The sequence below is a fragment of the Sphaerisporangium sp. NPDC005288 genome (assembly GCF_040607475.1).
In the GTDB taxonomy this organism is placed as follows: Bacteria; Actinomycetota; Actinomycetes; order Streptosporangiales; family Streptosporangiaceae; genus Sphaerisporangium; species Sphaerisporangium rhizosphaerae.
On the sequence record NZ_JBEXGT010000021.1, the window covers coordinates 56839 to 114509 of the forward strand.

Consider the following 57671-nt stretch of genomic DNA (forward strand, 5'->3'; position numbering starts at 1 on the left):
CGGCCGCAGCAGGACGCCGTAGGCGCAGGCGGCGATGATGCCCCAGGCGACCGGCGGCGCGCTCGCCAGCGACAACAGCGAGAACATGGCGATGCCGGTGAGGCTGCCGATCAGGTCGTAGCGGTAGGCCTCCAGCCGGGGCAGCTCGGGGAAGCACCGGCCGACCAGCTCGGCCGGCCCCATGAGCACCAGCGCCGCGGCGGCGAACACCACCGGCAGGATGGCCCAGGCGGGAGGGCCGCTGGTGGACAGGCTGGTGAAGTACAACACGCCTTCGGTCTGGCGGTCCACGGTGACCGGGAAGTAGAAGACGATCAGCACCAGCGCGGCCAGGACGACCGGCGAGTAGTAAGGCTGCCTCGTGGAGCGGCCGACGCGCAGGAAGCCCAGCCCGATGCCGAGGAACGAGCCGAGCAGCACGAAGTTGGTGAAGTAGCTGAGGTGGACGATGTTGGACCCCGTCCAGCGAATCAGCGCCAGTTCGAGGAACAGCATGAAGGCGCTGGCCACGATCAGTCGGGCACGGACGGGGATCCAGTGCTCTCCCGTCGCTCCGGAACCGGGACGGGATGGGGTATCTACCTCGGCGATCACGGGTCTCAAGGTAGTCAACCCCCGCCCTCCGCGAAAGCCTTACGCGCCACCGGACCGCCACCGGCCGCCGGCCCGTGCACCCGCACGGCGGCGGCGCAGCTCGCCGGCCCCGGCACGGCCCTCGGCCCGCACACCCGCCGAACGTTTCCCGTCCGCCCGCATCCGCGCGCCGCCGCGCGCTCGAAGCCCCGGCTCTCACGACTCCCGGATGGACGCGGTCGCGGCCGGGCGGGTCCGGCGGCGAGCCGGCCGGCGGGCGGGCCGACGCGACGGCGACCGGACGGCGGCGAGGCAGGGGCGAGGCGGCGGGGAGGCGGCGGGGAGGCGGCGGGGAGGCGGCGACCCGGGTGGCGGGCAGGCACGGCGCGGTGGGCGTGCCGAGAGGTGCCGCCGGGCGGTGGGCGGTGGCAAGGGGCGGGTGACGGAAATTGGTTCGGCGAATCACGGAGAATGCGGGGAGACACGGTATTTCTGCTGGTGGACGGGGGTGTCGTGGATACAGGAATGTGGTGGTGTCACGACTTGGCGATCTCAAGGTGGTGTCCTCATGCGGGTCCTGATCCAGCTCCGTCCCTCGCCCGACGTGGTCGCCGCCGTCGCGGCGCCCGACCTCACCGCCACCACCGCGGACGTCACCGACGGCCTCCCCGGGGTCGCGCTGGACCACTCCTTCACCCCCGTCGCCCTCCCCCGTGCCCGCCCCGCCTCCGCCGGCGGCGACCCGCTGTCGCTCCACCAGCCGCTGGTGTTCTCCCTGGCGCCGGAGGAGGCGTCGGTCCTGGTCCGGGGCGAGATCGCCGACGACGAGAGCTCGGCGCGCATGGCGCTGCTGCCCGGCCGCGGCCGCGACGTCGTGGGCGTCTACGCCGACCCGCTCATCGAGACCAGCCTCACCTGCGGCGGCAGCCCGCCCGTCGGCACCTGGCAGGACGTGGCCCGCCTGCTGCGGGTGCCCGAGCTGCACGCCGAGGGCTACGACGGCGCCGGCGTCGCGCTCGCCGTCTGCGACACCGGCGTCAACGCCGCCCACGTGCGCGACCACCTCGGCAAGGACGTCACGGTCGACCGCGGGCGCAGCTGGAACCCTTCCGGCGTCACCGGCGAGCCGGGCGGGTTCGCGGTGGACCACGGCACGATGTGCGCCTTCGACACGCTGATCGCCGCGCCGCGCGCCACGCTGGTCGACGTGCCGATCCTGCTGTCGCGGCGGCAGGGCGGCACGGTCATGGACGGCCTGCTGTCGGACGCGGTGGCGGCCTTCGCCCACCTGCGCGCGGTCCTGGACGCCCAGCCCGCCGACTCCCGCGCGCTGGTCGTCAGCAACAGCTGGGGCTCGTTCTCCCCGCTGTGGGACCTGCCGCCCGGGCAGCCGGGCAACTACTCCGACAACGCGGCCCACCCGTTCAACATCATCGTCGGCAGCCTGGAGCAGGCCGGGGCGGACATCCTGTTCGCGGCGGGCAACTGCGGCACCGAATGCAAGGACCGGCGGTGCGCCTATCCGGGCCGTCCCATCGTGGGCGCCAACTCCCATCCCCAGGTGCTGTCGGTCGGCGGGGTCGACACCAACGGCGAACGGGTGGGGTACTCCTCCCAGGGCCCGGGGCGGCTCAGCGACCGCAAGCCCGACGTCTGCGCGTACACGCACTTCGCCGGGTCCAAGGCGTTCGGCGACGACGTGCCCGACTCGGGCACCTCGGCAGCCTGCCCGGTCGCCGCGGGCCTGGTGGCCGCGATCCGCACGCGCTGGCCGGCCTCGCGCATCTCCCCGAGCCAGTTGCGCACCCTGCTGCACCGCACCGCCGAGGACCGCAGCACCGTGGGCTTCGACTACGACTACGGGTACGGCGTCGCCGACGCCGCGGCGCTGGTCGCGGCGCTGCGCCGCCGAGCGGAGCGTCACCGGCTGTGACGGGGCGGGGGCGGCGTGTACGGGCGGGGCGGGGACGCGTAGCGTGGGCCGCATGGTCCTGGTCACCGTGGAGCTGCCGCCGGCGGAGGCGACCCTCGAGGGAGCCATGCGCAGGCTCGGCCTGAGCGAGGAGGAGGTGGACACCGCCTACGGGCTGGTGCCGCTCGACCCGGGCCAGGGGCTGTACGCCGTGCGCGTCACCGAGCAGGCCGGCCATCGCGTCACCCCGCCCGGCGAGGGCCCCTTCGCCGACCCCCCGATCGAGCCCTACGGCCCACCACAGTGATCCCCCCTGCCCGCGTGCCGCCGGGGGCGTGAAGGCCCGCCGGCTTCAGCGCGCGAGGGGCAGGACCAGTGTGAACGCGGCGCCGTGACCGGGGGTGGTGCGCAGGGTGACCCGGCCGCCGTGCGCCGCCGCCATCGACTGCGCGATGGCGAGGCCGAGGCCCGCCCCACCGCCGCCCGATCTGCTCCGCGAAGCGTCCGCGCGGTAGAACCGGTCGAACGCCCGGGCGGCCTGTTCTGGGGTCAGGCCGGGCCCGTCGTCCTCGACCACCAGGACGGCCTCGGAGTCCACCGTCCCCACGCCGACGCGCACGCGGGTGCCTGCGGGCGTGTGCGCCACGACGTTGCCCACCAGATTGCTCACCACCTGGCGCAGGCGCGCCTCGTCGCCGAGCACCGGCGCCGAAGCGGGCGGGCCGCCGCCGGGGCCGGTCAGCTCGACCGGCCGGTCGCGGGCGAGCGCCCTCAGATCCAGGCGCGCGTCGGCGGCAAGGGTCCGCAGGTCCATCGGCGCCAGGTCGAGGGGGAGCGCATCCCCGCCATCGTCCAGCCGCGCGAGCAACAGCAGGTCGTCGACGAGGCGGGCCAGGCGGCCCGACTCGCTCTCGATGCGGGCCATCGCGAGCCCGACATCGCTCAGACCGCCCATGCGATACAGCTCGGAGAACCCTTTGATGCCGAACAGCGGGGTGCGCAACTCGTGGCCGACGTCGGCGACGAACCTCCGCAGCCGCGCCTCGGAGTCGGCCCGCGCGGCGAACGCCCGCTCGATCTGGGCGAGCATGCCGTTGAGCGAGGCTGAAAGGCGGCCGATCTCGGTGGCGGGCCCGGCCACGCGGGGAACCCGCCGGGCCAGGTCTCCCGAGGCGATGGCCGCCGCGGTGTCCTCGATGCGGCGCAGCGGGCGCAACCCCGCCGTGATCGCGAACCAGCCGCACAGCGTGAGCAGAACAAGCAGGACCGACCCGGCCCCCAGGAACGCAGCCCGCAGTCGCCCGACCGTGGTGGAGACGGCTTCGAGCGACGCCGCCACGACGACGCTGCCCCCGTCCCCCGGCGGCGCGGCGCCCCCGGGCGGCCGCACCGGCCGAGGCACGGCGACCACGCGCCATCGTCTCGTGCCTCCCAGGCCGCCCACCTCGAACGGACGCCGCCCGTGCCGGGCGACCGCCGCGGTGTCCAGAACCGGCAGAGCGGGCCCGCCGGCGACCGAGCCGCCCGGAACGCGGGTCTGGCTGCGGACCGTGCCGTCGGCGGCGAGGTCGGCGAGGTGGATCTCGGTGATCAGATCGAAGTTCGCGGCGAGCGCCCGCCCGCCCAGGGGACCGGACCCGTCCTGGTCACGGCCGGCGCCCGGGAGTCCCGCGGGCATCAGCGCGGCCAGGCCGCCGAGCGCGCGCAACTGCCGGTCGACGCGGTCCACGAGGTTCGCGCGCAGGAGGCCGATCACGATGGACCCGCCGAGCACGAGCCCCACCGCCAGCAGAACGCTGGTGATGAACAGCAGCCGTGCGCGCAACGACACCCGCCCGAGCCGGCCCGGCGCGCTCACAGGACCCCCGCCGCCGCGCGCCGGACGCGTGGGACGCGTGCCCGGCTCACCGGGGCTCACGGAGCACGTAGCCCACCCCGTGGATGGTGTGGATCAGCTTGGGCCCGGCGGAGTCGAGCTTGCGGCGCAGATAGCTGACGTAGGTGTCGACGATGCTCGCGTCTCCGGCGAAGTCGTATTGCCACACGTGGTCGAGGATGCGTGCCTTGGACACGACCCTCCCCGCGTTGACCGCCAGGTAGCACAGCAGCCGGAACTCGGTGGGCGACAGCCGCACGGGCCGCCCCGCCCGCGTGACATGATGCCCCTCCGGGTCGACTTCCAGGTCCCCGATGACCAGGGTGCCTGCGCCGGGCGAGCCGGTGCGTCTCAGGATCGCCCCGATACGCGCGATCAGCTCCTCCAGGTCGAACGGCTTGGTGACGTAGTCGTCCCCGCCGAGCGTCAGGCCGGTCACCTTGTCGGCCGGCGAGTCCCGGGCGGTGAGGAACAGGACGGGAACCGGCGGCCTGACCAGGTCGCGCAGCCGCCGCACGACCTCGAACCCATCCAGATCGGGCAACATCACATCGAGGAGCACCAGGTCGGGCGGCTGGTCACGCGCCGCGGCGAGGGCCTCGGCTCCGGTGGCGGCCGAGGTGACGGTGAAACCCGCGAAGCGCAGGGTCGCCGACAGCAACTCACGCACCGTCGGCTCGTCGTCCACGACCAGCAGCCGCTCTCCCCGCCGCCGGCGGACGCCCGGCCCCTGCCCATCCCGCTCCATCTCCGCCTCCTGTCTCGCGGACCGGCCACCGCACGGCCACCGCACGGCCACCGCACGGTCGCCCCTCGCCGTCCGCCCGTGGCGACGGGCGTCAGGCGTCGCGCCTCCGGAAGACGGCGGCGGCCACGAGCAGGGCGACGGCGACGTATCCGCAGAACACCGCGTACCCCGTCCAGGGTGACAGCAGGTCGAACCGGTCATGCACGCTCACCAGCCGCCCTCCCGCCGGTGTCGGCCAGTACTTGGTCACGAAGGACGCCAGCCATGCGGGGAAGACGGGGGCCATCGACGGCACCAGGGCGGCGATGACGACCAGGACGGCGAGCCCGCCGGAGGTGACCCGTACGAGGAACCCGATCGCCAGCCCGAACAGGCTCATCGTCGCCATGAGAAGGCCCGCGCCCACCATCGCCCGCGCTACGCCCGGCTGCCCGAGGTCGTAGACGGGCACCGCCCGCGCGGCCAGCACGGCCCTGCCGGTGAAGTAGACGGCCCACGCCGCCACCTCGCCGGCCACGAAGGCCATGGCCGCGCAGACCACCGCCTTGGCCGCCAGCAGGCGGCCCCGCCGCGGCGCCGCGACCAGAACGGCGGGCAGCGTCCTTGTGACGTACTCCACCGTGACGGTGCGCATGCCCAGGTATCCGACCAGCAACTGCATGAAGAAGAGCGCGCGGAAGGTCATGCCGAAAGGATCGAAGTCCCCACGCTCGGCCACCGTGGCCGTCGTGTACTCGCGGGCCCCCGCGCTCGCGAACAGGACGCCGAACAGCGCGCCGAACGCCACGACGGCGATCATGACGTACCAGGTGGACCGCATGGTGCGCGCCTTGGCCCACTCCGAGCGGAGCACGTCGCCGAACCTCTGCCGCTCGTGCACCGCACCGCCTGCGCGGGCCCTGCCCTGCCCCGGCCGTTCCCGCCGTTCGCTCACAACGCCCCTCCGTTCACCATGCGTCCCTGTGCCGTCCCTGCGCCGTCCGCTCACCGCGCCGCCCCGTCCGCCACGCCGTACTCCACGCTGTCGCGCGTCAGCTCCATGAACGCCTCCTCCAACGAGGTCCGCAGCGGCGTGAGCTCGTACAGGACCACACTCGCGGCCGCCGCGACCCGTCCGATCTCCTCGGCCGCCATACCGCTCACGACCAGGCCGTCTGAGGCTTCCCGCCGCACCTCCGCCCCGGACGCGCTCAACGTGCGGGCGAACTCCTCCGCGCCAGTAGTGCGGACGCGGACCTCGCCGGACTTCACGAACGCGTCGGCGGCGATGTCGGCGATCAGCCGGCCGCGCCCGACGACGACCAGGTGGTCGGCGGTGAGCGCCATCTCGGCCATCAGATGGCTGGAGACCAGGACCGTGCGCCCTTCGGCGGCCAGGTCGCGCATCAGCGTGCGGATCCACACGATGCCTTCGGGGTCGAGCCCGTTCACCGGCTCGTCGAAGACGAGCACCGCTGGGTCACCCAGCAGGGCGGCGGCGATCCCCAGCCGCTGGCTCATACCGAGAGAGAAGCCACCGGCCGCGCGTCGCGCCACCGGCGCCAGCCCGGTCAGCTGGAGCACCTCCTCGACACGTGTGCGGGATATCCGGTTGCTGAGTGCGAGGCACGTCAGATGGTCCCGGGCGGTCCTGCGTGAGTGCACGGCTCCGGCGTCGAGCAGAGCGCCGACCGCGCGCATCGGCGCCGGCAGGTCGGCGTAGCGGGCGCCCAGCACCCGAGTGTGGCCGCCGCTCGGCGCGTCGAGTCCCAAGATCATGCGCATCGTGGTCGTCTTGCCCGCCCCGTTCGGGCCGAGGAAGCCGGTCACCGCGCCCGGCCTGACGTCGAACGTCAGGTCGTCCACCGCCGTCACCCGGCCGAAGCGCTTGCTGAGTCCCCTTACCTCGATCATCGATCTCCCTTCGCGTGGCGGAACTCCTGGCGGGAAAGCCTGGGCCACCCGCCTGAGCGGCGCCGGGGAGGTCCTGGGAGATCTCTGTGAGTCGACGGGCCCGAACGGGCCGACCGCCCGTCCGCCATGTGCCGTTTCCCGCGCCGTCCATGACATGGTTCCCAGATCATTCCAAGAACCGGCGACGTGCCGGCCTTGCTGAGTGACGCGGACGGCGCCCCGGACGTGGGGCATCCGCGCAGACTCTAAGATCTTGCGCGACCGGTCCACCGACCCCTGGAGTGCTCGCCCCCATGCGTGAACGTGTCCGCCATGTCATCGAGTCGGCGTGGTTCCAGCGCGCGATCATCGTCGTGATCGTGGTCAACGCGGCGACCCTGGGGGTGGAGACCTCGCCGGAGGCGACGGCGGCGTACGGCTCGGTGCTGCACGTGGTGGACCACGCCGCGCTGTACGTGTTCGTCGCCGAGCTGCTGGCGAAGATGTACGTCTACCGGGCGCGGTTCGTGCTGGACCCGTGGAACCTGTTCGACACGGTGATCGTGGCCGTGTCGTTCCTGCCGACGGCGGGCGGGCTGTCGGTGCTGCGCGCGCTGCGCATCCTGCGCGCGCTGCGGCTGATCTCGGTGGTGCCGAGCCTGCGCCGCGTGGTGGCGGCACTGCTCACGGCGATCCCGGGGATGACCTCGATCGCCATGCTGCTCGGGCTGGTGCTTTATGTGGCCTCGGTGATGGGCACCAAGCTGTACGGCGCGACGGCGCCCGAGTACTTCGGCGACCTGCCGACGTCGCTGTTCACGCTGTTCCAGGTGATGACGGGGGACGGCTGGTCGGACATCAACCGGCGCGTCATGGAGCAGCACCCGTCGGCATGGGCGTTCTTCGTGGTGTTCGTGCTGATCTGCACCTTCGTCGTGCTGAACCTGTTCATCGCCGTGGTGGTGAGCGCGATGGAGGAGGAGCACCAGCGCGAGCGCGACGAGAGCCCCGCCCAGGCCCCGGACGAGGCGGTCCAGGGCATCGCCGGCCCCGTGGCCCGATCCCAGGACACGGAGGATGACGCCGTCGCGGGGGTGGCCGCCGAGCTGGCCGCGCTGCGCGCCGAGATCGCGGCGCTCCGCGCGGCCCTCCCCTCTCGCGAGGACGCCCCCACCCTGCGCTGACAGCGCACTCCTGACGCCGAGCGCCACGCCGGCCACTCCTGACGCCGAGCGCCACACCGGCCGGACCTGCGGTGAGCGCCACGTGGGCGCGTCGGCCCCGCGCCGAGCGGTGTCGCCGGCCGTGCCCTGCCGCGCGGCTCAGCGGGAGTAGTGCTCGACGACGAGTTGCTCGTCGACCGGGACGCGCACCTGCGCGCGTTCCGGCGTGGCGAGCAGCGTGAAGCGCAGTTGCCTCAGGTCGGTCTCCAGGTACGGCGCGGTGATCTCGTCGGCGTACACGCCCTCGGCGGCGGCCACGAACGGCTGCATGCCGCGCGACCTCTCGCGCACGGCGACGGTCTGGCCGGGCCGCACCAGATAGCTGGGAATGTCGACCTTGCGGCCGTCGACGGCGATGTGGCCGTGGGTGACGTACTGGCGGGCCGCGTAGATGGACGGGGCGAGGCCGGCCCGCAACACCAGGGAGGCCAGGCGGGACTCCAGCAGCGTCACCAGCTCGGCGCCCGAACGCCCGGGCCGGCGCAGCGCGAGGGCCCAGTACCTGCGCATCTGCCGCTCGGACACGTCGTAGTACCAGCGGAGCTTCTGCTTCTCCATCTGGCGCAGCCCGTAGTCACCGGCGGTGCGGCGGCTGGTCTTGCGGCCGTGCTCGCCGGGCGGGTAGGGCCGCTGTTCGAAATAGCGCACCGCCTTGCGGGTCAGGGGGACGCCCGTGCGGCGGGACAGGCGGACCTTGGGTCCGGTGTAGCGCATGTCGACCTCGCTGTGGTTAGGTAAGCCTTAGTTAGGTAAGCCTAACCATAGCCGAAGAGGCGGCGCCATCGCCGCCTCCCGCCCCGGCGCGTGACGCACCGCCAAGCGTCGTGCGCCGCCCCTGCGAACCGAGGAGCCGACGCCCATGCATGTGAAGGTGCCCCCGATTCCCGAGCGCGTCCGCGGTCTCGCCGGCGCCGCCGCGCCCACCCATGTGTCGCTGGACGGCTCGGCCGGGCCCGCCCGGGGATGCGTCGACGGCACGGGCCGGCCGCTGCTGCTGGTCAAGCCCGGCGAGGCCCTGCACGGCCTGCGCGCAGGGGACGACGCCGTGGTGACCGTGGACCTGTCCGCGACCCGGACCCTGGCCGGGGTCGAGTATCCGCGCGGCCTGCTGAAGGTGCAGGGATGGGCGCAGGCGGTGCCGCCCGAGGGCCTGCGGGAGGCCGCCGTGAGGGTGTCCGCCCGATGCCCGGACGAGGCGCTGTTCGCCGCCGTGGAAGGCGATCCGGCCGGCCCGCGCCTGTTCCGCGTCGACGTCGGCTACGTGATCTACCTGACCGGCCGGGAGTCGGGGATGCTGGACGCCGAGGAGTACCTGGCCGCAGGCCCCGGCCCGGTGCACGACGCGGCCGAGCGCATGCTCCGCCACGTGAACGAGGCGCACCGCGAGCAGCTCACGCGGGCCGTCCGGACGCTGACGGGCGAGCCGGTGCGCGAGCCGTGGCTGTGGGAGCTCGACCGCTACGGCGCGACGGTGCGCTCGGACTCCGTGGACACGACGTTCATCCGGATCCCCTGGCCGGCGCCGGTCGAAGGGGCGCATGAGCTGGAGCGGGCACTGAGCCTGCTGCTGTGCCCGCGCTGACCCCCTCGATGGCGGCGTCCACCGCCTCGGGCGCCAGTATGTGGTCGATGACCATGAGGGCGCAGCCGGTGATGCCCGCGCTCTGGCCGAGGCGGCTGCGCTCGATGCGCAGGCTGCGGGTGGACAGCGCCGTCGAGCGCCGGTAGACGACCTCGCGCACCCCCGACACCAGCGGCTGGAAGCGCTCGGCGACGTCGCCGCCGAGCACCACCACGGCCGGGTTGAGCAGGTTGACCGCGCTCGCGATGACCTCGCCGAGCAGCCGTCCCGCCCTGCGCACCACGGTCATCGTCTCGGCGTCCCCCGCGCGCACCAGCGCGACGACGTCCGACAGCGAGTCGACGTCGCGCCCGCTCGCCCGCAGGTCGCGCAGAATGGCCGTGCCGCTGGCCACCGAGTCGACGCAGTCGACGTTGCCGCACCGGCACAGCACTCCCCCGCCGTCGCGGACGGGGATGTGGCCGATCTCCCCCGCCGCGCCGAGCGCGCCGCGCAGGATCTCGCCGCCGGCGACCACCCCCGCGCCGATGCGGGTGGACACCTTGACGAACAGCAGGTCGGAGACCTCCGGCGCGTACGCCTCGCGGTACTCGCCCATCGCGATGACGTTGACGTCGTTGTCCACGAAGACCGGCACGGGGTAGCGGGCGGAGATGACCGGCGGGATCACCACGCCGGTCCAGCTCGCCATGACGCGGGCGCTCTCGGTGCGGCCGGCCGCGAACTCGACGGTGGCCGGGACGCCGAGGCCGACGCCCTTGACCGACGACATCGGGCGGCCTTCCAGCAGGTCGGCCCACACGTCCATCAGCAGGGGCAGCACCACGTCGGGGCCGCGCTCGACGTCGATCTCCAGATCGGTGCGGGCCAGCTCGCGGCCGGCCAGGTCGCACAGGGCGATCTGGGTGCGGCTGGCGCCGAGGGAGGCGACCAGGACGACGCCCCCGGTGGCGTTGAAGGCGAGCCGGGCCGGCGGGCGGCCTCCGGTGGACGGTCCGTCGGTGTGCTCCACCACCAGGCCGTGGTCGAGCAGCCCCGCGACCCGCAGTGCCACGGCGGGACGGGAGAGCCCGGTGATCCGCCCGATGTCGGCCCGGGTCACGGCCTCGCCGCTGCGGATGAGGTGGAGCACCTCACCGCCGCTGGCGAGCGTGGAAGCTGATCGTCGACCCACCGGGCAAGTCAATCACACCTCTTTTGTAATCCAAAATTCCTAAGTTCCTCATCTCAAATGGCAGAACTGTGGTTGTAGGAGACCAAAGATCGGGCTAGTGTCCGTTCTGTCCCGCCTTGGTCGATCTATGGAGCCGCTCCCGTGTCTGCTGATCCAGCACCCACGTCACCTGCCGTGCACCGCACCGTCCAAGAGGTCACCGAGCGGCTCGTCGAGCGCAGCGCCCGTACCCGAGCGGCCTATCTGCGCCGCGTCGCGGCCGCGGCCGAGGAGGCCTACGAGCGAGGCCCCGCCCGCGCCGGGCTCGGCTGCGCCAACCTCGCCCACGGCTTCGCCGCCTGCTCTCCCGGCGACAAGCTGGTCCTGCGCGGCGCCGAACGCCCCGGCGTCGCGATCGTCACCTCCTACAACGACATGCTCTCGGCGCACCAGCCGTTCGAGACCTACCCGCCGGTGCTCAAGGACGCCGTGCGGGAGGCGGGCGGGGTCGCCCAGGTCGCCGGCGGGGTCCCCGCGATGTGCGACGGCGTCACCCAGGGCCGCGCCGGCATGGAGCTGTCGCTCTACAGCCGCGAGGTCATCGCCATGTCCACGGCGATCGCGCTGTCGCACGACATGTTCGACTCCTCGCTGCTGCTCGGCGTCTGCGACAAGATCGTCCCGGGCCTGCTGATCGGCGCCCTGCACTTCGGGCACCTGCCCGCCATCTTCGTCCCCGCCGGGCCCATGCCGTCCGGCCTGCCGAACAAGGTCAAGGCGCGCGCCCGGCAGTCGTTCGCCGAAGGCAAGATCGGGCGCGGCGAGATGCTCGACGCCGAGGCCAAGTCCTACCACTCCCCCGGCACCTGCACCTTCTACGGCACCGCCAACTCCAACCAGGTGCTCATGGAGGTCATGGGCCTGCACCTGCCCGGCGCGACCTTCGTCAACCCCGGCACCGAACTGCGCGACGGCCTCACCCGCGCCGCGGCTCGGCGCGCCGTCGAGATCACCGCGCACGGCGAGGAGTACACCCCGGTCGCGCACGTGGTCGACGAGAAGGCGCTGGTCAACGCCGCCGTCGCGCTGCTGGCCACCGGCGGCTCCACCAACCACACCATGCACCTGGTCGCCATCGCCGCCGCGGCCGGCGTCGAACTGCTCTGGGACGACCTCGCCGCCCTGTCCCGCGTGGTCCCCCTGCTGACCCGCATGTACCCCAACGGGCAGGCCGATGTGAACCACTTCCACGCGGCGGGCGGCATGCAGGCCCTCATCGGCGACCTGCTGGACAACGGGCTGCTCCACCAGGACGTGCTCACCGTCGCCGGCCGCGGCCTCGGCCTGTACCGCAGCGGCGCGGAGCTCAAGGAGGGCCAGGTCGTCTGGGAAGAGCGCCCGTCGGTCAGCGCCGACCTCGACGTGCTGCGCCCGGCGGCCGAGCCGTTCTCCGCCGACGGCGGCATCCACATGGTCAGCGGGAACCTCGGCCGCGCCGTCAGCAAGGTCTCGGCGGTCAAGCCCGAGCACCTGGTGATCGAGGCGCCGGCGAAGGTGTTCGACGACCAGGCCGAACTGATGGCCGCCTTCCAGGAGGGCGCGCTGGACGGGCAGGACTTCGTCGCCGTCATCCGCTACCAGGGGCCGAGCGCCAATGGCATGCCCGAGCTGCACAAACTGACGCCACCGCTCGCGGTCCTGCTGGACCGGGGACAACGCGTCGCGCTGGTCACCGACGGCCGGATGTCCGGAGCGTCGGGCAAGGTGCCGGCCGCCATCCACCTGTCGCCCGAGGCGGCCGACGGCGGCCCGATCGCCCTGGTCCGCGACGGCGACCTGGTCCGGCTCGACTCGGCCGCCGGGACGCTCGACGTGCTGGTCCCCGCCGAGGAGCTGGCCGCCCGCACGCCGCAGGGCCGGCCTCTGCGGGACGACGAGTGGGTGGGCACCGGGCGCGAGCTGTTCGCCGCGTTCCGCCGCGCCGCCGCCCCCGCGGACCGCGGCGCCGGCATCTTCGCCATCAGCGGCGCCGAAGGCGCCGGCACCCCGCTCCCGGCCGGCGGCGCTCTCCGGACGGGTGCAGGGCACCCGGCGGGCGACGTGCTCGCGGCCGGTGACGCGACCGCGACGGGCGACGTGCTCGTGGCCGGCGGCGCGCTTCCGGCGGCCGGGAACGCCGCGGCTTCGGGGGCCGGCGGCGTTCCCGGCGGCCGGGAGGCGCGGGCATGAGCGCCGCGCCTACCCCCGGACACCCGTGGCTGGTCGCCGACATCGGCGGCACCAACGCCCGCTTCGGGCTCCTCACGCGGCCGGGCGGACGTCCCGGACGGATCGCGGTGCTCCCGGTGGCCGAGTTCGACGGCCTCGCGGCGGCGGTGGAGCACTACCTGACCCACCACGGCGGCGGCGTGCGGGCGGCCGCCGCGTCCCTCGCCATCGCCGGGCCGGTCCACGCCGACCGCTACCGGCTGACCAACGCCTCCTGGTCCGGCTCGGTCTCGGCCCTCGGCATCGCGCACGTGGAACTGCTCAACGACTTCGAGGCCCTCGCGCTGGCCCTGCCCCACCTGGGCGCGGGCGAGCTGGCCTCACTCGGCGGCCCCGAGCCCGCCCCGTACATGGTCAAGGCGGTGCTCGGCCCCGGCACCGGGCTGGGCGTCGCCGGACTGGTGCCCGCGCGCAGCGGCTGGGTGCCGGTTCCGGGCGAGGGCGGGCACGTCTCGGCGCCGGTCGTCACCGACCTGGAGTTCGAGATCGTCCGGGCGCTGCGCGCCGACGGCATGAGCTTCGTGGACGCCGAGCACCTGCTGTCCGGGCCCGGCCTCGTGCGCCTCCGCCACGGGCTCGCGCTCGTCGAGGGCACCCCCGTCGCCCCGCTTCCCGCCTCCGAGATCGTGGCCCGGCTGGACGACTCGCTGTGCGCGCGTACCGTTGAGGTGTTCTGCGGGCTCCTGGGAAGCTTCGCGGCCAACGTCGCCCTGACACTGGGAGCGCACGGCGGGGTGTACCTCGGGGGTGGGATCGTGCCGCGGATGGTGAACCGCATCAACGGCAGCGACTTCCGCCGCAGGTTCGAGGCCAACCTCGTCCTGTCGGGCTATCTCACCGGCATCGCGACCACCGCGATCGTGGCGGAGCAACCCGCCCTGACCGGCGCCGCCGCCTGGCTCGCCCAGCGGATGTCCGGCCTCGGCACCCCGGCCGCCCCCTCTTCTCCCCGGCCATCCCCGGCCGGCCCCGTGAACTCCCCCGCCCCGTCCCGGCCATCCGGCGCCGGCACCGCGGACGCCTCCGCACCGTCCCCGCCATCCTCGTCCGGCATCGCGGACGCCGCCTCGCAGGCGTCCCACGAAGCAAGGAGCACCGCCTCGTGAGCATCCTCGACCTCGCCCCCGTCGTCCCGGTCGTCGTGATCGACCGGGTGGAGACCGCGGTCCCTCTCGCGCGGGCGCTGGTGGCGGGCGGCCTCCCCGCCATCGAGGTCACTCTGCGCACCCCGTGCGCTCTGGAGGCGATCGCCCGGATCGCGGCGGAGGTCCCGGACGCCGTCATCGGCGCCGGCACCGTGCGGACGCCCGCCGACGTGACGGCGTCGGCCGAGGCGGGCGCGCGTTTCCTGGTGAGCCCCGGCGGCACGCCCGCCCTGCTGGAGGCGATGCTCGGCAGCGGCGTGCCGTTCCTGCCGGGCGCCTCCACCGCCTCGGAGGTCATGGCCCTGGCCGAGCGCGGCCTGACCGAGCTGAAGTTCTTCCCGGCGGTGCCCGCCGGCGGCATTCCCTACCTCAAGGCGCTCGCCGGGCCGCTCCCCGAGGTGCGCTTCTGCCCGACGGGCGGCATCCGGCCCGAGACCGCGGCCGAGTTCCTGGCGTTGCCGAACGTCGGCTGCGTCGGCGGCACCTGGCTGACCCCCGCCGACGCGCTGGCCACCGGCGACTACGCCCGCGTGGAGAAACTCGCCGCCGAGGCCGCCGCCCTCCGCCCCTGACCACGCACGTCCGGCGTGTACCGGCGTCCCGCCGAGAGGCCGGTGCGGCAGGCGCCGCGACGCCCACCGGCGGCCTGCCGGCGGCCGCGGCGAGGGTCGCGTGTCGCGCCGCTGGGTGCGCCGGCGGCGCGGGAGCGTGCGAAGCTGAAGAACGTCTCGTCCGCGTCCAGCCTCCCTCGGGCGGCGGGCGAGCGCCATGGAGGTCGTCGCGACCCGATGCGACGTTCATGGGAACTCCGCTCGCGGGCGCCTCACCCGGCGCCCGCGAGCACGCTCGGGGTGGTGCGTGACAAGCGCGCGGTCACGATCGTACATTTACGGACGTTCCGCTCGCTCTAGGAGGAATCTCCGTGACCACCCCCCGACGCCGCACAGCCGTCGCCTGCCTGGCCCTGGCCTCCGCCACCGCGCTACTCGCCCCTGGAACCGCCCACGCCGCCGCCGGCCCCTCGGCCACCGTCTTCTCTCCCAACCCCGTGCAGAGCTTGGGTGATGAGACCCTCACCGACGACAAGGACCGCGACAGCGCGGCCTTCGCCGCCGCCTACCGGACCGTGGCGCTCACCGACCTGGACGGCTCCGGCACGCTGACCGGACGCTACGTCCGCGTGAAAAGCGAGACCGGCAACGCGGCCAAGACCGTGAACGGCGCCTTCCCCGCCTGGCACCGCGACAGCGACCAGTTCGAGCAGGTGATGGGCTACTACTGGGTGACCACCGCGCAGAGGTACATCCAGTCGCTGGGCTTCGGCTCCACGCTGCGCCCGGTCAACCAGCGCCAGATCGAACTGCGGATCAACCAGTACGGCGGCGACAACTCCTTCTTCCGGGACGACAAGGCCGACATCACGCTCGGCAAGGGCGGCGTGGACGACGCCGAGGACGCCGAGGACGCCGAGGTGATCGTCCACGAGTACGGGCACTCGGTGCAGGACGGCCAGGTCACCGGGTTCGGCACGACCCTGGAGTCGGGCGCCATCGGCGAGGCGTTCGGCGACTACCTCGCTGTGGCGGTGACGAGCTGGAAGACCGGCACGCCGTCCAAGACGCCCGAGGCGTGCGTGGCGGACTGGGACTCGGTCTCCTACACCTCGGCCGCCCCCCACTGCCTGCGCCGCCTGGACGGCGCCAAGCACTACCCGCAGGACATGGCCGGCGAGGTGCACGCCGACGGGGAGATCTGGTCCTCCGCGCTGTACGCGATCAGGACCGCGCTCGGCGACACCCTCGCCGGCAAGGTCATTATCGACGCACAGTTCGACTTCACGAAGGACACGACCTTCCGCGCCGCCGCCGAGGCGACGGTAAGGTCCGCGCAGCGGCACGGCGGCACCGCCGCGGCCGACGCCACCCGCGCCGCGTTCACCGGCCGCGGCCTGCTCTGACCGGCCCGGTCATCGGCCCTGTTCCTCGCCCCGCCCGCCGCTCCGGTACACCCGGGGCCGGCGGCGGGGCTCGGACCCGCCTCGGCGGGAGGACGACGGCGAGGGCGCACCGGCTCCGGGAGGGACGGGCAGGAGCGGGCCGGATCAGGTCGACGACAGGGGACGGGTGACCTCCTCCAGGGACCTGCGCTCGGCGTTCACCGCGAGGAACCAGGCCACCGCTCCGGCCGCCACCATCAGCGCCGCGGCGAAGGAGTAGCCGTAGAACAGCCGGGCCGGGTCGAGGTGGGCGCGATCGCCGATGAGCGCGCCGAACACCGTGGGGCCGAGAGCGCCGAAGCCCTGGGCCACCGAGAAGAACAGCGCGATCGCCAGCGCCCTGATCTCCAGCGGGAACAGCTCGCTCACCGTCAGGTACCCCGAACTGGCCGCCGCCGACGCCACGAAGAAGATCACCGACCACAGGATCGTCTGCGTCGTCGCCGTCAGCGCCCCCTGCTTGAACAGCCACCCGGTGACCGCCAGCAGCAACCCCGAGAAGACGTAGGTGGAGGAGATCATCACCCGGCGGCCGAGGGTGTCGAAGAACCGTCCCAGCAGCAGCGGCCCCGCCAGGTTCCCCACCGCGAACGCGAACAGGTACTTGGAGGCGTCGTGCGGTGAGACGCCGTAGAAGGTGCTCAGCACCAGCACATAGGTGAAGAAGATCGCGTTGTAGAGGAACGACTGGCTGATCATCAGCGTCGCGCCGAGGATCGTCCGCCGGGGGTACTGCCGCAGGACCACCCGCAGGATCTCGCGGTAGGCCGGCGCGCCGTGCGGGCGGAAGTCCATCGCGCCGGCGGGGTCCACCGGGGGCACCGCGCCGCCGCTGCGACGCACGGCCTCCTCGATCTCCCCGGTCGCGCGCTCGGCCTCCTCCCCCCTGCCGTGCATGAGCAGCCACCGAGGGCTTTCGGGCAGGCGGCGGCGCAGCACCCAGATGGCGGCGCCGAGCGCCGGGCCGATGAGCAGCCCGATGCGCCAGCCGAGGTCGACGGGCAGCAGCGCGGGGTTCAGCAGCACGTACGTGCTCGCCGTTCCGAGCATCGCCCCGAGCCAGTACGTGCCGCTGACGGCCAGGTCGACCCGGCCCCGGTAGTAGGAGGGGATCAGTTCGTCGACGGCCGAGTGGATCGCCGAGTACTCCCCGCCGATGCCGGCGCCCGCCAGGAAGCGGAAGAACAGCAGGAACAGCAGGTTCGGCGAGAAGGCGGTGATGCCGTTCGCGACCAGGTACAGGCCCAGGGTCAAGATGAACAGCCTGCGCCTGCCGAAGCGGTCCGACAGCCGGCCGAATACCAGCGCGCCGATGACCTCGCCGATCAGGTAGACGGTGGCGGTGAAGCCGACCTGGACCGCCGACAGCCCGAGCGTGCGCCGGTCCTGCAGCACCGACCCGATCGCTCCCGCGATGGTGATCTCCATGCCGTCCAGGACCCAGGCGACGCCGAGGGCCGCGACCAGCCGCGTGTGGTACCCCGACCACGGCAGCCGGTCGAGCCGCGCCGGCACCAGACTGCGGACCACCCTCACCATGGTCACTCAGCGTAGCGACACCTCACCCATGGCGAGCCCTGTCAGGAGATGAACGTCGTCCAGTTCTCCGCGATGTGGAAGCCCATGCTCTCGTACAGCGGGACGCCCATCGTGCTGGAGTGCAGGAACGCGGTGCGCGCCCCGGTCGCGTACCCGTCGCGCAGCACCGCCGCGGTGGCGGCCCTGCCATGGCCGCGCCGCCGGTGCGCCGGGAGGACGGCGATGTTGAACACCGCCACGTGGTCGCCGAGGAAGACGCCGAACGAGGTGGCCACCGGCTCGCCCGCCTCCTCGGCGACGTAGGCGCGCATGGCGGGGTGGTCCAGGACGGACGGCAGGCACATCGGGGTGAACAGCGACGGCGGCCCCTCGTACCCGGCGGCCAGCATCGCCTGGTACAGCGCGCTTTCGTCCCCGCCGACCGGGCGCACCTTGGACGCGCCGTCCTCGGCGTCCGCCGCGTCGGCCTGCGACAGCGACTTGAGCATGAACGGCAGTGTGGACCGCCGCGCCAGCCCGTGAGCGGCGGCCGTGTCGGCGATGCGCGGGTCGAACCGCTCGCCGCGCACCTGGACGCTCCACGGCATCGACCGCAGTTCCGGAGACCCCGCGAAGGCCGCGATCTCGGCGGCGTCGGGCTCCCGGGCGCTGCTGAACACCCCGTTCAGCAGCGGCATCGCGGCGCCCGAGATCACCTGCGAGGTGCCGTGCGCACCGTCGCGGGAGAAGCCGCTCGGCTGCGCCCGCGCGAACATCTTCATCGCGTCCATCCACACGGCGGCCGCGGTGTCCTCGTTCTGCCTTGTTTGCACGTGAGAACCCTACGATGCCCTCTCACCTGGACAGGAGCCGGGCTCGGCCCGCCGCCGCGGACGGCGGGCGGGCCGGCTCCGGCTCCAGAGGGGGCGGGGGGTCAGCCGGCCGCGGCCGCACTGGTTTTGGCGTCCCTCATCGACAGCGACGGGGCGAGGTCCTCCAGCGACCGGCGCTCGGCCTTGACCGCGAAGAACCACGCCACCAGCCCGGCACCGATCATGAGGGCCGAGGCGAACAGGTAGCCGTAGAACAGGCGGGTCGGGTCGGGGTGGGCCTGGTCGCCGATGAGTGCGCCGAACACGGTCGGGCCGAGGGCGCCGAAGCCCTGGGCGACCGAGAAGAACAGCGCGATCGCCAGCGCCCTGATCTCCAGCGGGAACAGCTCGCTCACCGTCAGGTACCCCGAACTGGCCGCCGCCGACGCCACGAAGAAGATCACCGACCACAGGATGGTCTGCGTCGTCGCCGTCAGCGCGCCCTGCTTGAACAGCCACCCGGTGATCGCGAGCAGCACTCCCGAGACGATGTACGTACTGGAGATCATCGGCCGGCGCCCGACGGTGTCGAACAGCGGGCCGAGGATGAACGGCCCGGCCAGGTTGCCCACCGCGAAGACCAGCAGGTACTTCGAGGCGTCGTTCGGGGACACGCCGTAGAAGGTGTTCAGCACGAGCACATAGGTGAAGAAGATCGCGTTGTAGAGGAACGACTGGCTGACCATCATGGTCACGCCCAGGAAGGTGCGGCTCGGGTACTCCCGCAGGACGACGCGCATGATCTCCCGGTAGGACGGGGACCCGTGCGGGCGCAGTTCCAGCGCCTTGCTCTCGTCGACCGGCGGCAGACGGTGCCCGCCGGCGGCGACCGCCTTCTCGACCGACTCGGCGGCCTGCTCGGCCTCCTCGTGCCTGCCGTGCATGAGCAGCCACCGAGGGCTCTCGGGCAGGTGGCGCCGCAGCACCCAGATGGCCGCGCCGAGCACCGGGCCGATCAGCAGGCCGAGCCGCCAGCCCAGGTTGAGCGGGAGGAGGTCGGGGTTGAGCAGGATGTAGGTGCTGGCGGTGCCGATGATGGCGCCCAGCCAGTACGTGCCGCTCACCGCGAGGTCGACCCGGCCGCGGTAGCGAGAGGGGATCAACTCGTCGATGGCCGAGTGGATGGCCGCGTACTCGCCGCCGATGCCCGCGCCGGCGAAGAACCGGAAGACCAGCAGGAAGGCCAGGTTCGGCGAGAAGGCGGTGATGCCGTTCGCGGCGAGGTACAGCGCGAGCGTCAGGATGAACAGCTTGCGGCGTCCGAAGCGGTCCGACAGCCGGCCGAAGACCAGCGCGCCCGCCACCTGGCCGATGAGATAGACCGTGGCGGTGAACCCGACCTGGACCGCCGACAGCCCGAGCGTGTGCTTGTCCTGCAGGACCGACCCGATCGCGCTGGCGATCGTGATCTCCATCCCGTCCAGCACCCACGCGACTCCGAGCGCGACGACCAGCCGCGTGTGGAACCGCGACCACGGCAACCGGTCCAGGCGCGCCGGGACCAGCGTTCGCACGACATCTGACATGTTGACCCGCCCTAGCGTCCGCACTGCCCGGACCGGCCGCCAACCTCGGCCGCCCCCGGCAGCGACTACGGCAACGGCCTCTGCCCGGGGAGAGCGCGTCCTAACGGGCCCCGCCCCGGCCCGGTGAGCGCATGGGGAGCGCATGGGGAGCGCACGGGGACGGCGCCGCCGGTCAGCCGCTGGTGAGCGGGCCAGGCCAGGCCGTCTCGGACGAACGGGCCAGGGTGCCCGCGTCGATGGGGTTCTCGTGGGTGCCCTCGCTGGTGCAGGCGTGAGCGCCGGCGACGGTGCCGAGGCGGACGCATTCGGCGGCGGGCAGGCCGCGCAGCCGGCCGTAGAGGAAACCGGACACGAAGGCGTCTCCGGCGCCGTTGGCGTCCACGACGGGTGCGGTCAGGGGCGCGGCCGGGAAATGCCGCACGTCGGCGGAGGCGGCGCGCTCCCACTCCCCCGCGCCCGCCGGCCCCACCGCCGTAGGTCCGTCATGCTCGCTTGGGGGGACCTCCAGGAGGTAGGCGCCGGCGGCTCCGGCGGTGCAGACGACGGTGGTGGCCCGGCCGCGCTGGATGATGTCGCGCATGACGGCCGGCGGGTCGGTGAGCTTGGCGGCGGACAGGAAGACCAGGTCGGAGCCGTAGGCGAAGTCCCGGTGGTGGTCGTTCTCGCCGTCCCAGTCGTGCAGGTCGGTCGACACGGGCACGCCCAGTTCCCGCAGCTCGGGGTACAGGTGGCGGGAGAAGTCGGTGATCGACACGTGGACGTGCCGGGCACGGCGGATCGCGGGCCGGTACAGGCCGCCGGGCAGCCGCTGCCCGGCGGCCGCGCGGGCGTCGTACAGCGAGGTACGCCGCCCGTCGGGGCCGACGAGGAGCACGCTGCGCCGGGTGCCCTCGGGGACGATCGCCCAGGCGAAGCCGGCGCCGCGCGCGGCGAGGTGGTCGCGGATCAGCGCTCCCTGCGGGTCGTCGCCGATCAGGTCGATCAGCAGCGACCGCAGTCCGAGGGCGTGGCAGCCGAGCACGACGCCGCTGCCGGTGTTGCCGATGCGGTCGACCACGGGCGGCACGCCGTAGGTGTCGGCGTACGGCAGCGGCAGCTCGGGCACGTAGACGGTCGTGTCCACGCCGGCCCCGCCGATCACCACGACGTCGTACCGCTCTCCCGCGTCCTCCCGCTCCACGCGCCCCTGCTCCACGCGCCCCTGCTCCACGCGCTCCTGCCCCACCTCGCCCTGCCCGGCCTCCACCTGCCCCGTGGCCCGCCGCGCGGCCCCCTCCTGCCGCGCGCCGCCCTCCGGACGCTCACCTCGGTGCACGTGCGCCCACCCCTTCCGCTCCGGCTCTCTGCCCTGATCCCCGACCGGGACGACGCAGTCTCAAAATCGTCTCAATAACTGTCTCATTATTGCTCCGGCCCGGGGAGGTGCCGGTAGACGGTGGCGCGGGAGACGCCGAGCGCGGCGGCGATCTCGGCGGCGGTGCTCCCTGCGGCGTGCATGCGGCGGGCCGTCTCGGCCATGGCCGGGCTCATCACTCCCGGCCGTCCCCGCCGCACGCGGGCCGCCCCAGAGGTCGGGGCGGCTCCGGCGCCGTTCCCGGCCTGCCCCGCCGCGCTTTCCGCCGGTAGCGCGAGACCGTCGGACGCGCCGCCCGCCGGCGGGGCGGAGCCGCCGGACGCGCCGTGCCCCACCAGGGCGGGGCCGTCCGCCGTGCCGCCGCCCTCCGGCCGGCCGGGACCGTCCGGCAGGCGGACCTCCGCCGCCGCGCGGGCGAGGCCGTCCGGCGCTGAGCCCTCCGTCCGCCCGGCGGACAGGTCCGGCGGGGCGTCCAGCAGCAGGCGCACCCCGCGCAGCACCGCGGCGCGCAGGGCCCCGGCCGGGGCGTCGGCGAACAAGACGATCGGGTCGGAGAGCATCGCGATCGCCTGCGAGGCGCGCACCTGCCGCTCGAAGTCCGGGTCGGGCCCCGCGACCAGGGCGTTCGCCCGCACCATGGCGTCGCGGAAGCGGTGGAAGATCGTGTTCTCGACGGCCAGCGCCAGGTCATAGAGGTTCATGCGCAGCAGGTAGCGGTGGGCCAGCCACACCTCGACGAGCCCTTCGATGACGGCCCACTTCGCCGCGACCGGCTCGGCCAACCGCGCGGCGGCGGCCACGGCCGCGTCGAGATCCTCCAGCATCGGCGCGGCCAGTGCGCCGACGATCTCGGCCTTCCCCGGGAAGTGGTAGAGCACCGCCGTCTTGGTCACGCCCACGCGTTCGGCGATCTCGCGGATCGACGTGGCGTGGTAGCCGCGCGCGGCGAACTCCTCCAGCGCGGCCTGGAGGATGCGGGTGCGGGTGTCCGGCGGTGTCGCTGCCATGGGGATCAGCATAGCGGTTGACTGACCGCCGGACAGGAAGGTAGCGTCTCGTCCTGACCGATGGTCAGTAGATGGCCGCCGGGGCTTCGCGCGCCGCAGGGCGCCGAAGAGGAGGACCCGGGCCGCCACAGGGCGGATCGGCGGGGACCGGCCGTCGGATGGCGGCGCGGAGACGGGAGAGCGTGATGGCGGGGCGCACAGTGCTGATCTCAGGGGCGGGCATCGCCGGGCCGACGCTGGCGTACTGGCTGGCGCGGCACGGCATGCGGCCGACTGTGGTGGAGCGCGCGACGACGGTCAGGTCCAGCGGGAGCCCGGTGGACGTGCGAGGCCCCGCGGTGGAGGTCGCCGAGCGGATGGGCATCATGCCCCGCCTGCGCGAGGCGGCCACGGACGTCAGGGGGTTGAGCTTCGTCGACGCCGCGGGCAGGCGCGTCGGGCGGGTGAACATGCGCGCCGTGCAACGCGCCGCCGGCAGCAGTGAGGTCGAGGTGCCGCGCGGCGACCTCGCCTCGATCCTGTCCGAGGCGAGCCGGGACCACGTCGAGCTGCTGTTCGGCGACTCCATCACCACCCTGAGCCAGGACCCGGACGGAGTGGAGGTGACCTTCGAGCGCTCCGCACCCCGGCGCTTCGACCTGGTGATCGGGGCCGACGGCCTGCACTCGACCGTGCGGCGGCTGGCGTTCGGGCCGGAGCCCGGCTACGTGCGGCACGCCGGGGTCTGGGTGGCGACGCTGCGCCTGGACCGCCCGGCCGAGGACCCGCACCACGTCGTCATGTACAACACCCCGGGCAGGGCGCTCGCCGTGCATCCCTCGATGGGCGGCCCGGCCCTGGCGGCGTTCATGTTCCGCGGGCCCATGGTGCCGGACTTCGACCACCGCGACGCCGGACAGCACAAGCGGATGATCGCCGACGCCTACGCGGGCGGCTCGTGGCGGGTGCCCGAGCTGCTGGAGCAGGTCGCGGCCACCGACGACCTCTACTTCGACTCGGTCAGCGTGGTGGACCTCCCCCGCTGGTCACACGACCGGGTCGCGGTGCTCGGCGACGCGGCGTCGTGCGTGTCGCTGTTCGGGGACGGCTCCACCCTGGCCATCGCCGGGGCCCACACCCTGGCCGAGGAGCTCGCCGCCTCCCCCGCCGACCACGCGGCGGCCTTCGGCCGGTACGAGATGCGGCACCGGACGCTGGTAGAGCCCAAGCAGCGGAGCGTCGACCAGGCCGCCGCGATGATGATCCCGGCGACCTCGGCCGGCATCCTGACCCGCAACCTCGCCACCCGCCTGTGGCCGCTGGGAGCAGCCGCCGTCTGGACCAGACGCCGCCTCACCGCACACCGTCAAGGCGCGTGACCGGCGGCCCGCGGAGCCCACGACCGGCGGCCGCCGTCTCGTCCAGGGCGGGCCGTCAGCGGTCTCAGCGGTTGACGAGGGGGCCCGAGCCGGTGGAGCCGCGGACCACCAGTTCGGGCTGGAAGACCAGTTCGATGTTCTTGGGCGGGGCGCCGCCGATCTCCTCCAGCAGGGTCTGGACGGCGGCCGAGGCCATCGGGCCGATCGGCTTGCGGACGGTGGTGAGCGGCGGGTCGGTGAAGGCGATGAGCGGCGAGTCGTCGAACCCGACGACCGAGACCTCGCCCGGCACCGACAGGCCGCGCTCACGGGCGGCGCGGATGGCGCCCAGGGCCATGAGGTCGCTGGCGCAGACGATGCCGGTGCAGCCGCGGCCGATGAGAGCCGACGCGGCGGCCTGACCGCCTTCGACCGAGAACAACGAGTGCTGGATCAGGTCCTCGCAGTCGGACACGCCGAGCAGTTGCGACATGGCCTGCGCGAAGCCCTCGATCTTGCGGATGACCGGGACGAAGCGCCGCTGGCCGAGCGCCAGGCCGATGCGCTCGTGGCCGAGGTCGACCAGGTGCTGAACGGCCAGGCGGGCGGCCATGCGGTCGTCGGGCGAGATGAACGGCGCCGCGATGTGCTCGCTGTAGCCGTCGACCAGGACGATGGGCAGCCCGCGGTCGGTGAGCCGGGTGTAGCGGTCCATGCGCGAGGTGGTGTCGGCGTGCAGGCCCGAGACGAAGATGATGCCGCTGACGTCGCGTTCGAGCAGCAGCTCGGTGAACTCGTCCTCGGGGGCGCCGCCCGGGCTCTGGGTGCACAGCACGGGGGTGTACCCGTGCTGGGTGAGCGACTTCTCGATGGCCTGGGCGAACGCCGGGAAGATCGGGTTGTCCAGCTCGGGGGTGACCAGCCCGATGAGGCCGTTGCTGCGCTGGCGCAGCCGCTGCGGGCGTTCGTACCCCATGAGGTCCAGCGCCGTGAGCACGAGCTGGCGGGTGCTCGCCGACACCCCCGACTTGCCGTTGAGGACGCGGCTGACCGTGGCCTCGCTGACCCCCGCCTGGGCCGCGATGTCGGCGAGCCGCGCAGTGCCGTTCATGGACGTTACTTTACGCATCGCCGAGGGCCCACCACGCCGCGCAGTCCGGCGCCATCAGCGCGACGCCGCCCTCCACGGTCACCGGGCCGCTCGCCAGCAGCAGGGCGCCGGGCCTGGGCAGCTCCACGGGCTCGCCGGTGGCGTTGACCGTGCAGGCGAAGGCGCCGTCCCGGGTGAAGGTCAGCGTCCCCGCGGGTGACTCGTGCCAGGTGAGGCCGCCGTCGCCGAGCTCGGGGCGATCGCGCCGCAGCCGCAGCGCCTCCCGGTACAGCCGCAGCGTCGAATCGGGATCATCGAGCTGGGCCTCCACGCTGAGCGGGCCCCAGGACGCCGGGACGGGCAGCCAGGTGTCCTGGATGCCGGGCGGGCTGAACCCGAACGGCGGCTCGGAGTGGGCCCAGGGAATGGGGACGCGGCAGCCGTCGCGGCCGTCGTCGGGGTGGCGCAGCCGCTGCGGGTCCTGGCAGACCTCGTCCGGCAGGTCGAGCACCTCGGGCAGTCCGAGCTCCTCGCCCTGGTAGACATAGGCGGATCCGGGCAGGGCGAGCATCAGCAGGGCGGCCGCGCGGGCGCGGCGCAGGCCGGCCTCGCCGCCGCCGTACCGGGTGACGTGCCGCTTGACGTCGTGGTTGGACAGCACCCAGGTGGGCGGGGCCCCGACGGGGCCGACGGTGGCCAGCGACTCGTCGATGACCGCGCGCAGCCGGCCGGCGTCCCAGGGAGCCTTCAGGAAGTGGAAGTTGAACGCCTGATGCAGCTCGTCGGGACGCACGTAGCGGGCCAGGCGCTCCTGCGAGGGCGCCCACGCCTCGGCGACGCCGATGCGCTCGCCGTCGTAGGAGTCCAGCACCCGGCGCCAGGTGCGGTGGATCTCGTGGACGCCGTCCTGGTCGAAGTACGGCAGGACGGCGGTGCCGAGCAGCTCGATCTGCCCGGCCGACCCGATGTCGGGCAGCCCGGCGGCCTTGACCATGCCGTGGGCGACGTCGATGCGGAAGCCGTCGACGCCGAGGTCCAGCCAGAAGCGCAGGATGGCCTCGAACTCGGCGTGGACCTCGGGGGCGTCCCAGTTGAGGTCGGGCTGCTCGGGGGCGAACAGGTGCAGGTACCACTCGCCGTCGGGCAGCCGCGTCCACGCCGGGCCGCCGAACACCGACTCCCAGTCGTTGGGGGGCAGCTCGCCGGCCTCACCCCTGCCGGGACGGAAGATGTAGCGGTCGCGGGCGGGGGCGCCGGGGCCCGCCTGGACGGCCTCGAGGAACCAGGCGTGGCGGTCGGAGGTGTGGTTGGGCACCACGTCGATGATGACCCGCATCCCGTGCCGGTGGGCGTCCCGGATGAGGGCCTCGGCGTCGGCGAGCGTGCCGAAGATCGGGTCGACGTCGCGGTAGTCGGCGACGTCGTAGCCGAAGTCGGCCATGGGAGAGGTGTAGAAGGGGGTGAGCCACAGGGCGTCCACGCCGAGCTCGGCCAGGTAGTCCAGCCGGCTGCGCACGCCGAGCAGGTCGCCGACGCCGTCGCCGTTGCCGTCGGCGAAGCTGCGCACGTAGACCTGGTAGATCACCGCGTCCCGCCACCACCGGGTGGCCGCCTTGACGGGGCGGGCTTCACGGACGACGTCGGTCATTGGGATCCCCGATTCTCCGAAATTTCAGGACCGATACCACCATGAGGGTCAGGACTTCGTCGCCCCGGCGGTGAGGCCGGTGACCAGGTGGCGCTGGACGAGCAGGAAGACCACGGCGGCCGGCACGGCGATCAGCACCGAGGACGCGGTGAGCAGGCCCCACTCGGCCTTGTGCTGGCCGACGAACTGCCCGAGCCCGACCGCCAGCGTGTACTTGTCGTCGCCGGTCATGAACGCGGTCGCGTAGGCGACCTCCGCCCAGGCGGTGATGAAGGAGTAGAAGGCCGCGACGGCCAGGCCCGGCCTGGACAGCGGGAGGATCAGCCGCCAGAACGTGCCGAAGGGCGTCAGCCCGTCCACCCGTCCCGCCTCGTCGATCTCGGCCGGGACGGTGTCGAAGTAGCCCTTCATCATCCAGGCGCAGAACGGCACGGTCGAGGTCAGGTAGGCGATGACCAGGCCGGGGAACTGGTTGATCAGACCCAGGCCGGCGAGCAGGTTGTAGATGGGCACGATCAGGATCGCCACGGGGAACATCTGCGTGACCAGCAGCATCCACATGATCGACCGGTAGCCGGGAAAGCGGAAGCGGCTGACCGCGTAGCCGGTGGTGGCCGCGAGCACCACCCCGAGAACGGTGGTCATCGCCGCGACCAGCAGCGAGTTGACCAGCCAGCGAGGGAAGGCGGTCTGGCCGAGCACCTGGGCGTAGTTGGACAGGCTCGGGCTGTTGAACAGCTCCACCGTGGAGGACTGCCAGGCGTCCCTGGGCTTGATCGAGGTCAGCACCAGCCACAGGACCGGGAAGACCGCGATGACGCTCGCGGCGATCAGCGTGGCGTGCAGGGCCAGTGACCTGCCGGGGCCGCGGCTCTCGCGGCCGCGCGGGCGCGTGCCGCCCGCCGGGGTGAGCGCGCTCACCATGCCTCCCCCTGCCGGCGCAGCGCCCGGCGGTAGACGACGGCCAGGACGATGAGCAGGACCAGGATGAGCACGCCCCACGCCGCCGAACCCGAGTAGTTGCGGATGCCCTCGAACGCCTGCCGGTAGGCGTAGGTGACGAGGATCTCGCTGGACCCGCCGGGTCCGCCCCTGGTGACCAGGAAGATGACGGGGAACTGGTTGAAGGTCCAGATGGTGCCGAGCAGCACGACCGTGCTGGACACTGGCCGAAGGCCCGGCAGGGTGATGTGCCGGAAGCGCTGCCAGGGTGTCGCGCCGTCCACCTCGGCCGCCTCGTACAGCTCGCGCGGGATGGCCTGGAGCCCGCCGAGCAGCGCGAGCATCATGAACGGCACGCCGAGCCAGACGTTGACGGCGATGACCGAGGCCTTGGCCCACAGCGGGTCGTCCAGCCAGTCGACCCCGGCCAGGCCGGCCGCCCGGAGCATCGCGTTGACGACGCCGAACTCGCCGTTGAGCAGGTAGCGCCAGATGAAGGCCGACACGAACGCCGGCACGGCCCACGGCAGCACCAGCAGCATGCGGTAGAGCGAGCGCAGCCGCATCGGCCGGTTGAGCAGCAGGGCGAGGCCGAGGCCGATGCCGTAGTGCAGGGCGACGCAGACGACGGTCCAGGTGACCGTCCAGCCGAGCCGGGACAGGAACTCGCTGGAGGTGACGATGTCGGCGTAGTTGGACAGGCCGACGAACTCGTAGGTCGAGGGGATGACGTTCATGCCGATGGTGCGGCCCATGTTGGCCTCGGTCGCGTCGGTGAGCGACAGGTAGAGGCCGCGCACCAGCGGGTAGCCGATCAGCACGAGGGTGACGATGACCACCGGGGCGCACATCGCCCACGCGTACCAGTGGCGCGCGAGGAACCGCCCCGCGCCGCCCTCGCGCCGGGGACGGCGGGCGCGGCCGCGGGACGGTGCGCCCGCGGCCGTGCCGTCAACGACCTGCGTCGTCATGGGTCACAAACTCCAGCCCTTGAGGATGCCCTGGTAGGCCTTGGCGACGTCCTGCAGCGCCGCGTCGGTGCCCTTCTGGCCGGCGGCGATCTTCTGGTAGCCCTCCAGCAGCGGCTGGAACAGCTGGCCGCCCTCGGGGATCCAGGGACGCTCGACCGCGGAGGCCATGGGCTCCTTCCACTTGGCGATCATGTCGTTGGCCTGAGCGTCGGGCATGGCGTAGGCGGACTGGCGGGCGGGCAGCAGGCCGAGCTTGCCGGCGACCTTGGCCTGGCTCTCGGCGGAGTCCATGAACTGGACGAACAGGTAGGAGGCGTCCAGGTTCTTGGAGCCGGCGTACACCGCGTAGTCGTGGCCGCCGGTCGGGGAGCCGGCCTTGGCCGAGCCGGACGGCACCGGGGCGATGCCGAAGTTGTCGGGCTTGTCCTTGAAGACCTTGCCGCCGAGGTTGTCGGTGTTCGACCACGGCCCGTTGAAGATCATCGCGACCTTGCCTTCCTTGAAGGCGGTCTCGGCGTTGGTGTAGCTGTCCTGGATGGCCGGCTTGGCCGCGGCGCCGGACGTGATCAGGTCTTCGACGATCTTCACGCCCGCGGTGGACTGCGGCGAGGCGACGGTGATCTTCTTGCTCGCGACGTCGAGCAGGTCGCCGCCCTCGCCGTAGATGAACGGCAGCAGGAAGTAGGCGTCCACGTTGAGGGCCAGACCGTCGGCGCCCGCCTTGGACTTGACGTCCAGCGCGACCTGCTTGAGCTCCTGGAAGGTCTTCGGCGGCGCGTCGTGGCCGGCCTTCTTCAGCAGCTCCTTGTTGTAGAGCAGGCCGAGGGTATCGGTGACCTGTGGCACGGCGTAGGTCTTGCCGTTGTACTTGCCGCTGCTCGCGGGGCTGGCGAGGAAGTCCTCCGGCTTGTCGAGCGCGGGGGTGCCCTCCAGCGGGGCCAGGTAGCCCAGGGAGGCGAACTCGGCGACCCAGCCGACCTCGGCGCGCAGCACGTCGGGCGCGCCCGAGCCGCTCTGCGCCGCGGTCTTGAACTTGTTCTGCGCGTCGGCGAACGGCACGTTGACGTAGTTGACCTTGATCTTAGGGTACTTGGCCTGGAAGTCCTTGATCAGGTCCTGGAAGACGGGCCCCTCGTTGGTGGCGTCGGAGGTGTCCCACCACGTCACCTCTCCGGAGACGGCCGAGGCGTCGGCGCTCTTGGCCGGGGCGGCCGACGGGGTGGGGGTGTCCTGGCCGCCGCAGGCGGAAACCGCCAGCGCGAGCGCCGCGGCTGCCGCCGCTGCCGAGATGCCTCGCCGCATTGTGTGCACTCCTTGCTCAGCTCCATTGCCATGAGACCGGGACGCCCGCCACTCCCCGAGCGGTGGCGGCGTCCACCGGGTACGCGGAACGTAACAGGCGTGTGAACTGACATGAAAGACCTTTCGGAAAGTTGCTGCAAATTGTGACACGTCCGTCATTGCATCGGCATTACCGGAGAACGCGCGGACGAGTGACACGCGTCACCAGCGGCCGAAGGGCGCCTCGCGGACGCCTTTCCCAGCGGGTGTTTGCACACGTCCTGACGTCGGCCGCGAGGCAACGGTCAAGTAACCAGCGCATGAGCGATTTATTACGACACGTATGGACACGGCGGCCCGGGACGCGATGTACTACCTCATCAATCACAATGACGGCTGGGATCCGGGTTCTGATGCCCGGGAGGAACGAGTGACGATGAGTACCGTCGTTCTCGACAGCGTGACGAAGGTGTACCCGGGGGGGCATCTCGCGGTCGATCGCATGAGCCTGCGCGCGGAAGAGGGCGAGTTGCTCGTCCTGCTCGGGCCGTCCGGATGCGGGAAGTCCACGCTGTTGCGCATGATCGCCGGGCTGGAGGAGATCACCGCCGGCGATCTCTATCTCGACGGGAAGCACGCCAACGACCTCGCCCCGCGCGACCGCGATGTGGCGATGGTCTTCCAGAACGGCGCTCTGTACCCTCACCGCACCGTCCGGGGCAACATCTCCTTCCCCCTGGAGATCGCCAAGGCCGATCCGAACATGGTCAGGGAGCGGGTGGTCGAGCTCTCCCGCGCCCTGCGCATCGACGAGACGCTGGACCGCCGGCCTGGAACGCTCTCCGGCGGGCAGCGCCAGCGGGTGGCGATGGGCAGGGCCATCGTCCGGCAGCCCTCGCTGTTCCTGATGGACGAGCCGCTGTCCAACCTCGACGCCGGGATGCGCACCGAACTGCGCATGGAGATCTCCTCGCTGGTGCGGGCGCTCGGCGTCACGACGATCTACGTCACGCACGACCAGGTCGAGGCGCTCACGCTGGCCGACCGCATCGCCATCATGAACCGCGGCGTCCTGCAGGACGTGGGGACCCCCGGGCAGATCTACAACGACCCCGCCACCGCCTTCGTGGCGGCCTTCCTCAGCTCACAGCAGCTGAACCTGCTGTCGGCGACGGTGCGGACCCCGCAGAACCAGTACATCTCGCTCGACTTCGGCCTGCACAACATCACGATGCCGTGGACCGACCCCCGCGCGTACGCCGTCTCCCAGCACACCGGCAGCCAGATCATCGTGGGCATCCGGCCGGACGGGCTCACGCCGATCCCCGAGGGCGCCGACGGGCCGCACTTCACCGGCAGGGTGCGGGCGCTGGAGTACCACGGCCACGAGTGGCTGGCCTACCTGGAGGTGGGCATCCCGGCCGTGGTCGCGCCCGAGCCCGGCCCCGCGAGGGTCAACGGCCACACCAACGGCAACGGCAACGGGCACGCGGCGCACGGCCAGGGCCGGGTGCGCACGATGATGCGGCGCTTCATCTCGGGCGGCGAGGGACCCCCGCACGCCGAGGAGAACACGCCCACGCCGGGCAGCGGCCACCACCGCCGCGCCGACATCATCGTCCGGCTCGGCTCCCGCCCGGTGTGGCGCGCCGGGGAGATCGGCCGCGTCGCGGTCGACCTCAGCAGGCTGATGCTCTTCACGGTGCAGGGCAACCGCATCGACCCGCCCCGCCGGTAGGAGCCCCCGCCCCGCGCCGCGCGCCTCAGGCGAGCGTGCGGGGCTCCGCCGCGGCGAGCAGGGCGATGATCTCGACCACTCTGACCACCTTGTCCAGCTCGACCTGGTGGAAGGCCGGCCCTTCGGAACGTGCCACGACCAGGTGCAGGCCCGCCGCCTTGACCGGGAGGCTGAGCAGGTGCAGCGGCCCCTCGCTGAACGCCGAGGGCCGCAGCGGCGTCAGGTCGGGCATCTCCTCCACGCCCGGAGCCTGCCAGCTGCCGTGCACGACGGCGCCGGTGTCGGAGTCGACCGCGACGGCCCACTCGGCGCTGACCAGGTCTGGCACCGCGTCGACGAGCGTGACGAAGGCCCGCTCGGCGTCGGTGACGACGTGTCCGAGCAGGTCGTAGTCGGGGCTCGCGCCGGGCACCTCCCTGGTCGGCCACACGCCCTCGATGCGCACCCCCGGCACGACGGACAGGCGGTCGCGCAGCTCGTCGGCGGCGAAGCCGCCCGGCCAGGACACGGTGAAGTCGTCGACCGCACGGCCCGCCTCGCGCTCCAGGACCGTTACCTGCAGGATGTCCGCGCCGAGCACTCCGAACGCCCGGGCGACCTGTCCGAGGACCCCCGGGCGGTCAGGGAGCGACACCCGAACTCTCAGCACCTTCACCACCACCTCTCATGTCCAGCCGGGCCACGCACGCGTGCCGACCTCCTGTTTTGTTTCATCCGCGGCCCCTCGCCACACAGGGTGTCGGATGTAGGTTTCACCGATGTTCCGGAGATATGTAGGAAATAAATCCAATTCAGTATTGATAGGCGCCCGCGTCCGGGTTCTTCGATCGCCGAATCGCCCGTCCCGCCGCGTCGTGGGCCATGGAGGCCCCGCCGTACCAGGATGCCCCGAGCGGCACACCCTGCCCGATGGCGGGTGACCCTGGACGAAGCCGCAGGTCACGACGGCCGGCGAAGCGCGGGTCCGCGTGGATGGAGCGGTGGCCGGGCTTGAAGTCCTTGATCCTGCCGTCGTAGACGCCGCCCGCGTCGTCGATCCCCGAGGCGTCCTCGAACCCGACGAGGCCGCCCACCTTGATCGCGTTGTTGCGCAACCTGAGGATCTTCTTGCCGCAGCCGTCGGCACAGGAGAAGCCGATGGTCCGGCGCGCCGGAAGGTACACCGAGTTGTTGACCGCGACCGTGCCCCTGACCGGGCCGACGATGTGCCCGGGCCCCCGGGTGATCAGGAACGATCCCCGGGGACGCGAGGAGGTCACCACGTTGTTGGCGAACAGGTTCCCGTCGGCGGTCCCGCCGGGCCGGTGGCCGAGTTCGGTGAAGGTCTCGTTGTCCCTGGCGACGTTGTGCGCCACCAGGTTGCGGTCGCCGTCGTACACCTCCACGGCCGCGCCGTCGGTCACGTAGTCCTGGCTCCTGGCGTAGCTGCCGGAGATCAGGTTGCCGATCACGCGGTTGTCGTCGCCGTTGAGCAGCACGCCGAACGCGCCCGAGTCGTTGTCGGGCTCGGCGTCGTCGACGCTCATCCGGTCGTTGCCCACCATCTGGCTGTTGCGCAGGACGTTGCGCCCGCCGCGCGCGGTCATCCACACCCCGGCGACGTTGCGGTCGGCGTACACGTCCCACAGGTCGTTGTGGCGGCCGTCCACGCGGAAGCCCGCCCATCCGCAGTCGCTCGCCCGCACCTCCGACACCCGCAGGTAGGACCCGGCGACCACCACGCAGTCGTCGTCACGCCCGCTGATCTTCGGCCGCCCGCCCTTGCCGTAGGCCCCGACGGTGATGGGACGCCGGGCGGTGCCGTCCGCCTCCAGCCTCAGCGTGCCCTTCCACCGGCCGCCCCGCCTCAGCAGCAGCGTGTCCCCCGGGCGCAGCCGGGCCTCCCCCGCCCGCTCCAGCGACCGCCAGGCCTTGCCCGGCGAGGTGCCCGGCGCGTCGTCGTCCCCCTCGCGGGAGTCCACGTAGAAGGCCCGGCCGGCGGCGGAGCGTTCCAGAGCCGCGCCGGCGCCGCCGGTCCCGGACGCCGCCCGCGACGCGGCGGCGGCGTTCGAGCGCTCCACGGGAAGCGAGGCGGCCGACGCCGGGGTGGCGAGCAGCACGGAGGTCAACGGTAAGGACAGACAGGCCCGCCAGGCTTTCGGCGCCATAACCCCACACTCGGTATTAAAAGGTTGCTGCCGCACACCGTAGCGGTCGGTGATCCCCAGGGGGAGACCCCAACCCTCCGGCGGCCGGATCGGTGATCCGGCACGCCGGACGCTAGGGTCCGGCGGCGTGGCGCCCCGGCCCGCGCCGGGGGAGTTTGCCATCCCTTGGCCACCTCTTTCCCGGCACGCGGATCTTGGCGGAGATCCGCGCGGATAGCCTTTGCCAATGCCCCTCCCACGGGCCGCCATCTGGCCACGATCGATCAGAGGGCGGGTCACCCTCCTCACGCTCGTCCTGGCCGCCCTGTTCCTGATCCCCCTCGGCGTCGCCGCCGACCTGGTCATCAGGGCCACGGTCGCCAACGCCATCTGGCACGACACCAGAGAGGCCGCCTCGCGGGTCGTGGTGGCCTACCGCGAGTCGTCCCTGCTCAACCCGATCGCGCCCGGCCCGGGCGACGTCGACCTCATCCAGGTGGTCGGGCCCGGGCGGCACATCCTGGCCTCGACCGCCCGCGGCCGGACCCTGCCGCCGCTCAGCGACGCGCGGCCGGTGGTCCCGCACGACCTGCTCGACTTCACCACCTGCCGGCCCCTGTCCGTCGGCTGCTTCCACGTGACCGCGACGCTCACCGGCCCCGGCCCCGGCGCGCCGGTGGTGTACGCGGCCGCGCCCACCCCGGCCGTGCTGTCCACCCGCATTCTCGACGTGGCCGTCGGCCTGCAGATCGCCGCCGTGGCCGGCCTGGTCGGCTGGATCGCCTACAAGACCGCCGACCGTGGTCTTGGCACCATCGACCACATCCAGGCCCAGCTCGCCCACATCACCGCGAGCGATCTGTCCCTGCGGGTGCGGGAGCCTCCCGGCGAGGACGAGATCTCCCACCTGGCCCGCACCGTCAACAGCACCCTGGCACGGCTGGAGCACTCGGTGGAGCAGCAGCGCAGGTTCGCCGCGGACGCCTCGCACGAGCTGCGCACGCCCATCGCCGGGCTGCGCGCCCAGCTTGAGGAGTCACTGCTGCACCCCGAGGAGACCGACCTCGGCACGCTGGTGCGGGGGGCGCTGCGCGACACCGACCGGCTGGAGACCATCGTCACCGACCTGCTGTTCATGGCCAGGCTCGGCTCGGGCGGCCCGGCCGCGCAGGAGCCCGTCGACCTCGGCCAGCTCGCCACCGGCGAGATCGCCGCCCGGCCCGGCCGCGTGCCGGTCATCGCCGGCGTCGAGGAGCACGTCACCGTGATGGGCGTGCGCACGCACCTGTACCGGGTGATCGACAACCTGCTGGACAACGCCCAGCGGCACGCCGCCGACATGGTCAAGATCGAGGTGCACCGCGACCACGGGTCGGCCGTGCTCGCCGTCACCAACGACGGCGACCGCATCGCCGAGGAGGACCACGAGCGCGTCTTCCACCGGTTCGCCCGGCTGGACGCCGCCCGCAGCAGGAACAAGGGAGGCACCGGCCTCGGCCTGGCCATCGCCCGCGACGTCGCCATCGCCCACGGCGGAACGCTCCACGTCGAGAACGTCCCCGAGGGCACCCGCTTCGTGCTGCGGCTGCCGCTCGCCGAGTGAGCCCTCCGCACGCCCGCCGAACCAGCCCCCGCTCCCTCGCCGGATGAGCCCGCCCCCGCCCGCTGAACGCGTTACCCCCCCTTCGCCGGATGAGCCCGCCCCCGTCCGCCGTCCGGCCGGACGGGGCGCGGCGGCGGCCCCGGCTTCCCGGCTCTCCCAAGTGTTAACAGGAGTGACGCTGGGCGTTCAGCTCGCAATCTCCTAACGGGATGGTGCCGGTGGTTAGCGTGCGTGACACCTCGCGAGCGCGGCCGAAGGACGGCCCGCTCGCACGCCGCATATCAGGGAGTCAACCTTGCGAGTCCTGGCCGTCGTCCCCGCCCGTGGAGGTTCTGCGGGCGTCCCGCTGAAGAACCTGGCCAAGGTGGGCGGCACGCCCCTGGTCGCCCGCGCGGTCGCCTCCTGCACGGAAGCCGAGCTCATCGACCGGGTGGTCGTCAGCACCGACCACGACGCCATCGCCGCCGCGGCCCGCGCGGCGGGCGCCGAGGTGGTCCAGCGTCCCGCCGAGCTGAGCGGCGCCACCGCCTCCAGCGAGTCGGCCCTGCTGCACGCCCTCGACCAGGTCGGCACCGACCCCGAGGTCGTCGTGCTCGTCCAGTGCACCAGCGCCTTCATCGACCCCGCCGACCTGGACGCCGCCGTGTCCAAGGTGCTCGACGGCGCCGCCGACGTGGTGTTCTCCGGGCTGCCCACCCACGAGTTCGTGTGGGCGCGCGGCGAGGACGGGGTGCGCGGGATCAACCACGACCCGGCCCACCGCCCGCGCCGCCAGGACCGTGAGCCGGAGTACCGCGAGACCGGCGCCTTCTACGCCATCCGCGCCGCCGGGCTGCGCGAGCACGGGCACCGCTTCTTCGGCACCGTCGCCGTCCAGCCGGTGCCGAGCCGCCACGCCGTCGAGGTGGACTCCCCCGAGGACCTGGAGATGGTGCGGGCGCTGGCCCCGTTCGTGGACCGTCCCGGCCCGCTCGACGTTGACGCGGTGGTCACCGACTTCGACGGCGTGCACACCGACGACCTGGTCTACGTCGACCAGGACGGCCGCGAGACCGTCGCGGTGAGCCGCTCCGACGGCCTCGGCATCGCCCTGCTCAAGCGGTCCGGCGTCAAGATCCTGGTGCTGTCCACCGAGCGGAACCCGGTCGTCACCGCCCGCGCCCGCAAGCTCGGCGTCCCGGTCCTGCAGGGCCTGGCCTCCAAGCAGACCGCCCTGCGCGACTGGCTCAGCATCGAGGGCCTGGACCCGGCGAGGGTCGCCTACGTCGGCAACGACCTCAACGACCTCGGCTGCATGGAGCTGGTCGGCTGGCCGGTGACCGTGCCCGACGCCCACCCCCGCGTGCGCGCCGCCGCCCGCATCGTGCTCGGCCACGGGGGCGGCGCCGGCGCCGTGCGCGAGCTGTGCGACCGCGTGCTCGCCGCCCGCCCGGTGGACGCCGAGCCGGCCGCCGCCGGCCCGCGCGCGACGCTGCGCGTCAAGGGCGCCCCGGTCCAGATCGGCGAGTCGCTGGTCGGCTCCGGGCAGCCGGTGTACGTCATCGGCGAGATCGGCATCAACCACAACGGCGACCTGGACATCGCCCGCCGCCTCATCGACGTGGCCGCCGACGCCGGCTGCCAGGCGGTGAAGTTCCAGAAGCGCACGCCGGAGATCGCCGTGCCGGCCCACCAGCGCGACCAGATGCGCCAGACGCCCTGGGGCGAGATGACCTACCTGGAGTACAAGTACCGGGTGGAGTTCGGCCAGGACGAGTACACCCAGATCGCCAAGTACTGCGCCGAGCGGGGCCTGGACTGGTTCGCCTCCCCGTGGGACGTGCCGTCGGTGGACTTCCTGGAGGAGATGAACGTCGTCACGCACAAGGTCGCCTCGGCCAGCGTGACCGACCACGAGCTGCTGCGCCGGCTCGCCGCCACCGGCAAGCCGATCATCCTGTCGACCGGCATGTCGACGCTTCCGGAGATCGACGCGGCCGTGGAGATCCTCGGCACCTCCAAGCTGGTGATCATGCACGCCACCTCCACCTACCCGCTGCCGCCTGAGGAGGCCAACCTCCGCACGATCATCACCCTGCAGGACCGGTACGGCGTCCCGGTCGGCTACTCCGGCCACGAGCGCGGCCTGCAGATCTCCCTGGCCGCGGTGACGCTGGGCGCGGTGACCGTGGAGCGCCACATCACCCTGGACCGCACGATGTGGGGCTCCGACCACGCGGCTTCGCTGGAGCCGAGCGGCCTGGAGCACCTGGTGCGCGACATCAGGATCATCGAGCAGGCCCTCGGCGACGGCGTCAAGCGCGTCTTCCCGGGCGAGGAGGCCCCCAAGTCCCGCCTGCGCCGCGTCACCGTCTGACCCACGAGATGATCATCGACATGGACGCGCGCCGCCCCGAGCGGCGCGCGGCAGGAGGCGGCGCGGCGACGCGCACCGGAGGACGCCGGTGATCACGCTGTCGGTCGTGGTGCCGGTGCGGGACGCGGCGCCGTTCATCGGCGACACGCTGGCCTCACTGCGGCGCAACGCGCGGCCCGACTTCGAGTTCATCGTCGTCGACGACGGCTCGGTGGACGCGACCCCGCAGGTCATCGACGACTTCCGCGACGACCTGCCGGGGTTGACCGTGCTGCGCAACAGCTCTCCTGTGGGGCTGGCCGACGCCCGCAACGCCGGCCTGTCTCTCGCCTCGGGCCGGTATCTCACCTTCCTGGACGGCGACGACTGGGTGGGCCGGGGGTACCTCCCCCGGCTCGTCGAGGCGATCGAGGGCCTGGGCTGCGACTTCGTCCGGGTGGACCACGTGCAGGTGGAGGGGCGCAAGCGCACCGTGCACCGCGCGCCGGAGGCCCGGCGGGGCGTGGTGCTCGACCCGCGCGACCGCATCCTGCCGGCCGGCGCGCGGACGATGGTGGACTACCCCTACGCGTGGGCGGGGGTGTACCGGCGCTCGCTGGGCGACCTGCTCGCCTTCCCGGGGCACCTGCACACCGCCGAGGACCGGCCGTGGATCTGGCGGCTGCACCGCGAGGCGCGGTCGTTCGCGGTGGCCTCCATCGCCGGGGTGTTCTACCGGCGGCTGGTGTCCACCTCGCTGACCCAGGTCGGCGACGAACGGCAGCTGCACTTCTTCGACGCCTTCGACCTGGTGTTCAAGCAGATCGAGGGCGAGCCGCACCTGCAGCCCAAGGCGGTGCGCACCTTCTGCGCGCTGCTGGCCCACCACCTGGAGCTCGGCGACCGCTTCTCCCCCGCGCTGCGTGCCCGCTTCGAAGACAGGGCGCGGGACGTCCTGGCCGGTCTCCCGGCGGACCTGCTCGGGCAGACGGGGCTGGACGAGGAGCGGCAGGCCCTGCTCGGGCCGCTGCTCCCCCGACCTCTCAGACAGCCCGAGGAGCGTTCGCCATGACGCAGGTCTTCTACAGCTCCACCCTGTTCGGGACGATGACGCTGGCGGCGGCCATGGACGCGGGCAGGTTCGGCCCGCACGACGGCCGCCGGGTGCTGCTGGTGTCCAACAACGCCGCGATCCCCGAGGTGACCCCGTCCCTGGACGAGGCCCCGGGGTTCGCGGCGCTGCGGCCCCGGTTCGACGAGGTGTGGTCGTGGAACGACATCATCGCCCCGCTGCACCCTTCCGACTGGAAGGCGCGCGTCATCGAGGTGCCCATGCTGGAGCGCCTGGTGCGCGGCCACCTCGCACTGGGTGAGGGGGCCGCCGAGCTGGTGCTGGAGTCGGTGGCGGTGCCGCCGGCCAGGACGGTTGCGGCGCTGGTCCGCGACTGCCCGATCACGGTGTACTCCGACGGCCTGATGAGCTACGGGCCGACCCGCGACCCGCTGCCGCTGGAGATCTCCGGCCGGATCACCCGGCTGCTCCACCTTGACCTGGTGCCCGAGCTCACGCCGCTGCTGCTGCGCGAGGTCGGGGTGGCGCCCGAGCCGCTGCCGGACGCGGCGTTCCTGCGGGTGCTGGAGGAGATGCCCGCCGTCGAGGGCCTGTACGGCGAGGCGATCATCCTGGGCCAGTACCTGTCGGCGCTGGACATCGTCACCGCCGAGGAGGAGGCCGAGCTGCACGCCGGGATGCTGCGCGCCCTCGCCGCGGGCGGCCACCGCAGCGTGCTGTTCAAGCCGCACCCGGCGGCGGGCGGCCACCACGCCCGCCTGCTGCGCGCGGTCGCGCGGGAGCTCGGGGTCGACCTGTGCGTGGCCGGCGACACCGTGCCGGCCGAGGTCTGCTTCCTGGCGTTGCGCCCGCGACTGGTGGTCGGATGCTTCTCCACCGCTCTGATGACCGCGCGCCGGCTGTTCGGCCTGCCGATCGCGACCATGGGCTGCGAGCTGGTGCTGGAGCGGCTGGCGCCCTACGAGAACAGCAACCGAATCCCGGTGACGATCGTCGACGCCACCGTGCCGCGCCTGGCGCCGGACGGCTCGATCACCGAGCCGCCGACCGGCGATCGGAGCGACCTGCGCGCGCTGGTGGAGGCGGTGGGCTTCTGCATGCAGAGCGAGCACTACCCGGCGCTGCGCGAGGCCGCGGCCCGCTACATCGAGGCCAACGGCCCGCAGGCCCGCTACTTCAAGAACCGGCGGCTGGCCTCGGTCGGCCTGCTGCCCGCGCCCGAACCGGCCAAGTCCCGTCCCCTCTCGCGCCTGCGCCGCGCCCTGTCCCGCTGACCGCCGGCCGCTAGCAGGCGGCGGCGCGGGGCGCGCCGCCGCACACGGCGAACGCGGACAGCGCGGCGTAGTAGGCCTGCTTCTTGTTGTAGTCGCGGTCGAAGAGCAGGGGTGTGCCGCCACTGCGCCAGGAGTACCTGTCGGTCACCCCCCACACGGTGACGCCGGTGCAGCGCGGCACCATCACGCAGGCGGTGAGCGCCTTGCGGTAGTCCTGCGCCTGGGCGGCGCCCGAGCCCTCGATGTCCAGCTCGGTGATCTGGACGTCCACGCCGAGCGCGGCGAACTGGGCGATGGTCTGGGCGTAGGCCGCCGGCAGCGGCGCCGTCGCGGAGAAGTGCGACTCCAGCCCGACGCAGTCGATCGGCACGCCCCGCGTCTTGAAGTCCTTGACCATGGCCAGCACGCCGCGGGTCTTGGCGGCCGCCGGATCCTCGATGCCATAGTCGTTGAGGCACAGCCGGGCGGCCGGGTCGGCCGCGCGGGCGGCCCGGAAGGCCGTCTCGATGTAGGAGTCGCCGAGGCGTCGCTGGAACAGGCCGGGGCGCACGCCACCCGAGTCGGCGAACGCCTCGTTCACCACGTCCCAGCTGTGGATCTTCCCTCGGAAGTGGCCGGCCACCGCGGCGATGTGGGCGGTGAGCGCCTGGTAGGTGTCCTGGGCGGTCAGCAGGTTGCCCGTCCAGGCCGTGTGCGGGGAGTCGACCAGGCTGTGCCCGCGCACTCGCATTCCCTTGCTCTGGGCGTGGGCGACGATGGCGTCGGCCGGCGTGAAGTTGAACTGGCCGCGCACCGGTTCCACCGCGTCCCAGTGCATCTCGTTCTCGGGCGTCACGGAGGTGAACTCCCGGTCGAGCACGGCCGCGTAGGGCGCCTCGCCGAGATGGGAGGCGCCGACGGCGGCGCCGAAGTAGCGGCCGGTGGCCGCGGCCGCCCCTCCCAGCGTGGCGGCCGCGGCGCCTGCCGGGGCCGCCGTCAGCGGTGGTGAGGCCACCGCGCCGATGACCGCGAAGGCGGCGATCGCCGCTCGCGCGAGGGAACGGCGCATGGCGACCTCCGACCCGGGATTTCCCGCCATGACCGTCCTCCCGTCACCAGGGGCGTTGACGTCACTGATTGTGACCGGACGCCGGGAGTTGTCAACGTGGCGCGTCATGTTCCGCAGGGCGGACGGGGGTCGCAGCGCCCATGCCACCACTGATGCGGACGGGGCGGCACGAAAGTTTCACGCCATCCCGTCCGGTGTTCAGCCCAGCGCCTTGAGGTAGCGGCGCACGCGGCGGCTCGCGCGGTAACCGGCGCGCAGCACGTTCGGCGGCACCTCCACCCGCAGGCGGGCCCGCCGCCGGGCGGCCGCGTGCTCGGGTCCGGTGAGCAGCGGCCGCACCGGGGCGAGCCGCCCCGCACGCGCCTCGGCGATCAGGGAGCCGAGCCTGGCCACCCAGTCGCTGGTGGCCGGGTCGTGGAAGTAGTTGGCGTCGCACCAGGCGGCCGTCGGGTGCCGCAGGTCGCCGCGCGCCAGGTCTTCCAGGGTGCCCAGGCACCCGCTGTCCTCGAACACCAGGTTGATCATCTCGGCGCTGACCCCGAAGTCCGAAAGGACCAGCAGCGGGACGCGGCCGGCGATCGCCTCCAGGGCCGCGGTGGAGCTGACCGTCACGAATCCCGCCGCGGCGGCCAGGTGCTCGTGCATGGCGCCTGCGGCGAAGCGCACCGAGCCGGGACGCACCGCGCCGGATTCGGCCAGCGACCGCCACAGGCGCTCGTAGTGGTAGCGCTCGTTGTGGGTCTGGCGCTCGTTCTCAAGGGCGCGCAGCTTGACCACGACGTCCAGGCCCGGACGCGCCTCGGCCAGCCGGGCGAGGGCCAGCAGGATGCTCTCGCGGTCCTCGCGCCGCTTGGGCACCTTGGCCTGGGTGGCGAACACCAGGCGGTCGCCCGTCCCGCCGCCGGCCGTCCGATGGTCCAGGTAGGGCAGGCGGGCCAGGGCCATCGACCCGGTGGCGCCCAGTTCCCTGCCGATGCGGCCGAACTCCTCCACCTCCCTGCCGCTGTGCACGACGAACAGGTCGCAGGCCCCGCGGTACAGCCAGGCCTTCTCTGTGGCGGGGATGGAGATGCCCGGCAGCCCCGACACCAGCACCGGCCGGGGCGAGAGCCCGGCGAACACGTCGCCGGCCAGCACGTCGACCACCGGTCCTGTGCAGGCCAGCAGGATGGCGTCGGGCCGGTCGCGTTCGGCGATGCGGCGCAGCGCCCGCGCCGACACCACGGCGGGCGGCTCGGCCGCGCCGGAGCGGGTGCCGCTGACGGCGGCGGTGATCTGGGCCGGGGACGGCACGATCGGCGTGCGCACGACGGCCAGCGTCGATGTCCAACCGGCCGGTAGCTGGTCGAGAAGACCCGCCGCCCATTTCAGATACGAGTCCGAATCGGCCACAGCGAGAACCCGGCTCAAGGAGAAGCCCTTTCGTGCGCGAACATCTGGAGATGCGATCGGAGGGAGACCGACGCGGAGGGAGTCCACCAGTCGTCGGGCACCTCCACGGTCTGGACGGGCACCCCTCGGGCGGCGAGCAGCACGCGCAGCGAGGTGACGGCCGTGGACGGCAGGCTGAGAACGCGCTGGCCGGGGCGCAGGTCGCGCAGGGTCATCTCGACCGGCGCCCCGGCGTCGTACACGGTGACCCCGGGGTGGTCACGGACCGCGGCCAGGTCGCCGGGGTCCTCCCTGCGGTGCGGGTAGTACGCCAGCGGCCCTTCGAGGGCGAACAGCCAGGACAGGTAGCGGTCGCGGTGGATCAGCCCGTTGCGCACCAGCGAGGTGCCGAGGACCACCGTGTTCTCGCGGGGCCGGGGGTGGGCGACCACCGGCTGGGAGCGCAGCCAGGCGAAGTCGTGGGTGACCAGCTCGGCCCCGAGCCCGCGCACGGCGTCGGCCAGGGCGGCGGGGACGGGCAGGGCGGTGAAGACGGTGAGCCGTCCGGCCCTCGCCGCGGCGCGCAGGCGGATCCCCGCGGCGACGCCCAGGGCCAGGCGGGACGGCTTGGCCGCGGCGCGGGCGCGCAGCAGAGGGGTGGCCAGGCCCGCGGTCAACAGCTCCAGCAGGCGGATGGTGGCCAGGCCGTCGTCGACGATGACCATGCGGGTGGGGAAGGCCGTCAGCGAGGTGAGCTGCATCCTGCCGGAGAAGGCGTCCCCGAGGACCCAGGCCTCGCGGCGGCCGGGACGGGGCATGCCCTGATCGGCGGCCTGGATGCTCAGCCCGGCCGGCAGCTCCAGCACGTCCAGCTCGGCGCGGGTGACGCGCAGGCCGGGCAGCCTGCCGCGGGTCACCACGCGGGTGCCCGGCCCGATCAACCCCGCGTGCCGCGCCTCGACCGCGCACAGCAACTGGAGCGGAGACTCCACCCAGGCGACGGCCGACCCCTGCTCCCGCACGCGGCTTCGACCGTTCCTCTCCACGCCGGGCATTGACACGTTCACGACGCATGCAACCTAGCCCCGCGACCCTACGTAATAGGGAACAGACGATGAACGGCGGCCGACGGCGGCCCGGCCGTTGTCGGATGAGAGCGGCTCCCAGGCGTCACATGGGCAACGCGGGCCCCACTTGACACAGAAGGCGTCGCAGGCTCCGAGTATCACTGGGCCCGGACGGCCCCGGAGTCGTGTCCGCGCCCGCGGGGCCCGGATCGGCGGCACCTTACCCGCGTCGCGGCAGGTCAACCGCGCCCGACGCGCATTCTCGCCGGGCCGCGTGCCTGGCTTTGCCATGAGAAGGCCAGAACGGACGAGAGCTTTGTCCCACTTGCATGTGGTTTGTCCGATGTATTACTCTCGGAGGAATCCCGGCACGGGAGACCGCTTCTCTGAGCGACCCGCCCGTGCCGCCGATATCGCCCGGCGCGGCCGGTCCTCTGCGGAGAGACCCCTCTCCCACCGTCACGCGCCTCCGTCGAGTCCGCGCCCACGCGGAGCCGGGGACCCACCTTCTTGGGGTGAATCAGGCGCGCCCGCCCACGGACGCGCCCGTAGGACGAACCTTCACGTCCGAACCCGTCAGCTAACCCGGTAGGCGGCAGGAAGAAGGAGTCTCAGCTTGTCCATGTTCGTCACGACCGTACATCGGCTTCTGGATGCCCCGAAGAACCAGTTGAAGGCCGTCGCGTTCGGCGGGCTCGTGCTCGCCCAGGTTGTCACCGGCACCGCCCTTGCGGCGAACGCCGACTCCTCTCCCCAGGCCGACGCCGCCTCTCCCAAGAGCGGCATCGTCGCCGTCGCGCGGCAGGAGGCGGCGAAGGTGGGGCTGCCGTCCCGGCAGGTCTCCGCCGAGCAGTTGCTGGCACTGGCCGAGAAGCAGGTCGGCATCAGCGAGAACGGCAGCGGCGGCGGCACCAAGTTCCACGCCTGGTACATGAGCTCCCCGCGCGCCAGGGAGACCGTGGCGCGCGACAGTGGCACGATCGCCGACTACGCCGACGCCGCCTGGTGCGACATGTTCGTCTCCTGGGTGGGCGCGCAGATGGGCCTGCAGGACACCGTCGGCGCCGACGCCTACACCGTCGCCCACGCCAAGTGGTTCGCCGCGCGGGACCGCTGGGGCACCACGCCCAAGCCCGGCGCGGTCGTGTTCTTCTCCTTCAACGGCGACAAGAGCATCGACGGCATCGAGCACGTCGGCTTCGTCATCAAGGACAACGGCGACGGCACCATCCGCACGGTCGAGGGCAACACCGACGGCGGCAAGGTCGAGATCCGCACCAGGCCGGCCTCGCAGATCGTCGGATACGGCTACCCCGGCTACGCCGCCTGACCTCGGCGGCCCGCCACCCTCGTTCCACCTTTCCGCGGCGTCCCGCCCGCCTCCCCGCGAAGGACGCCTCCCGGCGCCGCACGGCCGGCCCACTCCCCCGGCCGCGCGGCGCCGGCGCTCGTTTCCCATCACTCCGGCGAGCCGGCCGGAACGCCGCGCAGCCCGCGCGCCGCGCCCCCAGGACCTCGGCGGAGCCCGCGCGCCGTGGCCTAGGAGCCCGGTGAAGCCCGTGCGCCGTGGCGCATGGATGATTTGCGCCCGACTGTGCCGAAGCGGTGGGAGCGCTCCCAATGCTGCGAAAGGGCCTTATGGGGGCTACTCTACGGTTTTCTCAGCGCTAACCGCCCCAGGAGTAACAGTTAGGTTTCGGCATATTGACGCCAGCATTGCCCGTCGGGGACCCTTCGTGGGAGCGCTCCCAAATATCGCTCGCAGGCTCACCCCCGCGAGATCACGACTGAGGGATCCAGCACATCGTGGGCCCGACTGTCGGGGCCGGCCCTCGATGCACCTCCCAAAGATCGGGCAACCACCTGAGAGGGGTCCGGAATGATGAACAATATGCGCCGCGGGAAGACACTCGCGGTCGCATCGGTGATGACGGTCGCACTCGGCATCACCGCCGCGTGCAGCTCCGGCGGGGACGGCGGGAACACCAGCACCGGTGGCTCGTCCTCGGCCGCGGCCGAGAAGATCACCCTTACGCTGCAGACCTTCGGCGGCGGGACCAACTTCGGCTACAAGGCCGCGGTCGCCAAGTGGAACAGCGATCACCCCAACGTTCAGGTGAAGTACAACAACCTCACCGACAGCTTTGAGAACGTCTATTGGCCGCAGATGCTGCAGTGGCTGCAGTCGGGCACCGGCGCCGGCGACGTGGTCGGCATCGACGAGGGCGGCATGGGTCTGGCCAAGGCCCGTCCCCAGTTCTTCACCGACCTCGGCCAGTACGGCCTGCAGAGCCGCCAGGCCGACTTCCCCGCCTGGAAGTGGGAGAACGGCATCAACACCGAGGGCAAGCTGTTCGCCCTCGGCACCGACGTCGGCGGCATGAGCATCTGCTACCGCTCCGACCTGTTCAAGCAGGCCGGGCTTCCCACCGACCGCGACGAGGTCGGCAAGCTGTGGAGCGGCGGCTGGGAGGACTTCATCAAGGCCGGCCAGCAGTTCCAGTCCAAGGTCAAGGACGCCAAGTTCGTCGACAGCATCAACACCATCTACAACGTGGTGCTGGCGCAGGAGGCCGCCAAGAACGGCAACGTCACCTACTTCGACAAGAACCAGCAGCTCATCGTGGACAAGAACCCGGCCGTCAAGTCCGCGTTCGACCTCGCCACGAAGATCAGCCAGGACGGCCTGACCGCCAAGCTGCAGAACTTCACCGACGGCTGGAACACCGGCTTCGTCAAGTCGCAGTTCGCGACCCTGGGCTGCCCCGGCTGGATGCTCGGCGTGGTCTCGGGCAACGCCGGTGACAAGTTCAAGGGCAAGTGGGACGTCGCGACCGTGCCCGGCGGCGGCGGCAACTGGGGCGGCTCCTGGCTCGCGGTGCCCAAGCAGTCCAAGCACCCGAAGGAGGCCGCCGAGCTGGCCAGCTACCTGACCAGCCCCGACGCCCAGCTCATGGCGTTCAAGGAGGGCGGCAACCTGCCCAGCACCATCCCGGCGCAGGACAACCCCGAGCTCCAGAGCGTGAACAACGAGTACTTCAACAACGCGCCCATCGGCAAGATCTTCGGGCCGTCCATCAAGTCGCTTCAGCCGATCTTCCTCGGTGAGAAGCACGCGCAGGTCAAGCGCGAGGTGGAGCAGGTCCTCAACGGCATGGAGCAGGGCTCGGTGCCCGTGGCCCAGGCCTGGCAGAAGTTCGTCGAGGCGGGCCAGAAGGCGGCGGGCTGATCCTCCCCGGTCCTCACCGGTTCGCCGGGGCTCACCGCCCCGGCGAACCGGTGACCTGCCGTAGTGAGCGGCGTGGCGGTGGTGGAACCCACCACCGCCCACGCCCCGCGAGGCACTCGTCCAGTCGTACCGATGCCGAGCTTGGTTATCGCTTGGTAGCGGGCACACGATCGACCGTTACCGACGAGAAGAAGGAGAATGGGGCTCCTCCCCGTGGCCGCCGGCCAGGGAGCGCCCCGGAAATCCGATGAGCGTCAACCTCCACACGCAGCGGGCGGATCCGGCGCCTCCGCCGCCCCGGCCGGGACGCCACCAGGCGCGCTCCCGCCGCAGTATCTGGTCGCAGTTCGACATCAAGGCGACCCCGTACTTCCTGATCTCCCCGTACTTCCTGCTCTTCGCGATCTTCGGCCTGTTCCCCCTGGTGTTCACCCTGTGGGTGTCGCTCCAGGACTACGGACTGGCCGGCGGAGACGCCTCCTTCACCGGCCTGGCCAACTACACCAAGCTCCTGGCGGACGAGGACTTCTGGAACGCGGTGATCAACACCGTCGGCATCTTCGTCCTCGCCACGGTGCCGCAGCTCGTCCTCGCGCTCATGCTCGCCAACGCGCTCAACAAGCGCCTCCGCGGCCGGCTGTTCTTCCGGCTGGGCGTCCTGGTGCCGCTGGTGACCTCGGTCGTCGCCGTCGCCATCGTGTTCACCCAGCTCTACGGCCGCGACTTCGGCCTGTTCAACTGGCTGCTCGGCTTCGTGGGCGTCGACCAGCACATCGACTGGCAGAGCGCCAAGTGGTCGTCCTGGACCGCCATCGCCACCATGGTCGACTGGCGCTGGACCGGCTACAACGCGATCATCTACCTCGCGGGCATGCAGACCATCCCCCGCGACCTGTACGAGGCGGCGTCCATCGACGGGGCCTCCCCGCGCCGCCAGTTCTGGCAGATCACCCTGCCGATGATCCGCCCGACGATCATCTTCACCGTGTTCGTCTCGACGATCGGCGGGCTCACCCTGTTCGCCGAGCCGGTGATGTTCGCCAGCAACCGGATGGACGGCGGGGCCACCGGCCAGTTCCAGACGATCGCCATGTACATCGTCGAGCAGGGCTTCCGGAACTTCAACTACGGCTACGCCGCCGCGGCCGCCTGGCTGCTGTTCCTGCTGATCCTCCTCGGCGTCGGGATCAACTACACGTTCGTCCGCCGGATCGGAGGCAGCAAGTGACCGCGATCACGCAGGTCAGGCCGGCGCAGAGGGGCAAGGCGCGCAGCAAGCGGGACCCGTTCCGCGCCACCCCCCTGACGAAGATCGCCCTGGGCTTCACCGTCCTGCTGTCGATCTTCCCGATCTACTGGATGATCATCATCGCGTCGCGGACCAACTCCGACGCGGTGGAGGTGCCCCCGCCGCTGCTCCCTGGCGGCAACCTCGGTGCCAACATCCAGCGCGTGCTCGAGACCGAGGACGCGCACTTCATCACGGGTCTGGTGAACTCGCTGATCGTCACCTCGACGGTGACGCTCTCCGTCGTGCTCATCTCGACGTTCGCGGGATTCGCCTTCGCCAGACTCCACTTCCGCGGCCGCAACCTGCTGCTCGGCTCCATCCTCATCACGATGATGGTGCCGCTCCAGCAGATGGGCATCGTCCCGCTCTACCAGCTCATGGTGACCCTCGGCTGGACGGGCACGCTCAAGGCCGTCATCCTGCCCTACCTGCTCAACGGCTTCGGCGTCTTCATGATGACGCAGTACACCGATCAGGCCGTGCCCGAGGAGCTGGTCGAGGCGGCGCGGGTGGACGGCGCGTCCACCATGCGCATCTGGTGGAACGTGATCCTGCCCGCCGTGCGGCCCGGCATGGCCGTGCTGGCGCTGCAGACCTTCATGCTCAACTGGAACGAGTTCATGTGGCCCTTGATCGTCCTGAGCCCGGAGAACCCCACGGTTCAGGTGTCGATCAGCTTCCTCACCGCGGCCCACAGCACGGACTACGTCCTGATCTTCACCGGAACGGCCCTTTCCGTACTACCGCTCATTGTCGTTTTCGTCGCGTTCGGCCGGCAGATCGTCGGCGGACTCATGGAAGGTGCGGTCAAAGCGTGACCACGCAGGAGACTCAACCCCAGACCGGCATCCCCGCCCTCGCGTTCCCCACCGGCTTCGTCTGGGGCGCCGCCACCTCGGCGTACCAGATCGAAGGGTCCACCGACGTGGACGGGCGCGGGACCTCCATCTGGGACACGTTCGTCCGGCAGCCGGGCCGCATCCTCAACGGCGAGAACGCCGATGTGGCCATCGACCACTACCGCCGCTACCGGGACGACGTGGCCGTCATGGCCGAGCTCGGGCTGACCGCCTACCGCTTCTCGGTGTCCTGGCCGCGGATCATGCCGGACGGCGCCGGCACGGTGAACCAGGCCGGCCTGGACTTCTACCGGCGGCTGGTGGACGAGCTGCTGGCCAACGGCATCGAGCCCTGGCTGACCCTGTACCACTGGGACCTTCCCCAGGCACTTGAAGACCTCGGCGGCTGGCCCGCACGCGACACGTCGAAGCGCTTCGCCGACTTCGCCGCCTGCGTCCACCAGGCGCTCGGCGACCGCGTCAAGCAGTGGAGCACCGTCAACGAGCCCTGGTGCGCCGCCTTCCTCGGCTACTCCTCCGGCGAGCACGCGCCGGGACGCCGTGAGCCGGCCGCCTCGATCAGGGCCGCCCACCACCTCAACCTCGCCCACGGCCTGGCCGTCCAGGCGCTGCGCGCCCAGGGCGCCGACGCGCGCATCGGCGGCTCGGTGAACCTGTACGCGATCAGCCCGGCGACCGACGACGCCGCCGACCTGGACGCCGCGCGGCGCATCGACGGCCTGCAGAACCGCTTCTTCCTGGACGCGCTGCTGAAGGGCTCCTACCCCGAGGACGTCCTCGCGGACCTGAGCGCGGTCACCGACATCGACTTCATCCAGGACGGCGACATGGAGACCATCTCCACGCCGTTCGACACCCTGATGGTGAACTACTACAGCCGGTTCACCGTGTCGGGCAAGCCCGGAGGCGCCGCCTCGGCCGCCGCCGCCCCGACCGGCGCCGGCTCGCCGTGGCCCGGCAACGAGCACGTGTCGTTCGTCAACGGCGGCCGGCCGGTCACCTCGATGGGCTGGGAGATCGACGACCTCGGCCTGTACGAGGTGCTCCAGCGGGTCGCCACCGAGTACCCGAGCATCCCCCTGGTCATCTCCGAGAACGGCGCCGCGTTCGACGACGTCGTGGCCGACGGGTCGGTCGACGACCAGGAGCGCCTGGCCTACATCGAGGCGCACCTGCGCACCTGCCACGCCGCCATCGAGGCGGGCATCCCGCTCAAGGGGTACTTCGCCTGGTCCCTGATGGACAATTTCGAGTGGGCCTGGGGCTACGGCAAGCGGTTCGGACTTGTGTACGTCGACTACGAGAGCCAGCGCAGAACCCCCAAGGCCAGCGCCTTCTGGTACGCCGACACGATCCGCAGAGGCGGGTTGCTGGGTCCGGCAGAATAAGGCGTTAACTGTCAGGAGGGGGCTACTTTGATGAACGGGGACCGCCGCTCGGGAGCGCGACCGACCCTCGAGGCCGTCGCCGCTCGCGCGGGCGTCGGCCGCGGCACCGTGTCTCGCGTCATCAACGGCTCGCCGAAGGTGAGCGACAAGGCGCGCGAAGCGGTGCAGCAGGCGATCGACGAACTCGGCTACGTGCCGAACCGGGCGGCGCGCACCCTGGTCACCAGGCGCACGGACACGATCGCGCTGGTGGTGTCGGAGTCCGAGCAGCGCATCTTCGACGAGCCGTTCTTCGCGGGCATCATCCGCGGCATCGGCTCGTCGCTGTCGGAGACCGGCCTGCAGCTCATCTTGACGATGGCGCAGTCGCGCGACGAGCACGAGCGCCTTGAGCTCTACCTCACCGGGCAGCACGTGGACGGCGTGCTGCTGATCTCCCTGCACGGCGCCGACCCGCTGCCCGGCCGGCTGGAGGAGATGGGCGTGCCGACCGTCCTCGGCGGCCGCCCGGTGGGCTTCACCCCGTTCAGCTACGTCGACATGGACAACAGGGCCGGCGCCCGGCAGGCGGTCAAGTACCTGCTCGGCCGGGGCAGGCGGCGCATCGCGACCATCGCCGGCTCCCAGGACATGGGCGTGGGCGTCGACCGTCTGGCCGGCTACCGCGACGCGCTGCTGGCCACCGGCATGCAGGAGATCGTCGCCTACGGAGACTTCAGCGAGGCCAGCGGCGTGTCGGCGATGGAGCGCCTGCTCCAGCAGCACCCGACGCTGGACGCGGTGTTCACCGCCTCCGACCCGATGGCCTTCGGCGCGATGAGGGTGCTCAAGGACCACGGCAAGATCATCCCGGACGATGTCGCGGTGATCGGCTTCGACGACTCGGCGGTGGCCGCGCACACCGTGCCGCCGCTCACCAGCGTCCACCAGCCGACCGAGGACATGGGCCGCCAGATGGCGCAGCTGCTCGTCTGCCGCATCAACGGCGAGCGGCTGGAGCAGCCCGTCGTGATATTGGACACCCACCTGGTCGAGCGCGGCTCGGCCTGACCCCCAAAGGCGCGGCCCGGGCAGCCCGTGCGGCCGGGAGCCCGGGCCGTCGCGCGCCCCCACCCCCCGAAGGAGAACCCCGTGCCTGAACAGCGTTTCCCCGACGAGTTCGTCTGGGGTGCGGCGACCTCCGCCTACCAGATCGAGGGCGCCACGGAGGAGGACGGGCGCGGGAGGTCGATCTGGGACACCTTCGCGGCGGTCCCCGGCAACGTCAAGAACGGCGACACCGGCGCCGTGGCCGCCGACCACTACCACCGTCTGGGCGAGGACCTCGACCTGATGGCCTCGCTGGGCCTGCGCGGCTACCGCTTCTCCATCGCCTGGCCGCGCGTCCAGCCGGACGGCGCGGGCGCGGTGAACCAGGCCGGCCTGGACTTCTACCGCCGCCTGGTCGACGGGCTGCGCGAGCGCGGCGTCCATCCCATGGCAACTCTGTTCCACTGGGACCTGCCCCAGGCGCTGCAGGAGGCCGGCGGCTGGGAGAACAGGGACACCGCCGAGCGGTTCGCCGACTACGCCGCGATCATGTTCGACGCGCTGGAGGTCCGCGACTGGCTGACCATCAACGAGCCCAAGACCGTCGTCGACTGCGGCTACCGCTGGGGCATCCACGCGCCGGGGGTCCAGGACGAGGGGCGGGCGTTCGTGGCCCTGCACCATCTGCTGCTCGCCCACGGACGCGCCTCGCGCGTGCTGCACGAGGCCCACCCCGGCCGGCGCATCGGCCCGGCGCTCAACCTGCACCCGACCTACGCCGCCGAGCCCTTCACCGGCGCCGACGCGGCGGTCTGGCACCAGGACGGGCTGGAGAACCGGCTCTACCTCGACCCGATCTTCACCGGCGCCTACCCCGAGGACACGCTCGCGTGGATCGCCGAGCGCAGCCCGATGCCCGACCGCATCCTCGAGGGCGACCTCGCGGTGATCAGCGAGCCCATCGACGTGCTCGGCGTGCAGTACTACACCCCGCACTTCCTGGACGCCGAGGGCAACCGCGTGCACAAGCACCCGACGGCGCAGCTCGACTGGCTGGAGATCTACCCGCGCGGTCTGTACGACACCCTGACCCGGCTGAAGTACGACTACCCCGCGGTGCCGATCGTGATCACCGAGAACGGGGTGCCCGCGCCCGACGAGGTCGGCCCGGACGGCGGCGTCGCCGACGGCGAGCGCGTCTCCTTCCTGCGCGACCACCTCGCGGCCGTGCACGACGCGCTGGCCGAGGGCGTGCCGGTGGAGGGGTACTACGTCTGGTCGCTGCTGGACAACTTCGAGTGGGCAGAGGGCTACGACGCCCGCTTCGGCATCGTGCACGTCGACTACGCCACCCAGCGCAGGACGCCGAAGAGCAGCGCCCTGTGGTATCGCGACCTCATCTCCTCCGGCCGCCTGGCCTGAACTTCCTCCGGCCGCCTCGCCTGACCGGCGCGGGAAAGGTCAGGCGCGCGGGCCGGGGGCGCGGCGGAACTCGAACGGGGCGCTCTCGCGGCCGGGCACCACGAACCAGCACTCGCCCGTGCCGTCGCTGTCGAGCAGCCGAATGAAGGCCTCGGTCACCGCGGAGACCGGGAGGATGGGAAAGCCCATCTCCTCGAGCACGGCCTTGCCGCCGCCGAGGATCGGGGTGTCGGCGAAGGACGGGCACAGCGCCTGCACCTTGATGCCGGCCCGGGCGAGGGCGGGGCCGAGCGAGCGGACCAGCCCGACGACGGCGTGCTTGCCGGCGGCGTAGATCGGGTCGGCGGGGATGCCCACGATGCCGGCCATGCTGGAGGTCGCCACGATGGTGCCGCCGCCGGCCGCCCGCAGCGCGGGCGTCGCGGCCCGCACGCCGAACACGACCCCGTCGAGGTTGACGCTCATCGCCAGGCGGTAGCGCTCGAGGTCGAAGTCGTCGCCGAGGCCGCAGCCGGTGGTCACGCCGGCGTTGAGGAAGGCCAGGTCGAGCCGCCCGTACCGCTCGACCGCCAGGGCCACGGCCTTCTCGCTGTCGGCCGGCCGCCGCACGTCGCAGCGCGCGGCCGTCCCGCCGATCTCGCCGGCGACCTCCGCGGCGCCCGCGTCGTCGATGTCGGCGACGACGACGCGGGCGCCGCCCTCGGCCAGCCGGCGGGCGACCGCGGCGCCGATGCCGCCGGCGCCGCCGGTGACGAGGGCGACCTTGCCGTCGAGCCGGTCGGAGCGCACCACGTTGGACGGCGCGGGCGCCGGCCGCTCCTCCCCCGTCGCGGGGACGAGCCCGCTGATCAGGTCGATCTCGTTCACAGTGGCAACCCTCCGGTGGCGGCGCTGGTGGAACCGGTGGCCCGGTACGCGGCGATCGTACGCTCGGCGATGCGCATCTGGTGGATCTCGTCCGCGCCGTCGGCGAAGCGCGCCCACCGGGCGTGCTGGAACATCTTCGCCAGCGGGGTGTCGGTGGAGTAGCCGAGCGCTCCGTGCACCTGGATGGCCCGGTCGATGATCCGGTTGAGGCTGCCGGCGACGAAGTGCTTGGCCATCGAGACCTCGGTGCGGAAGTCCTCACCCTTGTCGATCTTGGAGGCGGCGTGCAGCACCATGAGCTTGCACTGGTACAGCTCCATGGCCGAGTCGGCGATGAGCCACTGGACGCCCTGCTTGTCGGCCAGCAGCGAGCCGTGGCTGTAGCGGTTGAGCGCCCGGTCGACCATCATGTCGAGCGCGGTCTCCGCCTGGGAGATCCAGCGCATGCAGTGCGCGAGCCGCGCGGGGCCGAGACGGTACTGGCCCAGGCGGTGGCCGTTGCCCCGGCCGCCCAATATCGCGCCGTCGGGCACCCGCAGATCGGTGATGACGATCTCGCTGTGCCCCGTGGAGCCGTGCATCGTCTCGACCTCGCGGACGTCGTTCCAGCCCTCCTGGGGCAGGTCGACCAGGAAGGCGGTGTTGGCGCCGCGGGAACCCTCGGGGACGTCGGTCTCGGTCCGGGCGATGAGGATGGCGAAGCTCGCGCGGCGGGCGTTGGAGATGAACCACTTGTGGCCGTTGATCACCCACTCGTCCCCGTCCCTGACGGCGTGCGTGCGGATGAGCGTCGGGTCGGAGCCTGCCACCTCGGGCTCGGTCATGGCGAAGCACGACATCTTGGCGCCCTCGAGCAGCGGCCGCAGGTAGCGTTCCTTCTGCTCGTCGTCGCCCCAGTGCAGCAGCGTGTGCATGTTGCCCTCGTCGGGGGCCGCGCAGTTGAGGATCCAGGGGCCGAGGCGGGTCTTGGCGGCCTCCGACTGGACCATGGCCAGCTCGACGTGGCCGAGACCCATGCCGCCCCACTCCTTGGGCATGTGAGGCAGCCACAGCCCCTCTTCGCGCGCCCGGGCGCGCAGGCCGAAGATCACCCGCAGGTACTCCTCGCGCGTGGTGGCGGCCGTCTCGTCGTCCAGGCCCTCGACGGCGGGGACGACGGTGCCCCGGATGAAGTCCCGCACGCGCCGGCGGATCTCCTCGTGCTCGGGGGCGAGCGTGAAGTCGATGGCCATCGGACCCCTCCTCGTCGGCAGGCGTCGCCCGCCCTCGGCGCGCCCGCGGCGGCACGTCCCAATACGCTCGCCCGAGGATCTCAGGCATCCGCCCGGCACGATAGACACCCCTCCCCCAAAACGGCGCCGCCCCGCCGCCCTTCCCTTAGCCAGGAGCGACGCCCCCCGCCCCGGCCGGCCTTTCCCCGGCGCCGGGCCGGCGAGACGGGGAACCCCGAATCCCGCGCCGCCGTGCCGCACGGGACCGGCGAACGCTCACCTTCACCCCGGTGCCATGCTCTTCCCGGCCCCGACTGAGGCCTTGCCCGGCGCCGGGTCGGCGAGAAGGGGGTGCGGCGAATCCGGCGCCGCCGTGCGGCGGGCGACCCGTCGAGCGGTCGCGGTGACAGCCTCAGGGGACCGCGTAGCCCGGGACGGAGGGCCAGCGGACGGTGATCACGACCGAGTCCTCCTCGGCGTACCAGGAGTGGTCGACTCCCCGCCCCCACACGACGTAGTCCCCCGGCTCGGCGAGCAACACGCCGCGGCCCGGTAGTTCGACCCGGAACCGGCCGCGCACCAGGATGAGCAGCGCGGTGCGCTTCTCGCCCCTGACCCATTCGGCCCGCTCGTCGCCGCGGGCGTGCACGCCCCACTTGATCTCGACCTCGTCGCTGTGGCGCGGGTCGCCGGGCGGCTTGAAGTGCCCGAGCAGCCAGCCCTGGTCGCCGGCCGCGTCCACGTCGGCGCGCCCGACGTACACCCCGTCCATCGGGTCCATCGGATCCGCCGGGTCCGCCGGGCCTGCCGGGTCGGTCATGTCCGTCACGGACGGTGACGCTAGCAGGCGGCCGACGTTCCCCGGCGAGGAGGCGGGGATGGCGGGGGTGAACTGGGATGGTCGGAGGTCTCCTCACAGGACCGAATCGCCGGTAACCTGACGTGGTTCACATAATGAGCTGACAATGGGCATTGACTGCCTGTGCGGGAGTTTTCGCACGCCGGGGGCTTGTGGTGAAAGGGCGGGACAGCGCCGCACCGGGGATCGGTCCCGGCTGTCCGAAACCGGTTTGACCTGCGGTCGCGCCCATTCGATCAGGGTGGCGCCGAAACCCCACCAAGTGTGACCGTATTTACTCAATTAGTTGACTCTTTGCGCCAAAGCCCCTACCTTTAGGGCGCTATGGGAGCGCTCCCACTTTCCGGGACCCGGTGACGACCACCGGAAGACGACCGGGAAGATGGGAGGCGTGCGCCCTGGTGCCGCCCGGAATCTGGTTGTTCGCGCGTCGATGAGAGGATTTCCCCCGTGCCTCAGTACGTTCTCCACGGTGGCGGCTATCACGCCGAGGTGACCAAGATGGGCGCGGCCCTGCGAGTGCTCAGGCACGGCGACCGCGACCTGGTGGCCACCTGGCCCCCCGAGGGACCCGTCCCGCACTACAGCGGCACCCTGCTCGCCCCCTGGCCCAACCGCGTGGCCGGCGGCCGCTACGGTTTCGACGGCGAGCGGTTCGAGGTCCCGGTCAACGAGCTCGAACGCGGCCACGCGCTGCACGGCCTGGTGGCCTTCGCCGACTGGGAGCTGGTCGAGCCGCCCACCGCCGAGGGCGACCAGGGGTTCGTGCGGCTCGCGCACACCATCGAGCCCACCCCCGGCTACCCGTTCCGCCTGGCCCTGCAGGTGCGGTACGCGGTGAGCCCCGAGGGGCTGGCGACGACGCTCACCGCCGAGAACATCGGCGAGCGCCGCGCCCCCTACGGTTGCGGCCCGCACCCGTGGCTGATCGCCGACGACGGCCCCGAGACGGGCTGGGAGCTCGACCTGCCGGCCGGCCGCGTGCTGCGCGTCGACGACGTCCTGATCCCCACCACGCTGGAGCCGGTCGACGGCACGCCGTTCGACTTCCGCTCCCCCCGCCCGCTCGCCGCCACCGTGATCGACGAGGCGTTCACCGGGCTGGACGCGGCCCCCGACGGCTTCGCCCGCGTGCGGCTGAGCGGCGAGCGCGGCGCGGTGCAGATCGTCTGGGACGCGGCGGCGATGCCGTGGGTGCAGGTCTGCACGGGCACCGGCTTCGGCCACCGGGGCATCGCCGTCGAACCGATGACCTGCCCGCCGGACGCCTTCAACACCGGCACCGACCTCGTCGTCCTGGAGCCGGGAGACAAGCACGAGGTCACCTGGACCATCTCCGCCGTGTGAGGCGCGCGCGCCCGGGCGGCCGGCGAGGGCCCCGGTCTTCGCCGGCCCCGCCCGTCCTTCCTTTCTCCTTCCCTTCCCCTGACCGTCTTGACCAGCCGAAGTGATGTGACCGATGGAGAGCAGGACCAAGCGCCGGCTGTCGGCCGCCCAGTTGGACGCGCTGATCCGTGGAGCAGTGGGAACGGGGGTGCGGTCGGCCGAGGAGCTCACCGACGGCTTCGCCAACGCGGTGTGGCTGGTCACCCTCGACGACGGCCGCCAGGTCGTCGTGAAGGTCGCACCGCCACCCGAGCTGCGGCAGCTCACCTACGAGCGTCACCTGCTGCGCACCGAGGCGCTGGTGTACCACCTGGCCGGACCCACCGGCCTGCCGCTGCCGCGACTGCTGCACTCGGGCTTCGACGACCCGGGGCTCGGCGGCGACTATCTGCTGTTCTCGGCGCTGGACGGCGTCCCGTGGAGCCAGGCGGGCTCCCTGACCGACGCCGACCATCGCGCGCTGCGGCACGAGGTGGGCGGTCATCTGGCGACGCTGCACACGATCCCCGGCCAGGGCGTCTACGGCTACCCCTACGCCGGTCTCACCGGCACGACGTGGCGCGACGCCTTCGTGGTGATGACCGGCGCGCTGCTGGACGAC

At 72.3% G+C, this 57671-nt stretch carries 48 protein-coding genes and 1 riboswitch (2 of these 49 only partly in view); of the genes, 23 read left to right on the forward strand and 25 right to left on the reverse strand.

Annotation, left to right across the window (positions count from 1 at the left end; genetic code table 11):
- On the reverse strand, nt 1-594 hold the beginning of the coding sequence (locus ABZU32_RS20865; protein ID WP_354924350.1) for a spermidine synthase. Its footprint begins 1455 nt before the window's first position; only the first 594 of its 2049 coding nucleotides appear in the window; the start codon lies at nt 592-594; the stop codon falls past the left edge of the window.
- A 547-nt stretch (nt 595-1141) separates the two neighbouring features.
- On the opposite strand from ABZU32_RS20865, the gene ABZU32_RS20870 reads away from it, so the two are divergent.
- Both ABZU32_RS20870 and ABZU32_RS20875 read left to right on the forward strand, forming a co-directional pair.
- Nucleotides 1142-2506, forward strand: a complete 1365-nt coding sequence (locus ABZU32_RS20870) for a S8 family serine peptidase (RefSeq protein WP_354924352.1) — start codon at nt 1142-1144, stop codon at nt 2504-2506.
- Between the two features lie 52 nt (nt 2507-2558).
- On the forward strand, nt 2559-2792 hold the full coding sequence (locus ABZU32_RS20875; protein WP_354924354.1) for a hypothetical protein: 234 nt from the start codon (nt 2559-2561) through the stop codon (nt 2790-2792).
- A 45-nt stretch (nt 2793-2837) separates the two neighbouring features.
- Here the strand turns inward: ABZU32_RS20875 and ABZU32_RS20880 are convergent, their stop codons facing one another.
- The 4 genes from ABZU32_RS20880 to ABZU32_RS20895 all read right to left on the reverse strand — a co-directional run bounded on the left by ABZU32_RS20880 (nt 2838) and on the right by ABZU32_RS20895 (nt 7002).
- Nucleotides 2838-4343, reverse strand: coding sequence for a HAMP domain-containing sensor histidine kinase (locus ABZU32_RS20880; RefSeq protein WP_354924356.1), 1506 nt, complete (start codon nt 4341-4343; stop codon nt 2838-2840).
- Nucleotides 4344-4389: 46 nt separating this feature from the next.
- Nucleotides 4390-5109, reverse strand: a complete 720-nt coding sequence (locus ABZU32_RS20885; RefSeq protein ID WP_354924358.1) for a response regulator transcription factor — start codon at nt 5107-5109, stop codon at nt 4390-4392.
- A 91-nt stretch (nt 5110-5200) separates the two neighbouring features.
- Nucleotides 5201-6043, reverse strand: a complete 843-nt coding sequence (locus ABZU32_RS20890; protein WP_354924359.1) for a hypothetical protein — start codon at nt 6041-6043, stop codon at nt 5201-5203.
- Nucleotides 6044-6093: 50 nt separating this feature from the next.
- A complete protein-coding gene (locus ABZU32_RS20895; RefSeq protein WP_354924361.1) occupies nt 6094-7002 on the reverse strand; it encodes an ATP-binding cassette domain-containing protein in 909 nt (302 codons plus the stop codon).
- A 293-nt stretch (nt 7003-7295) separates the two neighbouring features.
- Between ABZU32_RS20895 and ABZU32_RS20900 the strand changes: the two genes are divergently transcribed.
- Complete coding sequence (locus tag ABZU32_RS20900) at nt 7296-8165, forward strand: ion transporter (protein WP_354924363.1); 870 nt, start codon at nt 7296-7298, stop codon at nt 8163-8165.
- A gap of 138 nt (nt 8166-8303) precedes the next feature.
- On the opposite strand, the gene rpsD is transcribed toward ABZU32_RS20900, so the two are convergent.
- Nucleotides 8304-8918, reverse strand: a complete 615-nt coding sequence (rpsD, locus tag ABZU32_RS20905; protein ID WP_354924365.1) for a 30S ribosomal protein S4 — start codon at nt 8916-8918, stop codon at nt 8304-8306.
- Between the two features lie 145 nt (nt 8919-9063).
- Here rpsD and ABZU32_RS20910 point away from each other — a divergent pair, with 145 nt between their 5' ends.
- A complete protein-coding gene (locus tag ABZU32_RS20910; protein WP_354924367.1) occupies nt 9064-9786 on the forward strand; it encodes a DUF2470 domain-containing protein in 723 nt (240 codons plus the stop codon).
- Here the strand turns inward: ABZU32_RS20910 and ABZU32_RS20915 are convergent.
- Nucleotides 9704-10960 carry an ROK family transcriptional regulator gene (locus ABZU32_RS20915; RefSeq protein WP_354924369.1) on the reverse strand — a complete coding sequence of 419 codons (1257 nt, stop codon included), beginning with the start codon at nt 10958-10960 and terminating at the stop codon, nt 9704-9706. The two genes, ABZU32_RS20910 and ABZU32_RS20915, sit on opposite strands and share 83 nt — an antisense overlap.
- Nucleotides 10961-11101: 141 nt before the next feature.
- Here ABZU32_RS20915 and edd point away from each other — a divergent pair, with 141 nt between their 5' ends.
- From edd to ABZU32_RS20935, 4 genes are all read left to right on the forward strand, one after another.
- On the forward strand, nt 11102-13168 hold the full coding sequence (gene edd / locus ABZU32_RS20920) for a phosphogluconate dehydratase (RefSeq protein ID WP_354924371.1): 2067 nt from the start codon (nt 11102-11104) through the stop codon (nt 13166-13168).
- Complete coding sequence (locus ABZU32_RS20925) at nt 13165-14313, forward strand: glucokinase (protein ID WP_354924373.1); 1149 nt, start codon at nt 13165-13167, stop codon at nt 14311-14313. The genes edd and ABZU32_RS20925 overlap by 4 nt, the downstream gene beginning before the upstream one ends.
- A complete protein-coding gene (gene eda / locus ABZU32_RS20930) occupies nt 14310-14924 on the forward strand; it encodes a bifunctional 4-hydroxy-2-oxoglutarate aldolase/2-dehydro-3-deoxy-phosphogluconate aldolase (protein WP_354836099.1) in 615 nt (204 codons plus the stop codon). Before ABZU32_RS20925 ends, eda begins: the two co-directional genes overlap by 4 nt.
- A 350-nt stretch (nt 14925-15274) precedes the next feature.
- Entirely contained in the window at nt 15275-16309 is a 1035-nt protein-coding gene (locus ABZU32_RS20935) for a M36 family metallopeptidase (RefSeq protein WP_354924375.1), read from the forward strand.
- 144 nt (nt 16310-16453) lie between these two features.
- Here ABZU32_RS20935 and ABZU32_RS20940 read toward each other — a convergent pair whose 3' ends face one another.
- From ABZU32_RS20940 to ABZU32_RS20960, 5 genes are all read right to left on the reverse strand, one after another.
- Nucleotides 16454-17887, reverse strand: a complete 1434-nt coding sequence (locus ABZU32_RS20940; protein WP_354836101.1) for an MFS transporter — start codon at nt 17885-17887, stop codon at nt 16454-16456.
- Nucleotides 17888-17928: 41 nt separating this feature from the next.
- Nucleotides 17929-18699 carry a GNAT family N-acetyltransferase gene (locus ABZU32_RS20945; protein ID WP_354924377.1) on the reverse strand — a complete coding sequence of 257 codons (771 nt, stop codon included), beginning with the start codon at nt 18697-18699 and terminating at the stop codon, nt 17929-17931.
- A gap of 101 nt (nt 18700-18800) precedes the next feature.
- Nucleotides 18801-20264, reverse strand: a complete 1464-nt coding sequence (locus ABZU32_RS20950) for an MFS transporter (protein WP_354924379.1) — start codon at nt 20262-20264, stop codon at nt 18801-18803.
- 172 nt (nt 20265-20436) lie between these two features.
- Nucleotides 20437-21579 carry a PfkB family carbohydrate kinase gene (locus tag ABZU32_RS20955; RefSeq protein WP_354924381.1) on the reverse strand — a complete coding sequence of 381 codons (1143 nt, stop codon included), beginning with the start codon at nt 21577-21579 and terminating at the stop codon, nt 20437-20439.
- 86 nt (nt 21580-21665) lie between these two features.
- Nucleotides 21666-22625, reverse strand: a complete 960-nt coding sequence (locus tag ABZU32_RS20960; protein WP_354924383.1) for a TetR family transcriptional regulator — start codon at nt 22623-22625, stop codon at nt 21666-21668.
- Nucleotides 22626-22810: 185 nt separating this feature from the next.
- Between ABZU32_RS20960 and ABZU32_RS20965 the strand changes: the two genes are divergently transcribed.
- Nucleotides 22811-23983 (forward strand): FAD-dependent monooxygenase, encoded by a 1173-nt coding sequence (locus ABZU32_RS20965; RefSeq protein WP_354924385.1) that lies wholly within the window; start codon nt 22811-22813, stop codon nt 23981-23983.
- Between the two features lie 64 nt (nt 23984-24047).
- On the opposite strand, the gene ABZU32_RS20970 is transcribed toward ABZU32_RS20965, so the two are convergent.
- From ABZU32_RS20970 to ABZU32_RS20990, 5 genes are read right to left on the reverse strand one after another with little or no spacing between them, the layout of a single operon-like run.
- On the reverse strand, nt 24048-25073 hold the full coding sequence (locus tag ABZU32_RS20970) for a LacI family DNA-binding transcriptional regulator (RefSeq protein ID WP_354836113.1): 1026 nt from the start codon (nt 25071-25073) through the stop codon (nt 24048-24050).
- 10 nt (nt 25074-25083) lie between these two features.
- A complete protein-coding gene (locus ABZU32_RS20975; RefSeq protein ID WP_354924387.1) occupies nt 25084-26700 on the reverse strand; it encodes a glycoside hydrolase family 13 protein in 1617 nt (538 codons plus the stop codon).
- Nucleotides 26701-26748: 48 nt separating this feature from the next.
- The gene (locus ABZU32_RS20980) at nt 26749-27624 is read right to left on the reverse strand and encodes a carbohydrate ABC transporter permease (RefSeq protein WP_354924389.1); all 876 of its coding nucleotides are present in this window, start codon (nt 27622-27624) and stop codon (nt 26749-26751) included.
- Entirely contained in the window at nt 27618-28613 is a 996-nt protein-coding gene (locus ABZU32_RS20985) for a sugar ABC transporter permease (RefSeq protein ID WP_354836119.1), read from the reverse strand. The genes ABZU32_RS20980 and ABZU32_RS20985 overlap by 7 nt, the downstream gene beginning before the upstream one ends.
- Before the next feature lie 3 nt (nt 28614-28616).
- Nucleotides 28617-29915 (reverse strand): extracellular solute-binding protein, encoded by a 1299-nt coding sequence (locus tag ABZU32_RS20990; RefSeq protein WP_354924391.1) that lies wholly within the window; start codon nt 29913-29915, stop codon nt 28617-28619.
- Between the two features lie 415 nt (nt 29916-30330).
- On the opposite strand from ABZU32_RS20990, the gene ABZU32_RS20995 reads away from it, so the two are divergent.
- The gene (locus ABZU32_RS20995; protein WP_354924393.1) at nt 30331-31632 is read left to right on the forward strand and encodes an ABC transporter ATP-binding protein; all 1302 of its coding nucleotides are present in this window, start codon (nt 30331-30333) and stop codon (nt 31630-31632) included.
- 25 nt (nt 31633-31657) lie between these two features.
- On the opposite strand, the gene ABZU32_RS21000 is transcribed toward ABZU32_RS20995, so the two are convergent.
- A complete protein-coding gene (locus ABZU32_RS21000; RefSeq protein ID WP_354924395.1) occupies nt 31658-32266 on the reverse strand; it encodes an amino acid-binding protein in 609 nt (202 codons plus the stop codon).
- A gap of 157 nt (nt 32267-32423) precedes the next feature.
- The gene (locus ABZU32_RS21005) at nt 32424-33731 is read right to left on the reverse strand and encodes a right-handed parallel beta-helix repeat-containing protein (protein WP_354924397.1); all 1308 of its coding nucleotides are present in this window, start codon (nt 33729-33731) and stop codon (nt 32424-32426) included.
- Nucleotides 33732-34005: 274 nt separating this feature from the next.
- Between ABZU32_RS21005 and ABZU32_RS21010 the strand changes: the two genes are divergently transcribed.
- The 4 genes from ABZU32_RS21010 (at nt 34006) to ABZU32_RS21025 (ending at nt 40042) form a co-directional block, all read left to right on the forward strand.
- Nucleotides 34006-35361: an ATP-binding protein gene (locus tag ABZU32_RS21010; RefSeq protein WP_354836129.1), complete on the forward strand. Its 1356-nt coding sequence runs from the start codon at nt 34006-34008 to the stop codon at nt 35359-35361.
- Nucleotides 35362-35656: 295 nt separating this feature from the next.
- Nucleotides 35657-37717, forward strand: coding sequence for an N-acetylneuraminate synthase family protein (locus tag ABZU32_RS21015; protein ID WP_354924399.1), 2061 nt, complete (start codon nt 35657-35659; stop codon nt 37715-37717).
- An 88-nt stretch (nt 37718-37805) separates the two neighbouring features.
- Nucleotides 37806-38768 (forward strand): glycosyltransferase family 2 protein, encoded by a 963-nt coding sequence (locus ABZU32_RS21020; RefSeq protein WP_354836133.1) that lies wholly within the window; start codon nt 37806-37808, stop codon nt 38766-38768.
- Nucleotides 38765-40042 carry a polysialyltransferase family glycosyltransferase gene (locus ABZU32_RS21025; protein ID WP_354924401.1) on the forward strand — a complete coding sequence of 426 codons (1278 nt, stop codon included), beginning with the start codon at nt 38765-38767 and terminating at the stop codon, nt 40040-40042. Before ABZU32_RS21020 ends, ABZU32_RS21025 begins: the two co-directional genes overlap by 4 nt.
- Before the next feature lie 10 nt (nt 40043-40052).
- Here ABZU32_RS21025 and ABZU32_RS21030 read toward each other — a convergent pair whose 3' ends face one another.
- The 3 genes from ABZU32_RS21030 to ABZU32_RS21040 form a co-directional block, all read right to left on the reverse strand.
- Entirely contained in the window at nt 40053-41120 is a 1068-nt protein-coding gene (locus tag ABZU32_RS21030) for an endo-1,4-beta-xylanase (protein ID WP_354924403.1), read from the reverse strand.
- Between the two features lie 168 nt (nt 41121-41288).
- Nucleotides 41289-42482 (reverse strand): DUF6716 putative glycosyltransferase, encoded by a 1194-nt coding sequence (locus ABZU32_RS21035; protein WP_354924405.1) that lies wholly within the window; start codon nt 42480-42482, stop codon nt 41289-41291.
- Between the two features lie 14 nt (nt 42483-42496).
- On the reverse strand, nt 42497-43483 hold the full coding sequence (locus tag ABZU32_RS21040; protein ID WP_354924407.1) for a hypothetical protein: 987 nt from the start codon (nt 43481-43483) through the stop codon (nt 42497-42499).
- A gap of 505 nt (nt 43484-43988) precedes the next feature.
- Nucleotides 43989-44138, forward strand: a riboswitch (cyclic di-AMP (ydaO/yuaA leader).
- 12 nt (nt 44139-44150) lie between these two features.
- Between ABZU32_RS21040 and ABZU32_RS21045 the strand changes: the two genes are divergently transcribed.
- The 7 genes from ABZU32_RS21045 to ABZU32_RS21075 all read left to right on the forward strand — a co-directional run bounded on the left by ABZU32_RS21045 (nt 44151) and on the right by ABZU32_RS21075 (nt 52747).
- The gene (locus ABZU32_RS21045; RefSeq protein ID WP_354924458.1) at nt 44151-44858 is read left to right on the forward strand and encodes a CHAP domain-containing protein; all 708 of its coding nucleotides are present in this window, start codon (nt 44151-44153) and stop codon (nt 44856-44858) included.
- A gap of 561 nt (nt 44859-45419) precedes the next feature.
- On the forward strand, nt 45420-46757 hold the full coding sequence (locus ABZU32_RS21050; RefSeq protein ID WP_354924409.1) for an ABC transporter substrate-binding protein: 1338 nt from the start codon (nt 45420-45422) through the stop codon (nt 46755-46757).
- Nucleotides 46758-47004: 247 nt separating this feature from the next.
- Nucleotides 47005-47985: a sugar ABC transporter permease gene (locus tag ABZU32_RS21055; RefSeq protein WP_354836145.1), complete on the forward strand. Its 981-nt coding sequence runs from the start codon at nt 47005-47007 to the stop codon at nt 47983-47985.
- Between the two features lie 5 nt (nt 47986-47990).
- Nucleotides 47991-48866 (forward strand): carbohydrate ABC transporter permease, encoded by an 876-nt coding sequence (locus ABZU32_RS21060; RefSeq protein ID WP_354836570.1) that lies wholly within the window; start codon nt 47991-47993, stop codon nt 48864-48866.
- Nucleotides 48863-50296: a GH1 family beta-glucosidase gene (locus tag ABZU32_RS21065; protein WP_354836147.1), complete on the forward strand. Its 1434-nt coding sequence runs from the start codon at nt 48863-48865 to the stop codon at nt 50294-50296. The genes ABZU32_RS21060 and ABZU32_RS21065 overlap by 4 nt, the downstream gene beginning before the upstream one ends.
- Before the next feature lie 30 nt (nt 50297-50326).
- Entirely contained in the window at nt 50327-51346 is a 1020-nt protein-coding gene (locus tag ABZU32_RS21070; RefSeq protein WP_354836149.1) for a LacI family DNA-binding transcriptional regulator, read from the forward strand.
- An 81-nt stretch (nt 51347-51427) separates the two neighbouring features.
- Nucleotides 51428-52747, forward strand: a complete 1320-nt coding sequence (locus tag ABZU32_RS21075; RefSeq protein WP_354924411.1) for a GH1 family beta-glucosidase — start codon at nt 51428-51430, stop codon at nt 52745-52747.
- 39 nt (nt 52748-52786) lie between these two features.
- Here ABZU32_RS21075 and ABZU32_RS21080 read toward each other — a convergent pair whose 3' ends face one another.
- The 3 genes from ABZU32_RS21080 to ABZU32_RS21090 all read right to left on the reverse strand — a co-directional run bounded on the left by ABZU32_RS21080 (nt 52787) and on the right by ABZU32_RS21090 (nt 55645).
- Entirely contained in the window at nt 52787-53614 is an 828-nt protein-coding gene (locus ABZU32_RS21080; protein ID WP_354924413.1) for an SDR family NAD(P)-dependent oxidoreductase, read from the reverse strand.
- Entirely contained in the window at nt 53611-54846 is a 1236-nt protein-coding gene (locus tag ABZU32_RS21085; RefSeq protein WP_354836155.1) for an acyl-CoA dehydrogenase family protein, read from the reverse strand. Before ABZU32_RS21085 ends, ABZU32_RS21080 begins: the two co-directional genes overlap by 4 nt.
- 391 nt (nt 54847-55237) lie before the next feature.
- Nucleotides 55238-55645 carry a signal peptidase I gene (locus ABZU32_RS21090; protein WP_354924460.1) on the reverse strand — a complete coding sequence of 136 codons (408 nt, stop codon included), beginning with the start codon at nt 55643-55645 and terminating at the stop codon, nt 55238-55240.
- Between the two features lie 489 nt (nt 55646-56134).
- On the opposite strand from ABZU32_RS21090, the gene ABZU32_RS21095 reads away from it, so the two are divergent.
- Both ABZU32_RS21095 and ABZU32_RS21100 read left to right on the forward strand, forming a co-directional pair.
- Entirely contained in the window at nt 56135-57031 is an 897-nt protein-coding gene (locus tag ABZU32_RS21095; RefSeq protein ID WP_354924415.1) for an aldose 1-epimerase family protein, read from the forward strand.
- Between the two features lie 112 nt (nt 57032-57143).
- Nucleotides 57144-57671 carry the 5' portion of an aminoglycoside phosphotransferase family protein gene (locus tag ABZU32_RS21100; protein WP_354924416.1) on the forward strand. 471 nt of this gene lie beyond the right edge of the window, so the window shows 528 of its 999 coding nt (coding positions 1-528); it begins with the start codon at nt 57144-57146; its stop codon lies beyond the right edge, outside the window.

Bases quoted from the DNA above. Each gene is read 5' to 3' on its own strand.
- ABZU32_RS20870 (WP_354924352.1), top strand. From the start codon at position 1,142: ATGCGGGTCCTGATCCAGCTCCGTCCCTCGCCCGACGTGGTCGCCGCC.
- ABZU32_RS20875 (WP_354924354.1), top strand. From the start codon at position 2,559: ATGGTCCTGGTCACCGTGGAGCTGCCGCCGGCGGAGGCGACCCTCGAG.
- ABZU32_RS20885 (WP_354924358.1), bottom strand. From the start codon at position 5,109: ATGGAGCGGGATGGGCAGGGGCCGGGCGTCCGCCGGCGGCGGGGAGAG.
- ABZU32_RS20895 (WP_354924361.1), bottom strand. From the start codon at position 7,002: ATGATCGAGGTAAGGGGACTCAGCAAGCGCTTCGGCCGGGTGACGGCG.
- ABZU32_RS20900 (WP_354924363.1), top strand. From the start codon at position 7,296: ATGCGTGAACGTGTCCGCCATGTCATCGAGTCGGCGTGGTTCCAGCGC.
- rpsD (WP_354924365.1), bottom strand. From the start codon at position 8,918: ATGCGCTACACCGGACCCAAGGTCCGCCTGTCCCGCCGCACGGGCGTC.
- ABZU32_RS20910 (WP_354924367.1), top strand. From the start codon at position 9,064: ATGCATGTGAAGGTGCCCCCGATTCCCGAGCGCGTCCGCGGTCTCGCC.
- ABZU32_RS20925 (WP_354924373.1), top strand. From the start codon at position 13,165: ATGAGCGCCGCGCCTACCCCCGGACACCCGTGGCTGGTCGCCGACATC.
- ABZU32_RS20940 (WP_354836101.1), bottom strand. From the start codon at position 17,887: ATGGTGAGGGTGGTCCGCAGTCTGGTGCCGGCGCGGCTCGACCGGCTG.
- ABZU32_RS20950 (WP_354924379.1), bottom strand. From the start codon at position 20,264: ATGTCAGATGTCGTGCGAACGCTGGTCCCGGCGCGCCTGGACCGGTTG.
- ABZU32_RS20960 (WP_354924383.1), bottom strand. From the start codon at position 22,625: ATGGCAGCGACACCGCCGGACACCCGCACCCGCATCCTCCAGGCCGCG.
- ABZU32_RS20965 (WP_354924385.1), top strand. From the start codon at position 22,811: ATGGCGGGGCGCACAGTGCTGATCTCAGGGGCGGGCATCGCCGGGCCG.
- ABZU32_RS20970 (WP_354836113.1), bottom strand. From the start codon at position 25,073: ATGAACGGCACTGCGCGGCTCGCCGACATCGCGGCCCAGGCGGGGGTC.
- ABZU32_RS20975 (WP_354924387.1), bottom strand. From the start codon at position 26,700: ATGACCGACGTCGTCCGTGAAGCCCGCCCCGTCAAGGCGGCCACCCGG.
- ABZU32_RS20980 (WP_354924389.1), bottom strand. From the start codon at position 27,624: ATGGTGAGCGCGCTCACCCCGGCGGGCGGCACGCGCCCGCGCGGCCGC.
- ABZU32_RS20985 (WP_354836119.1), bottom strand. From the start codon at position 28,613: ATGACGACGCAGGTCGTTGACGGCACGGCCGCGGGCGCACCGTCCCGC.
- ABZU32_RS20990 (WP_354924391.1), bottom strand. From the start codon at position 29,915: ATGCGGCGAGGCATCTCGGCAGCGGCGGCAGCCGCGGCGCTCGCGCTG.
- ABZU32_RS20995 (WP_354924393.1), top strand. From the start codon at position 30,331: ATGAGTACCGTCGTTCTCGACAGCGTGACGAAGGTGTACCCGGGGGGG.
- ABZU32_RS21010 (WP_354836129.1), top strand. From the start codon at position 34,006: ATGCCCCTCCCACGGGCCGCCATCTGGCCACGATCGATCAGAGGGCGG.
- ABZU32_RS21025 (WP_354924401.1), top strand. From the start codon at position 38,765: ATGACGCAGGTCTTCTACAGCTCCACCCTGTTCGGGACGATGACGCTG.
- ABZU32_RS21030 (WP_354924403.1), bottom strand. From the start codon at position 41,120: ATGGCGGGAAATCCCGGGTCGGAGGTCGCCATGCGCCGTTCCCTCGCG.
- ABZU32_RS21045 (WP_354924458.1), top strand. From the start codon at position 44,151: ATGTTCGTCACGACCGTACATCGGCTTCTGGATGCCCCGAAGAACCAG.
- ABZU32_RS21050 (WP_354924409.1), top strand. From the start codon at position 45,420: ATGCGCCGCGGGAAGACACTCGCGGTCGCATCGGTGATGACGGTCGCA.
- ABZU32_RS21055 (WP_354836145.1), top strand. From the start codon at position 47,005: ATGAGCGTCAACCTCCACACGCAGCGGGCGGATCCGGCGCCTCCGCCG.
- ABZU32_RS21070 (WP_354836149.1), top strand. From the start codon at position 50,327: ATGAACGGGGACCGCCGCTCGGGAGCGCGACCGACCCTCGAGGCCGTC.
- ABZU32_RS21085 (WP_354836155.1), bottom strand. From the start codon at position 54,846: ATGGCCATCGACTTCACGCTCGCCCCCGAGCACGAGGAGATCCGCCGG.
- ABZU32_RS21090 (WP_354924460.1), bottom strand. From the start codon at position 55,645: ATGACCGACCCGGCAGGCCCGGCGGACCCGGCGGATCCGATGGACCCG.